47 protein-coding genes and 1 pseudogene (2 of these 48 cut by a window edge) are annotated in these 57,671 nt (G+C 71.4%); 32 read left to right on the top strand and 16 right to left on the bottom strand.

From position 1 onward, the window contains the following. The 8 genes in view from ACIBW9_RS16580 to ACIBW9_RS16545 are tightly spaced (at most 46 nt apart) and all read left to right on the top strand, a layout consistent with a single transcriptional unit that may run on beyond the window. Positions 1 to 216, top strand: the final stretch of a protein-coding gene (locus ACIBW9_RS16580) for an ABC transporter substrate-binding protein (RefSeq protein ID WP_398955518.1). Its footprint begins 1,062 nt before the window's first position; only the last 216 of its 1,278 coding nucleotides appear in the window; its start codon lies beyond the left edge, outside the window; its stop codon occupies positions 214 to 216. Positions 217 to 250: 34 nt separating this feature from the next. After that, positions 251 to 1,225: a carbohydrate ABC transporter permease gene (locus tag ACIBW9_RS16575; protein ID WP_398956462.1), complete on the top strand. Its 975-nt coding sequence runs from the start codon at positions 251 to 253 to the stop codon at positions 1,223 to 1,225. Beyond that, on the top strand, positions 1,222 to 2,091 hold the full coding sequence (locus tag ACIBW9_RS16570) for a carbohydrate ABC transporter permease (protein ID WP_398955516.1): 870 nt from the start codon (positions 1,222 to 1,224) through the stop codon (positions 2,089 to 2,091). The genes ACIBW9_RS16575 and ACIBW9_RS16570 overlap by 4 nt, the downstream gene beginning before the upstream one ends. A gap of 27 nt (positions 2,092 to 2,118) precedes the next feature. Next, positions 2,119 to 3,654 (top strand): alkaline phosphatase family protein, encoded by a 1,536-nt coding sequence (locus ACIBW9_RS16565; protein WP_398955514.1) that lies wholly within the window; start codon positions 2,119 to 2,121, stop codon positions 3,652 to 3,654. Then, positions 3,651 to 6,590: a glycoside hydrolase family 2 TIM barrel-domain containing protein gene (locus ACIBW9_RS16560; RefSeq protein ID WP_398955512.1), complete on the top strand. Its 2,940-nt coding sequence runs from the start codon at positions 3,651 to 3,653 to the stop codon at positions 6,588 to 6,590. Before ACIBW9_RS16565 ends, ACIBW9_RS16560 begins: the two co-directional genes overlap by 4 nt. Before the next feature lie 46 nt (positions 6,591 to 6,636). Then, the gene (locus tag ACIBW9_RS16555) at positions 6,637 to 8,493 is read left to right on the top strand and encodes a LamG-like jellyroll fold domain-containing protein (protein WP_398955510.1); all 1,857 of its coding nucleotides are present in this window, start codon (positions 6,637 to 6,639) and stop codon (positions 8,491 to 8,493) included. A gap of 19 nt (positions 8,494 to 8,512) precedes the next feature. Beyond that, positions 8,513 to 10,186, top strand: a complete 1,674-nt coding sequence (locus tag ACIBW9_RS16550) for a histidinol-phosphatase (RefSeq protein WP_398955509.1) — start codon at positions 8,513 to 8,515, stop codon at positions 10,184 to 10,186. A 37-nt stretch (positions 10,187 to 10,223) separates the two neighbouring features. Continuing rightward, on the top strand, positions 10,224 to 11,054 hold the full coding sequence (locus tag ACIBW9_RS16545; RefSeq protein ID WP_398955507.1) for a PaaX family transcriptional regulator C-terminal domain-containing protein: 831 nt from the start codon (positions 10,224 to 10,226) through the stop codon (positions 11,052 to 11,054). On the opposite strand, the gene ACIBW9_RS16540 is transcribed toward ACIBW9_RS16545, so the two are convergent. From ACIBW9_RS16540 to ACIBW9_RS16525, 4 genes are read right to left on the bottom strand one after another with little or no spacing between them, the layout of a single operon-like run. Continuing rightward, positions 11,045 to 11,500, bottom strand: coding sequence for a MaoC family dehydratase (locus ACIBW9_RS16540; protein ID WP_030936488.1), 456 nt, complete (start codon positions 11,498 to 11,500; stop codon positions 11,045 to 11,047). The genes ACIBW9_RS16545 and ACIBW9_RS16540 overlap by 10 nt on opposite strands. 31 nt (positions 11,501 to 11,531) lie before the next feature. Further along, entirely contained in the window at positions 11,532 to 13,034 is a 1,503-nt protein-coding gene (locus ACIBW9_RS16535; RefSeq protein WP_398955504.1) for a long-chain fatty acid--CoA ligase, read from the bottom strand. A gap of 10 nt (positions 13,035 to 13,044) precedes the next feature. Then, positions 13,045 to 13,929 (bottom strand): amidohydrolase family protein, encoded by an 885-nt coding sequence (locus ACIBW9_RS16530; protein ID WP_398955502.1) that lies wholly within the window; start codon positions 13,927 to 13,929, stop codon positions 13,045 to 13,047. A 3-nt stretch (positions 13,930 to 13,932) separates the two neighbouring features. Continuing rightward, positions 13,933 to 14,850: an SDR family NAD(P)-dependent oxidoreductase gene (locus tag ACIBW9_RS16525; protein WP_398955500.1), complete on the bottom strand. Its 918-nt coding sequence runs from the start codon at positions 14,848 to 14,850 to the stop codon at positions 13,933 to 13,935. Positions 14,851 to 15,038: 188 nt separating this feature from the next. On the opposite strand from ACIBW9_RS16525, the gene ACIBW9_RS16520 reads away from it, so the two are divergent. After that, positions 15,039 to 15,464, top strand: coding sequence for a MarR family winged helix-turn-helix transcriptional regulator (locus tag ACIBW9_RS16520; RefSeq protein WP_398956460.1), 426 nt, complete (start codon positions 15,039 to 15,041; stop codon positions 15,462 to 15,464). A 4-nt stretch (positions 15,465 to 15,468) separates the two neighbouring features. Next, a complete protein-coding gene (locus tag ACIBW9_RS16515) occupies positions 15,469 to 16,224 on the top strand; it encodes an IclR family transcriptional regulator (RefSeq protein ID WP_398955498.1) in 756 nt (251 codons plus the stop codon). Between the two features lie 7 nt (positions 16,225 to 16,231). Here ACIBW9_RS16515 and ACIBW9_RS16510 read toward each other — a convergent pair whose 3' ends face one another. Further along, positions 16,232 to 17,530 carry a lipase family protein gene (locus ACIBW9_RS16510; RefSeq protein ID WP_398955496.1) on the bottom strand — a complete coding sequence of 433 codons (1,299 nt, stop codon included), beginning with the start codon at positions 17,528 to 17,530 and terminating at the stop codon, positions 16,232 to 16,234. A gap of 218 nt (positions 17,531 to 17,748) precedes the next feature. Between ACIBW9_RS16510 and ACIBW9_RS16505 the strand changes: the two genes are divergently transcribed. Then, complete coding sequence (locus tag ACIBW9_RS16505; RefSeq protein WP_398955494.1) at positions 17,749 to 18,933, top strand: sensor histidine kinase; 1,185 nt, start codon at positions 17,749 to 17,751, stop codon at positions 18,931 to 18,933. After that, complete coding sequence (locus tag ACIBW9_RS16500; RefSeq protein WP_398955492.1) at positions 18,930 to 19,598, top strand: response regulator; 669 nt, start codon at positions 18,930 to 18,932, stop codon at positions 19,596 to 19,598. Before ACIBW9_RS16505 ends, ACIBW9_RS16500 begins: the two co-directional genes overlap by 4 nt. Here the strand turns inward: ACIBW9_RS16500 and ACIBW9_RS16495 are convergent. After that, the gene (locus ACIBW9_RS16495; RefSeq protein ID WP_398955490.1) at positions 19,595 to 20,017 is read right to left on the bottom strand and encodes a VOC family protein; all 423 of its coding nucleotides are present in this window, start codon (positions 20,015 to 20,017) and stop codon (positions 19,595 to 19,597) included. The two genes, ACIBW9_RS16500 and ACIBW9_RS16495, sit on opposite strands and share 4 nt — an antisense overlap. A 208-nt stretch (positions 20,018 to 20,225) precedes the next feature. Between ACIBW9_RS16495 and ACIBW9_RS16490 the strand changes: the two genes are divergently transcribed. Then, entirely contained in the window at positions 20,226 to 22,325 is a 2,100-nt protein-coding gene (locus tag ACIBW9_RS16490; RefSeq protein ID WP_398956458.1) for an MMPL family transporter, read from the top strand. A gap of 103 nt (positions 22,326 to 22,428) precedes the next feature. Here ACIBW9_RS16490 and ACIBW9_RS16485 read toward each other — a convergent pair whose 3' ends face one another. Next, positions 22,429 to 25,107 carry an FAD/NAD(P)-binding protein gene (locus ACIBW9_RS16485; RefSeq protein ID WP_398955488.1) on the bottom strand — a complete coding sequence of 893 codons (2,679 nt, stop codon included), beginning with the start codon at positions 25,105 to 25,107 and terminating at the stop codon, positions 22,429 to 22,431. 214 nt (positions 25,108 to 25,321) lie between these two features. Between ACIBW9_RS16485 and ACIBW9_RS16480 the strand changes: the two genes are divergently transcribed. The 4 genes from ACIBW9_RS16480 (at position 25,322) to ACIBW9_RS16465 (ending at position 29,613) form a co-directional block, all read left to right on the top strand. After that, complete coding sequence (locus ACIBW9_RS16480) at positions 25,322 to 26,560, top strand: Ig-like domain-containing protein (RefSeq protein WP_398955486.1); 1,239 nt, start codon at positions 25,322 to 25,324, stop codon at positions 26,558 to 26,560. A 158-nt stretch (positions 26,561 to 26,718) separates the two neighbouring features. Continuing rightward, positions 26,719 to 28,107 (top strand): glycoside hydrolase family 16 protein, encoded by a 1,389-nt coding sequence (locus tag ACIBW9_RS16475; RefSeq protein WP_398955485.1) that lies wholly within the window; start codon positions 26,719 to 26,721, stop codon positions 28,105 to 28,107. 65 nt (positions 28,108 to 28,172) lie between these two features. Beyond that, positions 28,173 to 29,195 carry an NADP-dependent oxidoreductase gene (locus ACIBW9_RS16470; RefSeq protein ID WP_398955483.1) on the top strand — a complete coding sequence of 341 codons (1,023 nt, stop codon included), beginning with the start codon at positions 28,173 to 28,175 and terminating at the stop codon, positions 29,193 to 29,195. Positions 29,196 to 29,238: 43 nt separating this feature from the next. Continuing rightward, a complete protein-coding gene (locus ACIBW9_RS16465; RefSeq protein ID WP_398956456.1) occupies positions 29,239 to 29,613 on the top strand; it encodes a MerR family transcriptional regulator in 375 nt (124 codons plus the stop codon). A gap of 1 nt (position 29,614) precedes the next feature. Here ACIBW9_RS16465 and ACIBW9_RS16460 read toward each other — a convergent pair whose 3' ends face one another. Then, positions 29,615 to 30,520, bottom strand: coding sequence for a helix-turn-helix domain-containing protein (locus ACIBW9_RS16460; protein ID WP_398955481.1), 906 nt, complete (start codon positions 30,518 to 30,520; stop codon positions 29,615 to 29,617). A gap of 146 nt (positions 30,521 to 30,666) precedes the next feature. On the opposite strand from ACIBW9_RS16460, the gene tkt reads away from it, so the two are divergent. The 8 genes from tkt to ACIBW9_RS16420 are packed head-to-tail and all read left to right on the top strand — an operon-like array spanning position 30,667 to position 41,034. Beyond that, a complete protein-coding gene (gene tkt, locus ACIBW9_RS16455) occupies positions 30,667 to 32,742 on the top strand; it encodes a transketolase (RefSeq protein WP_398955479.1) in 2,076 nt (691 codons plus the stop codon). A gap of 19 nt (positions 32,743 to 32,761) precedes the next feature. Next, a complete protein-coding gene (gene tal, locus ACIBW9_RS16450) occupies positions 32,762 to 33,907 on the top strand; it encodes a transaldolase (RefSeq protein WP_398955477.1) in 1,146 nt (381 codons plus the stop codon). After that, the gene (gene zwf / locus ACIBW9_RS16445; protein WP_398955475.1) at positions 33,904 to 35,457 is read left to right on the top strand and encodes a glucose-6-phosphate dehydrogenase; all 1,554 of its coding nucleotides are present in this window, start codon (positions 33,904 to 33,906) and stop codon (positions 35,455 to 35,457) included. Before tal ends, zwf begins: the two co-directional genes overlap by 4 nt. Next, positions 35,454 to 36,389, top strand: a complete 936-nt coding sequence (gene opcA, locus ACIBW9_RS16440; protein WP_398955473.1) for a glucose-6-phosphate dehydrogenase assembly protein OpcA — start codon at positions 35,454 to 35,456, stop codon at positions 36,387 to 36,389. Before zwf ends, opcA begins: the two co-directional genes overlap by 4 nt. Continuing rightward, positions 36,382 to 38,046 carry a glucose-6-phosphate isomerase gene (gene pgi / locus ACIBW9_RS16435; RefSeq protein ID WP_398955471.1) on the top strand — a complete coding sequence of 555 codons (1,665 nt, stop codon included), beginning with the start codon at positions 36,382 to 36,384 and terminating at the stop codon, positions 38,044 to 38,046. The genes opcA and pgi overlap by 8 nt, the downstream gene beginning before the upstream one ends. A 2-nt stretch (positions 38,047 to 38,048) precedes the next feature. Then, positions 38,049 to 38,927 (top strand): phosphogluconate dehydrogenase (NAD(+)-dependent, decarboxylating), encoded by an 879-nt coding sequence (gnd, locus tag ACIBW9_RS16430; RefSeq protein WP_398955469.1) that lies wholly within the window; start codon positions 38,049 to 38,051, stop codon positions 38,925 to 38,927. 7 nt (positions 38,928 to 38,934) lie between these two features. Beyond that, complete coding sequence (locus tag ACIBW9_RS16425) at positions 38,935 to 39,522, top strand: histidine phosphatase family protein (protein ID WP_398955467.1); 588 nt, start codon at positions 38,935 to 38,937, stop codon at positions 39,520 to 39,522. Between the two features lie 48 nt (positions 39,523 to 39,570). Further along, the gene (locus ACIBW9_RS16420; RefSeq protein WP_398955465.1) at positions 39,571 to 41,034 is read left to right on the top strand and encodes a membrane-associated oxidoreductase; all 1,464 of its coding nucleotides are present in this window, start codon (positions 39,571 to 39,573) and stop codon (positions 41,032 to 41,034) included. Here the strand turns inward: ACIBW9_RS16420 and ACIBW9_RS16415 are convergent. Both ACIBW9_RS16415 and ACIBW9_RS16410 read right to left on the bottom strand, forming a co-directional pair. Continuing rightward, positions 41,021 to 42,820, bottom strand: a complete 1,800-nt coding sequence (locus tag ACIBW9_RS16415) for a bifunctional sugar phosphate isomerase/epimerase/4-hydroxyphenylpyruvate dioxygenase family protein (protein WP_398955463.1) — start codon at positions 42,818 to 42,820, stop codon at positions 41,021 to 41,023. The two genes, ACIBW9_RS16420 and ACIBW9_RS16415, sit on opposite strands and share 14 nt — an antisense overlap. Positions 42,821 to 42,936: 116 nt before the next feature. Next, positions 42,937 to 43,818 carry a shikimate dehydrogenase gene (locus ACIBW9_RS16410; RefSeq protein ID WP_398955461.1) on the bottom strand — a complete coding sequence of 294 codons (882 nt, stop codon included), beginning with the start codon at positions 43,816 to 43,818 and terminating at the stop codon, positions 42,937 to 42,939. Between the two features lie 141 nt (positions 43,819 to 43,959). Between ACIBW9_RS16410 and ACIBW9_RS16405 the strand changes: the two genes are divergently transcribed. Both ACIBW9_RS16405 and ACIBW9_RS16400 read left to right on the top strand, forming a co-directional pair. Next, entirely contained in the window at positions 43,960 to 44,625 is a 666-nt protein-coding gene (locus ACIBW9_RS16405; protein ID WP_115910319.1) for a TetR family transcriptional regulator, read from the top strand. 220 nt (positions 44,626 to 44,845) lie between these two features. Continuing rightward, entirely contained in the window at positions 44,846 to 46,186 is a 1,341-nt protein-coding gene (locus tag ACIBW9_RS16400; RefSeq protein WP_398955458.1) for an MFS transporter, read from the top strand. Positions 46,187 to 46,896: 710 nt separating this feature from the next. Here the strand turns inward: ACIBW9_RS16400 and ACIBW9_RS16395 are convergent. The 3 genes and pseudogenes from ACIBW9_RS16395 to ACIBW9_RS16385 form a co-directional block, all read right to left on the bottom strand. Beyond that, the gene (locus tag ACIBW9_RS16395) at positions 46,897 to 47,238 is read right to left on the bottom strand and encodes a VOC family protein (RefSeq protein ID WP_398955456.1); all 342 of its coding nucleotides are present in this window, start codon (positions 47,236 to 47,238) and stop codon (positions 46,897 to 46,899) included. Positions 47,239 to 47,292: 54 nt separating this feature from the next. Further along, positions 47,293 to 47,724: pseudogene (locus ACIBW9_RS16390) on the bottom strand (VOC family protein); the annotation flags it as partial. Positions 47,725 to 47,778: 54 nt separating this feature from the next. Further along, on the bottom strand, positions 47,779 to 48,189 hold the full coding sequence (locus tag ACIBW9_RS16385; protein ID WP_398956454.1) for a VOC family protein: 411 nt from the start codon (positions 48,187 to 48,189) through the stop codon (positions 47,779 to 47,781). Positions 48,190 to 48,912: 723 nt separating this feature from the next. Between ACIBW9_RS16385 and ACIBW9_RS16380 the strand changes: the two genes are divergently transcribed. Beyond that, positions 48,913 to 50,211, top strand: coding sequence for a hypothetical protein (locus ACIBW9_RS16380; protein ID WP_398955454.1), 1,299 nt, complete (start codon positions 48,913 to 48,915; stop codon positions 50,209 to 50,211). Between the two features lie 606 nt (positions 50,212 to 50,817). On the opposite strand, the gene ACIBW9_RS16375 is transcribed toward ACIBW9_RS16380, so the two are convergent. Together ACIBW9_RS16375 and ACIBW9_RS16370 are read right to left on the bottom strand one after the other, a co-directional pair. Then, complete coding sequence (locus ACIBW9_RS16375) at positions 50,818 to 52,908, bottom strand: tetratricopeptide repeat protein (protein ID WP_398955452.1); 2,091 nt, start codon at positions 52,906 to 52,908, stop codon at positions 50,818 to 50,820. A 135-nt stretch (positions 52,909 to 53,043) separates the two neighbouring features. Beyond that, positions 53,044 to 53,481, bottom strand: a complete 438-nt coding sequence (locus tag ACIBW9_RS16370; protein WP_398955450.1) for a PPOX class F420-dependent oxidoreductase — start codon at positions 53,479 to 53,481, stop codon at positions 53,044 to 53,046. A gap of 90 nt (positions 53,482 to 53,571) precedes the next feature. On the opposite strand from ACIBW9_RS16370, the gene ACIBW9_RS16365 reads away from it, so the two are divergent. The 3 genes from ACIBW9_RS16365 to ACIBW9_RS16355 all read left to right on the top strand — a co-directional run bounded on the left by ACIBW9_RS16365 (position 53,572) and on the right by ACIBW9_RS16355 (position 56,899). Further along, positions 53,572 to 54,147 carry a TetR/AcrR family transcriptional regulator gene (locus ACIBW9_RS16365; RefSeq protein WP_398955448.1) on the top strand — a complete coding sequence of 192 codons (576 nt, stop codon included), beginning with the start codon at positions 53,572 to 53,574 and terminating at the stop codon, positions 54,145 to 54,147. Next, a complete protein-coding gene (locus ACIBW9_RS16360; protein ID WP_398955446.1) occupies positions 54,144 to 55,520 on the top strand; it encodes an MFS transporter in 1,377 nt (458 codons plus the stop codon). Before ACIBW9_RS16365 ends, ACIBW9_RS16360 begins: the two co-directional genes overlap by 4 nt. A 149-nt stretch (positions 55,521 to 55,669) precedes the next feature. Beyond that, positions 55,670 to 56,899, top strand: a complete 1,230-nt coding sequence (locus ACIBW9_RS16355) for a serine hydrolase domain-containing protein (protein ID WP_398955444.1) — start codon at positions 55,670 to 55,672, stop codon at positions 56,897 to 56,899. 68 nt (positions 56,900 to 56,967) lie between these two features. Here the strand turns inward: ACIBW9_RS16355 and ribA are convergent, their stop codons facing one another. Further along, the gene (ribA, locus tag ACIBW9_RS16350) at positions 56,968 to 57,627 is read right to left on the bottom strand and encodes a GTP cyclohydrolase II (protein ID WP_389077000.1); all 660 of its coding nucleotides are present in this window, start codon (positions 57,625 to 57,627) and stop codon (positions 56,968 to 56,970) included. Positions 57,628 to 57,665: 38 nt separating this feature from the next. Here ribA and ACIBW9_RS16345 point away from each other — a divergent pair, with 38 nt between their 5' ends. Next, a protein-coding gene (locus tag ACIBW9_RS16345; protein WP_398955441.1) for a creatininase family protein crosses the window boundary here: on the top strand, positions 57,666 to 57,671 show its beginning. It continues 801 nt past the right edge of the window; the window shows 6 of its 807 coding nt (coding positions 1-6); it begins with the start codon at positions 57,666 to 57,668; the stop codon falls past the right edge of the window.

Genomic DNA, 57,671 nt, shown 5'->3' with positions numbered 1-57,671 from the left:
GACGCCTTCTTCGGCGGCCAGAAGATCATCGAGGTCTTCGGCCCCGCCGCCAAGGCGATACCGGCCAGCTACGAGGCACCCGCCGACGCCGCGGTGATGGCCCCCTACATGATCGAACTGACCAACATCGAGGCCAAGGGCAAGAAGCCCGACGACGCCTGGAAGGACGCGGTCAGCCAGGCCAAGCAGATCGCCCGCCGGCAGGGGGTGAGCTGAGGTGACCTCCCCACCGGTCACCGGCTCCGCCGAGGTGCCGCAGCGCCTCGGCGGGCCGGGCCCGGCCCGGTTCCGCCCGCGGCGCACACCGCCCGCGGGCTCCGCTCGGCCCAGGCGGCGCGGGCCGCTGTCGTACTGGCGGCAGTACCTGGCGATCTCGCCGTTCTACCTGATCTTCGCCGCGTTCTCCTTCTTCCCCGTCTTCTACTCGCTGTACCTGGCCTTCCAGCGCTGGGACGGCATGGGCACCATGCAGTTCGTGGGCCTGCAGCAGTTCAGGTTCCTGTGGGACGACCCGGTCTTCTGGCTGTCGATCCGCAACACCCTGGTGATCTGGGTGCTGTCCACCGTACCCACCCTGTTCGGCGCGCTGATGCTGGCGACGCTGCTGCACTCGGTGCGCCGCTTCAAGGGCTTCTACCGCATCGCGCTGTACGTCCCGAACGTCACCTCGATCGTCGCCGTGGCGATCTTCTTCGGCGCGGTGTTCAGCAACAACTTCGGTCTGGTCAACGCGATCCTGGGCATGGTCGGCATCTCGCCGGTTCCCTGGCTGAGCAACCCGTGGCTGATCAAGCTGGTCATCGCGCTGCTGATGACCTGGCAGTGGACCGGCTACAACATGATCATCTATCTGGCCGGTCTGCAGGCGATACCGAACTCGATCTACGAGGCGGCGAAGATGGACGGTGCGGGACCCATCCGCACGTTCTTCCAGATCACGATCCCGATCATGCGGCCGATCATCCTGTTCACCGTCATCATCTCGACCATCAACGGTCTGCAGAGCTTCAGCGAGCCCCAGGTCCTGTTCGGCAGCAACGCCGCCAACGCGAACCTCGGCGGTCCCGGCCAGGCGGGTCTGACCACGTTGCTGTACTTCTACCAGTCGGCCTTCCTCAACAACGACTACGGCTACGGTGCGGCCATCGTGTGGGCCTTCTTCGTACTGATCATCATCCTCGTCGCCGTCAACTGGCGCATCACCGCACGAGGGAGGAAGGCATGACGGCAGTGGACACCGCGCGGCCGGCCACGGGCGGCAGGCGGCTGCGCCGCCCCAGGGGCCTGACGGCGCACATCATCCTCGTCGTGGCCGTCCTGGTCTCGGTCTTCCCCTTCGTGTGGACGATCGTCATGGCGACCAACACCACCCAGGACATCTACAAGAGCCCGCCGAAGTTCACCTTCGGCTCGCATCTGCTGGAGAACATCCGGCATGTGCTGAACACCATCGATTTCTTCGGGTCGATGCTCAACACGGTGATGGTCGCGACCGTCACCACCGTCCTGGTGCTGTTCGTCGACTCCCTGGCGGCCTTCACCTTCGCCAAGTTCGACTTCCCCGGGCGCAAGCTGCTCTTCGGCACGCTGCTGCTGTTCATGATGCTGCCGCTGCAGCTGGCGATCCTGCCGCAGTTCATCCTCATGTCGAAGATCGGCTGGGTGGGCATGCTCAAGGCGCTGGCCCTGCCCTCCCTCGCCAACGCCTTCGGCATCTTCTGGCTGCACCAGTACATCCAGAACGGCGTGCCCGACGAACTCCTCGACGCCGCGCGCATCGACGGCGCCGGGTTCTTCCGCCAGTACTGGAACATCGCGCTGCCGATGATCAGGCCCGCGCTGTCGTTCCTCGCCATCTACGTCTTCGTCAACTGCTGGAACGACTACGTCTGGCCGCTGGTCGTGCTCACCAACCCGGGCCATGTCACCCTCCAGGTGGAGCTCGCCCAGCTCAACGTCGGCCACACCACCGACTACAGCATGGTCATGGCGGGTGTGCTGATGGCGGCGCTCCCGCTGGTCGTCGTGTTCAGCATCTTCGCCCGCGGGTTCATCGCGGGCGCCACCGAAGGAGCGGTGCAGGGCAGCTGAGGCGCAGTCGCGAGAGAGGGGTGGGCGGTGACGTACGACGTCGACGGTGAGCGGCCGGGGCGTGGCAAGGTGCTCGTCGTGGGCATGGACGGGTTGCGGTTCGACCGGCTGACCCGGTCGCACTCCACCGCCCCCGTGCTGCACGGCCTGATGGCCGCGGGTGCCGTCGGCACCAGCCTGCTGCCCTACGGTGAGGCCGACGGCCATGCGGAGAACGGGCCGACGACCAGCATGGCGTACACCGACTCCGGGCCCGGCTGGTCGAGCATCCTGACCGGGGTGTGGCCCGACCGGCACGGCGTGCGGGGCAACGACTTCGCCGGCGCCGACTACGCCCGTTACCCCGACTTCCTGACCCGCGCCGCCACCGCCGGTCTGCGCACCGCGGCCGCGGTGTCCTGGCCGCAACTGGTCCGCCGCGGCACCCTCGGCCCCGCCATCGACCGGCGCCGACGCTACAACGGCGAGTTCCGGGGCTACCGGACCGCGGACCGCCGCGTCGCCCGCACCGCCCTGCGCTGGCTCACCAGGCACGACCCGGACGTCGTGTTCGTCTACTTCGGCGCCACCGACGAGGCCGGCCACGACACCGGCCCGCTCTCCCCCGCCTACGACCGGGCCCTCCGGGCCCAGGACGCCCACCTGGGGCGGCTGCTGCGAGCGATCGAGGCCCGGCGCGCCGACCCGCGCCGCGCCGACGAGCACTGGACCGTGCTGGTCACCACGGACCACGGCCACCTCGACAGCGGCGGCCACGGCGGCGACACGCACGCCGAACGAGAGGTCTTCGTCATCCTCGCCGAGCCGGGCGGACCGGACGAAATACGGCCCGCAGACGGCCGCCCCGCCGACACCCAGCCCTTCGGCACCCAGCCGGCCGACCGCCAGCCCGACGGCACGCGAATCGCCGACAGCCGACCAGACAACACGCGCCCCGCCGACACCCAGCCCTTCGGCACCGAACCCGCCCACCGCGGACCCGACAGCTCCCGGCCCGAGGACACCCAGCCCGCCGACAGCCCACCCAACAGCCCCCGGCCCCACAGCACCCAGCCCGCCGACCGCCAGCCCGACGGCACGCTCCCCGCAGACACCCAGCCCTTCGGCACCGAACCTGCCAGCCCCCGGCCCCACAGCACCCAGCCAACCGACCGCCAGCCCGACGGCACGCTCCCCGCCGACACCCAGCCCTTCGGCACCGACCCCGCCTACCGCCAACCCAACAGCTCCCGGCCCGACGACACCCAGCCACCCAACAGCCCCCGGCCCCACAGCACCCAGCCGGCCGACCACCAACCCGACGGCACGCGACCCGACGACACCCAGCCCTTCGGCACCCAGCCGGCTGACCGCCAACCCGACGGCACGCGACCGGGCGACACCCAGTCCGCCGGCAACCGACCCCACAGCCCCCGGCCCCCCGGCGCCCGCCTCGACTCGCCCCGTCTCATCGACATCGCCCCCACCGTCCTGGACCGGCTCGGCATCCCCGTCGACCCCGACTGGGGCCTGCAGGGCCGCGTCCTCCCCCGGCTCACCGCACCGACTTCGGACAGGTCATGACCGACGCACACCCCGCCGATCCCCTGATCGCCCTCCGGCCCTGGCAGGCACCCGAGGTGACCTCCTGGGGCCGCCTTCCCATGAACGCCGTCGACCGGCGCTCCGGAGCCCTCTCCCTGGACGGCGACTGGCGTTTTCAGTTGCTTCCCGCTCCGGACGCGCCGGTCGGCGGTGACTGGTCCTCGTCGTACGTCCCCGGTGTCTGGACCATGCAGCCCGCCGGCGCCGGTGACCTGCCGCAGTACACCAACGTCCGCATGCCGTTCCCCGAGTTCCCGCCCGGCTCACCGGAGGCCAATCCGACGGGCGTGTACGAGCGCGAGGTGGACGTCCCCGCCGACTGGGCCGGGCGCAGGATCGTGCTCCAGGTCGGGGCCGCCGAGAGCGTGCTGCTGGTGCACGTGGACGGGCGGCCCGTCGGGATCTCCAAGGACTCCCACCTGGCCGCCGAGTTCGACCTCACGGACGTGGTGCGTCCGGGCGAGCCGTCGGTCGTACGGCTCGCGGTCGTGAAGTGGTCGGACGCCTCGCACATCGAGGACCAGGACCAGTGGTGGCACGGCGGCATCACACGCTCGGTGCTGCTGTACGCGACCGATCCCCTGCACCTGGCCGACGTGACCGTGCGGGCGTCGCACGACGGCGAGCTGCGCGTCGACTGCCGGGTGCGGGACACGCGCGGTGCGCTGCCCGAGGGGTGGTACGTCAGCGGCGAGCTGGAGGGTCGACTCCTCGGCCAGGACCGGGAGTTCGACCGCGTCAACGCCGAGGACGACCGCGTCTCCGACTTCCTCGGCGAGGCCCGCATCCACGCCACCGTCCCCGAGGTGCGCACCTGGAACGCCGAGACCCCCGAGCTGTACGACCTCACCGTCCGCCTGCACCGCGCCGACGGCACGGTCGCCGACACCTCGCGGCACCGGATCGGCTTCCGCGATGTCGAGATCGCCGGACGGGACCTGCTCGTCAACGGCGAGCGGGTGTTCATCCGGGGCGTCAACCGGCACGACTTCCATCCGCTGACGGGCAGGACGGTGTCGTACGAGGACATGCGCGCGGACCTCGTCCTGCTGAAGCGGTTCGGTTTCAACGCGATCCGCACCTCCCACTACCCCAACGACCCGGCGCTCTACGACCTCGCCGACGAGCTCGGCTTCTACGTCGTCGACGAGGCGGACATCGAGTCCCACGACCACGCCCACGAGATCGCCGACGATCCGCGTTACCTGGGCGCCTTCGTGGACCGGGTCTCGCGGATGGTGCTGCGGGACAAGAACCACCCGTCGATCATCATCTGGTCGCTGGGCAACGAGTCCGACTACGGGGCCAACCACGACGCGGCGGCCGGGTGGGTGCGGCGGCACGATCCGACGCGGCCGGTCCAGTACGAGGGCGCCGCGAAGCTCGACTGGGCGGCGACGGACGACGCCTCCGACATCGCCTGCCCGATGTACGCGCCGCTGGAGGACTGCGTCGCCCACGCCCTGTCCGGGCGGCAGACCCGGCCCCTCATCCAGTGCGAGTACTCGCATGCGATGGGCAACAGCAACGGCACCCTGGCGGACCATTGGGCGGCCATCGAGTCAACGCCAGGTCTTCAGGGCGGGTTCATCTGGGAGTTCTGGGACCACGGCATTCTCCAGCGTGTGAACGACGGAAGACCGGTCGGGCGTGGGGGCGCCGGGCTCTATGACAACGGTGTCGCCGCACCCGGCCACCGCTGGGCCTACGGCGGCGACTTCGGCGAGACGATCCATGACGGAGCCTTCATCGCCGACGGAGTCGTCTTCCCGGACCGCACCCCGAAGCCGGTCCTGTACGAGCACCGGGAGGTCGCGGCGCCGGTGCGCATCGAGTGCTTCAAGCACGAGGGCATCGTGCTCGGCAACCACCAGCACTTCCGGGGCCTGGACTGGCTGTCCGGCCGGTGGGAACTGTCCCTCGCCGACGGCCGCACGCTGACCGCACCCGCCGAACTGCCCGCCCTGCGGCCCGGCGAGACGGCCGCCGTGCCGCTCCCCTTCGACCTCCCGCGCGACGGCGGGGAGGCCTGGCTGACACTGCGGGTGACGACCGCCGAGGACCAATCGTGGGCACCGCGCGGCACGGACGTGTGCGCGCCGCAGGTGCGGCTGCGCGGGCCGTCCGTGTCCTGGGAGGTCCCCGTGGACGGCACCGTCGAGGTCGACGAGGAGGGCCTGCTGGTCCACCCGCTGCTGACGGCCGCCCCCACCCTCTCCCTGTGGCGGGCACCCACCGACAACGACGAGCTCGGCGGCATCGCCCTGCGCTGGCGGACCTGGGGGCTCGACGCACTCGTGCGCAAGGTCGTGGCGGTACGGCAGGACGGCGGCCGGGTCACCGTGGACGCCGAGTACGCGGGCACGGTCGGCGTCGTACGGCACCGGCAGGTGTTCATCCCGGTCGAGGGCGGCATCCGCATCGACGAGGAGGCCGAACTGCCGGACGAGTTCCACGATGTGGCGCGGGTCGGCTCGGTCTTCGAGACGGTACCGGGCCTTGACCTGCTGAAGTGGTTCGGGCAGGGCCCGTGGGAGTCGTATCCCGACCGGAGCGTCGGCGCACCCGTCGGCCACCACTCCGTGCCCGTCGACGAACTGTTCACGCCCTATCTGCGCCCGCAGGAGAGCGGCGGCCGGCACGGTGTACGGCACTTCACGCTGTCCGCGGCGGACGCGACCGGCCTCGCGGTCGTCCTGGACGAACCCCGCCAGGTCTCCGTCACCCGCCACCGCGCCGAGGACCTGACCGCCGCCTCGCACCACGACGAGCTGGTACCGCGCCCCGGGTGCGTGGTGCACCTCGACGCGGCACACCGCGGGCTCGGCACGGCCTCGTGCGGCCCCGACACCTCCGCCTCGTATCTGATCCCGCCGGGTGTCCACCGCTGGAGCTGGACCCTGGGCGTTCTGTAAGCCCCGCCCTTCCCCCCGTTCCTCACGTCACCTTCACGGAGCACACGTGTGCACTTCGCATGACCACAACCAGGGCGAGGCCGCACAGGCCGGTGCCGCCCGACGCAGCTTCCTCAGAGCCACCGCGCTGCTCGGCGCCGCCACCGGCACCGGACTCGCGCTGCCGGCCGTCGCCGAGGCGGCACCCGCGAGCGCGGGCAGCTGGCGGCCGGACGCCCACAGCCGTCGCTTCACGCTCGCCGTCATGCCCGACACCCAGTACCTCTTCGACGGGCCCAGCATCGACAAGGCGCCGGTCGAGGCCTCCCTGCGCTATCTGCTGGAGCACGGCAACGACGAGAACATCGTCTTCCTGTCCCACCTCGGCGACCTCACCCAGAACGGCGCCAAGGACGAATTCGCCGCGATCGGCGAGGCGTTCGAGCTGCTGGACCGCAGGGGCGTCGGTTACAGCGTCCTGGCCGGCAACCACGACGTGCGGTCCTCGACGGACGACCAGCGCGGCTCGACGCCGTACCTGGACACGTTCGGACCGCAGCGCTTCAAGGGCAAGAAGACGTTCGGCGGCGCGTCCGACGACGGCTACAACACCTACCACCTGTTCAGGGCGGCCGGGCGCGAGTGGCTGGTGCTCGCGCTGGACTGGCGGCTGTCGGCGAAGGGGTACGCCTGGGCGAAGGACGTGCTCGCCCGGCACCCGAAGGCTCCGGTCATCCTCACCACGCACGAACTCGTCGTCGAGGACGACCAGTTGTCGACCTACGGTCAGCAGCTGTGGGACCAGCTGGTCGAGGAGCACGACCAGGTCTTCCTCACCCTGAACGGCCACTACTGGCCCGCGGGCCGCGCGACCCGCAAGAACGCGGCCGGCAACGACGTCCATCTGCACCTCACCAACTACCAGAACCGCTACTTCGGCGGCGCGGCGATGATCCGCCTCTACCGCTTCGACCTGGACCGGAACGTCATCGACGTGGAGACCGTCTCCCCGTGGATCCTCGGGCGGGCGCGCAAGGGCCTCAACGAGCTGGAGCGGCAGGAGATCGAGCTGAGCGGTGACGCGGACCGCTTCTCGGTGGAGATCGACTTCGAGAAACGTTTCGCCGGATTCGCCCCGGTCCCCGCCCGTCCGACCCGTCCCGCGTCCAAGGTCGTCATTCCCGGCACGGTCGCCTACTGGCGATTCGACGGACACGAAAACAAGGGCGACGGTACGGCGGTCGGCGGCACCGTCCGTGACCTGTCCGGGCGCGGCAACGACCTCACCCTGGTCACGGTGGGCGGCGGCGCCCTCACCTGGTCCTCCGACCACCACCCCGACCAGCCCGGCCACGGCAGCCTGGAGTTCCAGGGCTACAAGTCGCCGCTGAGGGGCGCGTATCTGAGGACGGTCGACGGCGCCCCGCTCAACTCGGCGACGTTCAAGGACGGTTACACCATCGAGGCGTTCTACCGGCTGCCCGCCGACTGGGACCCGGACCACAACGCCTGGTCCGGCATCGTCAGCCGCACCGGCACGGGCGGCGCGGCCGGCAAGACCGCCGACGACCCCGACGAGCCGCTGGCCACCCTCTCGCTGTCCAACGACCGCGAGCCGCAGTGGGCGATGCGCCCGTTCAACCAGCAGGGCATCGCCACCAACTGGGGCCAGGAGACCCCACTGGAGACCTGGTGGCACCTCGCGGTGGTCAACGACGGCAAGCACACGACGCTCTACGTCGAGGGCTGCCCGGTCGTCCGCAACCCGAAGGCCCCCGCGGTCGGCATCGCCTCCGTCGGACTGCCGTGGCTGCTCGGCGGCTACGAATACGCGGGCAAGATCGACCAGATCCTGCACGGCCGCCTCGGCGATGTGCGGATCGTCTCCCGGGCGCTGCCCGTCACCTCCTTCATGAACCACTGACCCGCGACAGGGACTCACGATGACCGAGCAGCAGCTGCCCGCCTGGGCCGACCCGTCCGTCTCCCCCGCCGACCTCGACGCCCAGGGCGTCTCCCGCCGCGGGCTCCTGCGCCGCGCAGGCCTGTTCGGGGCCGCCTTCGCCCTCGGCTCGGCGGCCACCCCGGCCTTCGCCGCCTCCCAGCGGCCCGCCCTCGGCGGCCACGACCCGCACCTCGCCTATCTCGTCGGCGACCACCACGTCCACTCCGTCTACAGCCACGACGCCAAGTACACCTTCTCCCAGCAGGCGCAGGCGGCCGCCAGGTACGGCCTGGACTGGATGGTGTTCAACGAGCACTCCAACTTCGGGCACGCCCACTACGGCGCCGCGCTGGAGCACAAGGAGATCCTCAGGGCCCGCGCCGAGAACCCGCGCCAGCTGATCTTCCAGGGCCTGGAGTGGTACATCCCGGCCGCCGAGCACTGCACCGTGTTCGCCGCGCCCGGCCCCCACGAGGTCGATCTGCTGACGCAGTTCGAGCTCGCCTACGACGGCAAGCTCCTCGGCTACACCGACGGCTCCGCGACCGGCGCCGACACCGCCCGCAACGAGGCCCACGCCGTCAAGGCCGTCAAGTGGCTGGCCGAGCAGCGCGATTCGGGCTACGTCGACGACGTCCTCGTCCTCGCCAACCACCCCCTGCGCCTCGGCATCGACTCCCCGCACGAGATGCGGGGCTGGCGGGACGCGGCCCCCGAGATCATGATCGGCATGGAGGGCGCGCCCGGCGCCCAGGGTGCGGCCATCCCCGGCTGGCGCGGTGCCACCTCGATCCGCGGCGAGTACGAGAACAAGCCGTCGGCGCAGTCCTGGGCGGGCTACCCGGCGGACGCCTATCTGACGTACGGCGGCTTCGACTGGGCGACGGCGACCGTCGGCGGCCTGTGGGACTCGATGCTCGCGGAGGGCCGCCTCTTCACGATCACCACCAACTCCGACAACCACCGCACGGTCTTCGACACCTGGAAGAACGGCGACTGGCCGGCCGGCCAGAACTTCGACAACACCGGCAAGCTGCCCGACCCGGTCAACACCGACACCCCGCAGCCCGGCAGCGACTTCTGGCCCGGCGAGTTCAGCCGCACCCACGTCGGCGTGACCCACTACGGCTACCGCGCCGTGATGGCCGGCCTGCGCGCGGGCCGTGTCTGGCTCGACCACGGGCATCTGCTCGACGGCCTCGACGTCCGTGTGAAGCGGGACTGCGACGCGGGGCGGGGCGTCACGCTCGGCGGGCGGCTGCGCGTCCACAAGGGCGAGGAGATCACCCTGTACGTCACCGTCACCACCGCCTCCCGGGCCAACGCGCAGGGCATCCTGCCCCAGTTGGCGCACGTGGACGTGATCCGGGGCGCGGTGCGCGGCCCGGTGACCGACCGGGACAGCTGGCAGGCGCCGGACACCAGGGTCGTCCAGACGAAGGACGTGTCCGGCCGGACGGGGACGTACACCCTGCGCATCCCGCTGACCGCCGGGGACGAGTCCTTCTACGTCCGGCTGCGCGGCAGCGACGGGAACCGCCACGGGGTGGGGTACCTGGGTGCGGCGATCGACCCTCACGGGCCGATTCCCCACGAGCCCGGCAACGGTGACCCGTGGTCGGACACGTGGTTCTACTCGAACCCCGTCTTCGTCGACGTGGTGGGTGGCTGAGGCGTCGAGGTGATCCTTCGCGTCGTACCGTGGCCGCATGACCGGTGAAGAGTCGTTGCGGCCGCAGTCCCTCCTGCTGACGTTTCTGGGGGACCAGGTGCTGGGGCGGGACGTCTGTGTGTACTCGGGCAGCGTGATCGACGTCTTCGCGCGGGCCGGGGTCGGTGAGCAGGCGACCCGCTCGACGCTGACCCGGATGGTCAAGCGGGGGCTGCTGCGCCGCCAGCGCGAGGGCCGCAGGATGTACTTCGGGCTGACCGAGCACTCGGCGGCGGTGTTGCGGGACGGCGAGCACCGGATCTGGCAGACCGGTGCGGTCAACCGGCACTGGGACGGCACCTGGACCCTGCTCGGGTTCTCGCTGCCGGAGTCCTGGCAGCGTCAGCGGCACGATCTGCGCTCCAAGCTCACCTGGAGCGGTTTCGGTCCGCTGTTCAGCGGCCTGTGGATCGCGCCGGGCGAGGTCGACGTGGCGGAGCTGGTGTCCGAGCTCGGGCTCGCCGCCCATGTGAAGGTGTTCCGTGCGCATGCCGACGCCGGTATGGACATCGGCGCGATGATCGAGGAGACCTGGGAACTGTCCGAACTGGCGGCGCGCTACGAGGAGTTCGTGCGCCGCTGGGAGGCCTGGGAGAGGCGGCTGCCGGAGGCCGACGACGCCCTGGCACTGCGGCTGCGGCTGCAGGCCGAGTGGCTGCAGGTGATCCGCCGCGACCCGCGCCTCCCGGTCAAGCACCTGCCGGACGACTGGCCGGCGGAACGGGCCGAGAAGACGTTCCGGGCGGTGTACGAGCGGCTCACACCGCTCGCACGGGAGGCCGCGGAGCGCCTTCTCGACCTGATGCCGGTACGCCCCGATCAGGCGTAGAACCGCGACAGGCTCTGCAGTACGGCCGCGGGCTTCGTGCCGCCCTCGATCTCGATCGTGCCGTCCACGGTGATCTGCACCCCGCCCGGCACCTCCTCCACCTCCGCGAGCTTTCCGACCAGGCGGATGCGGGAGCCGACCTTCACCGGGGAGGGGAAACGGACCTTGTTCAGGCCGTAGTTGACCTTCGTGGTGACGCCCTGGACGTCCAGGAGTTCCGTGAACAGGGGGATGAAGAGGGAGAGGGTGAGGTAGCCGTGGGCGATCGGGGCGCCGAAGGGGCCCTCGGCGGCGCGCTCGGGGTCCACGTGGATCCACTGGTGGTCGCCGGTGGCGTCGGCGAAGGTGTTGATGCGCTCCTGGGTGACCTCGATCCATTCGCTGGTGCCCAGGTCGCTGCCCGCGAGCTTCTTCAGTTCGTCGATGCCGTTGACGGTGACGCTCATGTAGCTGTCCTCACTTGGAAGGTTCAGGGGTTCAGGAGTCGGTGCCGTAGCGCTTGCGCACGCGGGACTTGAGGAGCTTTCCGGAGGCGGTGCGCGGGAGTTCGTCCGCGAGGACCACCGACTTCGGGATCTTGTACTTGGCGAGCTGTCCGGCGAGGGAGGCGAGGATCTCGTCGGCGTCGATCGTGGCGCCCTCGCGGGGCACGACGACCGCGCGCGGCACCTCGCCCCACTTCTCGTCCGGCACACCGATGACGGCGCACTCGACGATGTCGGGGTGGGCGAGGAGACGGTCCTCGATCTCGGCGGGGTAGATGTTCTCGCCCCCGGAGATGATCATGTCCTTGATGCGGTCGACGATGTAGACGTAGCCGTCCTCGTCGACGCGCGCCGCGTCCCCGGTGCGGAACCAGCCGTCCGCGAAGGCCGCCGCGGTCTCCTCCGGAAGCCCCCAGTAGCCGGACATGACGGCGGGGCCGCGGACCACGACCTCGCCGTTCTCCCCCGGCTGGACCGGGGTGAGGTCGGGCCGCACCACCCGGACGTCGGCGAAGAAGTGCGGCACCCCCGCCGAGCCGGTCTTGCTGACCGACTGCTCGCCGTCGAGGAAGCAGATGCCGAGTGCCTCGGTCATGCCGTAGCCCTGCAGGAACGTCAGTCCGCGCGCCTGGTACGTCTCGATCAGCGGGGTCGGCACCGGGGCGCCGCCGCAGCTGAGCATGCGCAGCGACGACAGGTCGGTCTCCGGCCAGCGCGGATGGCGGGCGATCTGCTCGAACATCGCCGGCACCCCGAACATATAGGTGATCCGGTGGCGTTCGACCAGGTCGAGGGTGGCCGCCGGCTCGAAGGCCTCGACGAGGACGCAGGTGCCGCCCTTGAGCAGGACCGGCAGGGTGAGCACGTTCAGGCCGGCGATGTGGAACAGCGGCGCCGACACCAGCGCCCGCTCGTCGGCCTGGAGGTCCTTGTCGATGAGGAAGTTGACGCTGTTCCAGGTGACGTTGGCGTGCGAGAGCATCGCGCCCTTGGGGCGGCCGGTGGTGCCCGAGGTGTAGAGGATCAGACAGGTGTCGTCGGCGGCGACGGGCTCGTCGATCGGTTCGTCGGGCGACGTGGAGAGCAGCTCCTCGTACTCCGGGCCGACTTCCAGGAACACGCGGACGTCCGTGCTGCCCGGCAGTCCGGCGACGAGTCCGGCGTGCGAGGGGCCGTAGACGAGGACCTTCGCGCCGGAGTCCGCGAGCTGGTAGGCGATCTCGGGGCCGGCCAGACGGGTGTTCTGCGGGACGAAGATCGCGCCCAGCAGCCCGGCCGCGAACAGCGTCTCCAGGAAGGACGGGTGGTTGGGCCCGAGGTAGGCGACCCGGTCGCCGCGCCGGACGCCCCGGGCGCGCAGGGCGTGGGCGAGGCGGGTGGTGCGGGTGTACAGCTCGCCGTAGGTGAGCGTGGTGCCGCCGTGGACCAGGGCGGTGCGGTGCGGGGTCTTGCGGGCCCGGCGTGCGGGCCATGACCCGAGTCCCTCGTTGCGCATCTGGGGCCCCTTACGGCTTCGTCAGCCCGAGCAGGCGGGCGGCGTTCTCCTTGAGGATCTTCGGCTTGACCTCGTCCTTGACCGACAGCTTCTCGAAGTCGGCGAGCCAGCGGTCGGGGGTGAGGACGGGGAAGTCGGAGCCGAAGAGGACCTTGTCCTTGAGCAGCGTGTTGGCGTACTGCACGAGCTGCGGCGGGAAGTACTTCGGCGACCAGCCGGACAGGTCGATGTGCACGCCCGGCTTGTGCGTGGCGACGGCGAGGGCCTCGTCCTGCCAGGGGAAGGACGGGTGCGCCAGGATGATCTTGAGATGCGGGAAGTCGGCGGCCACGTCGTCCACGTGCAGGGGGTTGGAGTACTTGAGCCTGATCCCGCCGCCGCCGGGGACTCCGGCGCCGATGCCCGTCTGGCCGGTGTGGAAGAGGGCGATGGTGCCCGTCTCCTCGATCACCTCGTAGAGGTCGTACGCCACCGAGCGGTCGTTGGGGAAGAAGCCCTGGATGCTGGGGTGGAACTTGAAGCCCTTCACCCCGTACTCCTCGACCAGCCGGCGGGCCTGCTTCACGCCCGCCTTGCCGCGGAAGGGGTCGATGGAGGCGAAGGGGATCAGGACGTCCGAGTTGGCGGCCGCGGCCTCCGCGACCTCCTCGTTCGGGACGGGCGCGGTGCCGGTCGCGGACTCGGCGTCGACCGTGAAGATCACGGCGGCCATCTTCCGCTCGCGGTAGTACGCGGCCGTCTCCTCCAGGGTCGGCTTCCTCTTGCCCTCGACCTTGAAGTAGGCCGAGGACGCGTCGTGCAGGTCGTCGTCCAGGGAGGAGTGGCCCTTGGAGGAGACCTCCGCGTGGGTGTGGACGTCGATCGCGACGAGTTCCTCGACGTTGAGGGTCGCCATTTCTCAGGCCTCCGGGAACTTCGGGGCGGGGACGCCGACGCTCTGCAGTTCGGCGCCGACCGAGGTGGGGAAGGCGTCGGCCAGGCTGTCCGGGGTCCAGCCGCCGTCGGCGTACGCAGCCTTGATCTCCTGCGGATGCGACCAGAGTGCCACCTTGTCGCCACCGATGCCGATGGCCTGGCCGGTGATACCCCGCGCCGCCTCGGAGGCGAGGAACGGGACGAGCGCCGCGCAGTCCTCGGGGGTGCCGAAGCCCTCGCCCTTGCGCAGGAAGTCCGGGAGCGGCTCGCCGTTCCTCATGGCCTCGATGTACGGGGCGAAGGCCGGGATGGTCTCGGTCATCGCGGTCGCGGCGACCGGCACGATCGCGTTGACGGTGATGTTCGCGCGGCCCAGCTCCATCGACCAGGTGCGGGCGAAGGCGGCGATGCCGGCCTTGGCGGCGGAGTAGTTGGTCTGCCCGAAGTTGCCGCGCTGCCCGGCCGGCGAGCCGACCAGGATCAGGGTGCCGCCCTCGCCCTGCTCGCGCATCCGGATCGCTGCGGCGCGGGCGCAGGTGAAGGTGCCCTTGAGGTGGGTGGTGATCACCGCGTCGAAGTCCTCGTCGGACATCTTCCACAGCACCTTGTCGCGCAGGATGCCGGCGTTGGTGACCAGGATGTCCAGCCGTCCGAACTCCTCGACCGCGCGGTTCACCAGCCGGTCGGCGGCCTCGCTCGTGCCGACCGGGACCACTTCGGCGACGGCGGTGCCGCCCGCCTCGGTGATGGACTTCACGGCCGCCTCGGCAACGGCCTCGTCGACATCGTTGACGACCACGGACGCGCCGTGGGCGGCCAGGGCGTGCGCATAGGCGAGGCCGAGGCCCCGGCCACTGCCGGTGACGACGGCGACCTTGCCGGTGAGATCGATGCTGGGCACGAGTGGATCCCTTTCGCATGGGGTGCGGCTTCGAGATCGAAGCTAAGAGCAATAATTGTTGACGTCAATAGTTGTTGGCGACCTACGGGTACGTCATGCTGGAATCACCAGGACGCAACGAGCACAGGGAGCCCGCCATCACACGCCAGCACGCCACCCCGAAGCCCATCGACGTGGACGAGCCGTGGATGCGTGGACTGCACGCGGACACCGGCTACCTGCTCTACCGCCTGGGCCTGCGCTCCGGACAGCTGTTCAACGCCTTTCTGCAGGAGTCGGGGTTGCGGCTGCGGCACTACGCGGTCCTGCGCTTCCTCGCCACCACCGACGGCGCCCTGCAGCGTGAACTCAGCACGCGCCTCGGCTACGACCCGAGCGCGATCGTCGGCCTCGTCGACGACCTGGAGAAGCTGGGCTTCGCCGAACGCCGTCCCTCCCCCGACGACCGCCGCAGCCGCATCGTCGTCCTCACCGAGGACGGCCGCGCCTTCCTGCGCGACACCGACGAGGCTGGCCTGCGCGCGACGAACGAGCTCTTCGAGCCGCTCGAGCCGGCCGAACGCGAGACGCTGCACGCGCTGCTGCTGCGGATCGCGGGGGACGGGCTCGCCTGACGCCATGACCGCCCGCTCCGCCCCCGACCGACTGCTCGCCGTCCTCGCCGCCTTCGACCACGAGCACCCGGCGCTGTCCCTCACGGACATCAGCCGGCGGGCCGGGCTGACCCTCACCACCGCGCACCGCCTGGTGGGCGCCCTCACCGACTGGGGCGCCCTGGAGCGGGACGCATCCGGCGTCTACCACGTCGGGCTCAGGCTGTGGGAGGTGGCGGCGCTCGCCCCGCGCGGGCTGGCGCTGCGGCAGATCGCGCTGCCGTACCTGGAGGACCTGTACGAGGCGACGCACGAGAACGTGCAGTTGGCGGTGCGGGACGGCCGGGAGGTCGTCTACATCGAGTGGATCTCCGGTCGCAGCGCCGTCGGCGTGCACATACGGGTCGGGGCGCGCTGGCCGCTGCACGCCACCGGGGTGGGGCTCGCACTGCTGGCGCACTGCGGCCCGGAGGTGCAGGAGGAGTACTGCGCGGGCCCGCTCGCCTCGTTCACGCCGTACACCCTCACCGACCCGGTGCAGCTGCGCCGGGTGCTGGCCGAGGTGCGGCGCACGGGAGTCGCGGTGAGCAGCCGTCAGGTCACCGACGACGCCCTGTCGGTGGCCGCCCCGGTGCGCGGGCCGGGCGGGGTGGTGGTCGCCGCCGTGTCGGTGGTGGTGCCGCAAGCCGATGCGCAGGTACCGGTGCTGGCGCCCGCGGTACGGCTTGCGGCACGCGGCATTTCGCGGGCCCTGGGATGGCGGCCGGCGAAGGAGCCGTAGAGACCGCTCAGCAGTTGCCGGGCATCGGTTTGCCCGCGAACCGGTCGGTGAGCCAGTTGACCGAGTCACCGATGGCCTGCGGGTCGCCGAGGAGATGGTCGCCGGCGTAAGAGGTCCACTGCGTGGCTACCCCCGCGTCACAGTAGGCGCGGCGCGTGGCCTGCCCGGTGTCGGCGGGAATCACCTCGTCGAGGAGGCCGCGGTACTGCAGGACCGGGAAGCCGATCTCGTAGCGGGCCCCGGATCCGGACGGCCCCACACCGACGCCGAGTCTGTTGGCTTCGGCGATCTCGCCCCAGGTCGTGCCGTCGGGGCCGCGCAGGGCGTAGAGCTGGGCGAGGGTGAGCTTGTCCTTGGTGTAGTTCTCGATGTGGACGCCGGTGAAGCGTGCGACGGTGCCGACCGCGCACAGCGCTTCGGCGTCCTTGACCGCCTTCCGGCCCGTGTCGTTGAGGAGTCCGTCGAACGGCATGTCCGGGTGGGTGACCGACAGGCCGATCACCGCGTCCACCAGGAACCCGGCGAACACCCCGCCGTTGAGCGAGTTGCCGACCTGCTTCAGGTCGCCCGGGATCCCGCCGGACGCCACGCCGGCCACCTTCACCTCGGGGGCGTACGACTTGGCGAGCTGCGCGGCCCACAGACTCCCCGAGCCGCCCTCCGAGTACCCCCAGATCCCGACCCGGGCTTCGCGGCTCACCCCGCTGCCGGGCAGCCGGGAGGCGGCGCGTACGACGTCGAGGACCGCGTGTCCGGCGTCGGCGCCGGAGACGTACGGGTGGACCTGGCCGTCCAGGTATCCGGCGCCGTCGGTCGCCGCGACGGCGAACCCGGCCTTGAGCAGCGCCGCGATGTTCGGCCCCTCGTAGGCGTCCTGGTACTCGCCGGCGAGCTGCTTGGAGAAGGCGCACTGCGGCCCGATGCCGAGGGTGCCGGGCACGAACGCGACCAGCGGCCGCTCGCCCGGGCCCTGCCACGCCGCGCGCGGCACGATCACCGTCCCGGCGACGGTGTCCTTCCTGCCGTGGCCGTCGGTGGAGCCGTACTGCACCTTCCAGGCATGGAACGGAGTGCCGCTGCCCACCATGGGCAGGGAGTCGACCGTACGGCAGGCGACGACCTCGCCGGGCGCGGCGCTCGCGCTCACCGGCGGTCGGTAGATCGCGGCGTCGGGATCGGAACACGCCCCGCCGGTGCCGGCCGTCGCGGTCACGGCCGGAACGGTCAACAACCCGCCGAGCAGGGCTCCGGCCCCGATGAGTGCGGCTCTCCGGTTGCGCGGCTTCTTCGAATGGTTCTTCGTCACCTCAGAACGTCCCTTCTGCGTGGTGACCGGGAGCCGCGAGGTTACGGACGAGTAGGTAAGCACTGATAGTTAAAGGGCGACAAAACGGAGGCGGCCCGCTGCGCCCCGCTGACAAAGCAGGGCGGGCGCAACCCGGCGGCGAATATCCCTCTCACCGGCGAGGCCCCGCTTCCGAACCCCTGGCGATACTGGAACGGCCCTTGCCCGAGGAGCCGCCCATGTCCCCGCAGTCCTGGTTCACACAGGTCGCCGCGCGCCTGCGGACGGCGAATCCGTACGCGGTCGACGCCGCCCTCGCCGCGCTCGTCCTGTTCGCCGTCTCGCTGCAGTGGCTCTTCCCCGACGAGGGGGACGACCGGCTCACCTGGCAGGGCTGGCTGCTGGGTGCCGCGACGGCGGTGCCGCTGGTGTGGCGGCGGCGGGCGCCGTTCGCGACCGCGTGGGCCGTGTCGGCGGCCACGCCCGCGATGGCCGTGTACCACGCGCCCCCGCCGGATGTGATGTACGGCGGACTGGTCGTCCTGTACACCATGGCCGCCCGGGCCCTGCCCTGGCAGCGGCGCGTGATGCTGGCGGGCTGGGCGATCGGGGTCACGGTCACCATGCAGCACAAGGAGGACGCGCGGCCCTTCGAGTACGCCTTCCATCTGCTCTGCATCGCCTGCGCCTACGCCCTCGGATGGCTGGCCCGCGTCCAGCGCGCCTACACCGCGGAACTGGAGGACCGGGCCCGGCGGCTGGAGCGGGAGCGCACCGCGGACACCGCGCGGGCCATCGCTCAGGAACGCGCCCGGATCGCCCGGGACATGCACGACGTCCTCGCCCACGCGGTGAGCCTGATGGTGGTGCAGGCGGAGGCGGGGCCGGTCGTGGTGCGCAGTGATCCGGAGCGTGCGGAGGCCTCCTTCGACGCGATCGCGGCGGCCGGGCGGGACGCGATGGCGCAGCTGCGCCGGATCCTCGGCGTGCTCAAGGAGGAGCAGGGCAACGGCACGTCACCACAGCCGGGCGTGGCGGCGCTCCCCCGACTGCTGCGCCAGGTCGGCGAATCTGCGGGCCTGCGGGTGGAGTTGCACACCACGGGCAACCCGCACCCGCTGCCCGCGGACGCCGAGGTCGCCGCCTACCGCGTGGTGCAGGAGGCCCTGACCAACACGGTGAAGCATGCGTACGCTGCCTGCGCGACCGTCGAACTCGACTGGACGGAGGATCTGTTGACCCTCACGGTGACCGACGACGGACAGGGCCCCGCGGCGCCCGGCGGCGGGCACGGGCTGATCGGCATCCGGGAGCGGGCGGCCGCGTGCGGGGGCAGCGCCGAGGCCGGGCGCGGACCGGAAGGCGGCTTCCGGGTGGTCGTACGCCTGCCTGCCACGGCCGACCGTCAGGCGGCCCTCGGGTGAGCATCCGGGTGGTCGTCGCCGATGACCAGGAACTGGTCCGCAGCGGGTTCAGCATGATCCTGGAGGCCCAGCAGGACATCGAGGTGGTCGCCGAGGCCGGCGACGGCGAGCAGGCGGTCGCGGCGGTCCGGCGGCACACACCGGACGTGCTGCTCCTGGACATCCGGATGCCGGTGATGGACGGCCTGGAGGCGGCCAGGCAGGTGTGTGCGCAGTCCTCCTGCAAAGTTGTCATGCTCACCACGTTCGACCTGGACGAGTACGTGTACGAGGCTCTGTACGCGGGCGCCAGCGGCTTCCTCCTCAAGGACGTGCGCCGCGACGACCTGGTGCACGCCGTACGGGTGGTCGCGGCCGGCGACTCGCTTCTCGCGCCGGCGGTGACGCGGCGGCTGGTCGCGGACATCGTGCGGCGGCGCCGCGAGCAGACCGCCGAAGCGGCCACTCCGCAGCGGCTGGACGCCCTGACCGCCCGCGAGGTGGAGACGCTGCGACTGCTGGCCCGCGGCCTGTCCAACGCCGAGATCGCCACTGCCTTCTTCGTGAGCGAGCACACCGTCAAGACCCATGTCAGCAACGTGCTGAGCAAGCTGGGGCTCAGGGACCGGGTGCAGGCGGTGATCTGCGCCTACGAGACGGGGCTGGTGACGCCGGGGGTCTCCTAGTCTGCCCGCTCTGCCTCGTCGCCGAGTTCCTCGAAGAGGGTCAGCTGGAGGGCGCCCGGAGCCTCGAGACGGGAGTTCCGGGAGTTCCACGGGGTGCGCGTCGGCTCGGCGAGCACCTCGGCCCCTGCGGCGGCCAGTCGGGCCGTGGCGACACCGGCGTCGTCGACCTGGAAGGCGATCCGGATGTGCCCGGCCACGCGCCGGCCCACTTCGACCTCGTCGATGAAGGCGGCGTGGTTCGGGTCGGTCAGCTCCAGCGTGGCGCGGCCCGCTTCGAGGATGGTGACTCTGCCGTCGGGAGACGAGTAGGCGGCGCGCTCGGGCAGGCCGAGGACGTCACGGTAGAAGCGCAGGGCCTCGTCGTAGTCGGGCGCCGTGACGACGAGACGGAGTTCGCGGACGGCGGGTTCACCGGACATGCGGGATCCTCCAAGATCGCGGTTGTTCTGCCCCCTCAACTCGCCGCCCGTGCGCGGGATTCCCGCCGTCTCCCTCTCAGGAGTGAGCCGGACGTCTGCCTCCCCCGTACGGCCGAGGCCCCGAAACCACTCCCTCCGGCGATCCGCCGCGCCCTTGGCCGGCATGAGCCTGAGGGCGATGAGAACCGACGACCCGCCGGGAGTTACCGTGCTCTCCACACTCGCCCGGGCGGCGACCCGCCGCCCGCTGACCGTCATCCTGCTGTGGACGCTCTTCCTGCTGCTCGGCTTCGGGCTGGGGACGGGCGTCTTCGGGCGGCTCTCCGACAACGTGCCCGAGGTGCCGGGCACCGAGTCGGAGCGCGCCGCCCAGTACCTGGACCGCGCCGACCCGACGGGCGAGTCGATCACCGCCGTCGTCGCGGGAACCGCCGTCTCCGACCCCGGACTGCGCGAGCAGGTCGAGCGGGCCGTGGCCGACGTACGAGACATCGCCGGAGTCGCCGCGGTCCCGGACCCGTACCGGACCCCCGGTCTCACCGCCGCCGACGGACAGGCCCTCATCGTCCCCATCACCTTCAAGGGCGCTCTCGGCGACGACGCCGAGGAGAAGGCGGTGGACGCGGCGGCCGACCGCATCAAGCAGATCGACGCGCCCGAAGTGCACGTCAGCGGAGGCCCGTTGCTGGGCAAGCAGCTCGGTGAGCGGGCCCAACAGGACGTGAAGAACGCCGAGTTGATCTCACTGCCCGTCGTACTCGCCCTGCTGCTCGTCGTGTTCGGCGGACTGCGCTCGGCCGGACTGCCGCTGGTGATCGCGGTGAGCGGGATCGCGGGCGCCTTCCTGGCACTGTTCGGGTTCAGCCAGGTCACCGACATCTCGGTGTACGCGATCCAGGTGACGACCATGCTGGGCCTCGGACTCGCCGTGGACTACGCCCTGTTGATGCTGGTCCGCTTCCGCGAGGAGCGCCGGGCCACCGAGGACGTCGTGGAGGCGGTGCACCGGACGGTCGCCGCAGCCGGGCGGACGGTGCTGTTCTCCGGGCTCACGGTCGCCGTCAGCCTGACCGGTCTGCTCGTCTTCCCCAGCGTGTTCCTGCGCAGCATGGGCCTGGCGGTGGCCGCCGTGGTCGTCATCGACATGCTGGCCGCGCTGACGCTGCTGCCGGCGATGCTGGCCAGGTTCGGCGCGAAGATCGCCCCGGCGAAGGCCGTGCCGGAGGGCGAGGAGGGGCGCTTCTTCGCCCGTGTGGCCCGCTTCTCGGCCCGCCGCCGCGTCGCCGTCCTGGCCACGGTGGTCCCGGCCCTGCTCGTCCTGGCACTGCCGGTCACCGGCCTGAGGATCGAGATCGGCGACGCGACACAGCTGCCCTCCACCACCGAGGCACGGCAGCTGTACGACACCGTCGACGCCCACTTCCCGGCGGGCACGGGGGTCTCGCCGGTCACCGTCGTCCTCAAGCCGGGGACCGGTCCCGCGACCGCGGACCGGATCCGCGCCCTGTCTCCGACGGCACAGTCCCGCGAACTGCCCGACGGCGGGGCGGTCGTACAGCTCCAGCCGTCGGGCCGGGTGGACGGCAAGGAGGCCACCGACCTGGTCGCTCAGGTACGGGACCTGCGCGGCACCGAACCGGTCCAGGTCACCGGGTCCGCCGCCCGTCTGGTCGACTTCCGTGCGATGCTCTCCGAGCGGTCGCCCTGGGCCGCCCTGACCGTGCTGGCCGGCATCTTCGTCCTGCTGTTCGCGTTCACGGGCTCGGTGCTGATCCCACTGCGCACGATACTGACCACCCTGCTCAGCCTGGGCGCGGCGCTCGGCGCGGTGGTGTGGGTCTTCCAGGACGGCCACCTGGCCGGCGCGCTGGACGCCGAGGGCCTGGGCGCGCTGAGCCTGACCGCCCCGCCCCTGATCGTCGCGATCGCCTTCGGACTGGCCATGGACTACGAGCTGTTCATCCTGGCCCGGATGCGGGAGGCCCGGTCTCTGACCGGCAGCGACCAGGAGGCAGTGGTGACCGGTCTGCGCCGCTCCGGCCGCGTGGTCACCTGCGCCGCCCTGCTCCTCGCCGTGGTCTTCGGCGCCTTCATGACGGGCGGCTTCTCCCCCATCCTCCAGATCGGCCTCGGCCTCACCCTCGCGGTCCTGATCAACGCGACGGTCGTACGCATGCTGCTGGTCCCGGCGACGATGACGCTGCTGGGGCGATCGGCGTGGTGGGCACCTATGCCACTGCGGCGCGTGCACGACAGGTTCGGTCTGCGCGAAGCGCCCGCGGAGCAGGCGGAGTTGGTGAACCGCTGACCAGGGGTACCCACGCCCCTGAAGGGGCGCGGGGCCGTGTGGATGTGCGGCTCCGCCGCGTGGGCGCGACCAGCCACAATGGCGCCGCAGACGATCGACATGCTCAGGCCGGCAGGCCCGCCCGCATCCGCCGATCCCGCGGCGCCTCCTTTCGCTCCAACCGGGCATCCAACAGCCGACGCGCAGCGTCACACCGTCCCGCCGCGACCAAGGCGTACAACAGTGTCTCCTCGACGACCTCCCGCTGGGCCGCGCTGCCCCCGACCCGCCGCAACACGGGCAGCAGCGCATCGAGGCCCCGGACGGCGTCCTGAAACCGCTCCTCCACCACGGCGGCGAACGCCTCGCACAGCGGTGCAATGACCTCCCGCTGCACCGAGTCCGCCCCGGCGGCATGGTCCCGCAACCGCTGCAGCGCCGCCAGATCCCCCGCGGCGGCCAGCGCCACGGCGGCATGCAGCGCGGTGAAGGCGGTCGCCGGACGTTCCAGGACGTCCTGGGCGACCGTGTCCAGGACGTTCCCGGTGGGCAGCTCACCCGGCCAGCTGCCGCTCAGCCGGGCCCGCCACAGCAGCGACCCCGAGTCGACCAGCGCCCGCACCCCGGTCACCATGCGTCCCGGTGCCAGTTGCGCGAACCAGCGCCTGCGCACCGCCGCCGGGTCGTCGAGGGCGAGTTCGTGCAGGGCGATGTGCCAGGAGAAGTGGGCCCGGTGGACGGCGCCCCGGCCCTGCCCGGACACCCAGCCGTCCAGCCATTCGCGGCCCGCCTCGTGCACCCCGGACTCGTAGTGGACATGGGCGAGGGCGTGCACGGCATGTCCGGAGGCCGGCTCGACCGCCAACGCCCGGTGGGCGAGCTCCCCGGCCTCGTGCAGCCGCCCCTGCCCCTGCCGCAGGAAGGCGAGCAGCGAGGTGTGGAACCAGTGGCCGTCGTAGGCGGGAGACGTCCGCTCGACCAGTCGCAGCGCCTGGTCGTCGTCCAGATCGGTGACGCCGGAGAAGGCGATGGTGGGCACGGCGGCCGCGAGCGCGAGCGCGTCGCCGGGGTGCGCGTCGAGGTGTCGTACGAGGGCGGTGTCGCCGTCGTCGCCGTGCACCCGGCGCGTGACCACCTCCACGAAGGACCGCTCCCGCTCGTCGGCGTGATCGCGCGCGGAGCGCTGCGCCTCGGCCAGTGCCCGCGGTACGTCGACGGCGGCGCCGCACTCGTGGCCCAGCAGGGCGAGGGCCGCGTGGCCGAGGGCGAACCCGGGGTCGACGGCCACGGCCCGGGCGAAGGCGTCCTCGGCGCCGGCGCGGACCTTGAGGACCCGGTTGAGGCCACTGCGATAGGCGGCGGCTGCCTCGGCGTGGGTGGACAGGGCCAGTCCGTGCCCGTCGACGGGACGGCGGGAGGTGCGGGGCCTGCCCGTCCTCCCCGTCAGCGGGGCGAGCAGCTGTGCTGCCAGGGCCGCCGCCTGGACGCGGATCTCGGGGATCGCGGTCGTCTCCCACAGTTCGCCGCGGCGCGGGGCGCCCAGCGTGAACAGCGGGCGGTCCGCGCGGCCTTCCAAGTCCAGCAGCCGCCCGTCGCGGGTGGCCACGCCCATGCCGAGCGGCCCCGGGACCGCGGCCCCGGACGCGAACAGGGAGCGCCACAGGGGGTCGTCGAACCGCCGTCCCGGTCCGGAGCAGTCGATCACCCAACCGACGTGCATCGTACGGCCGTTGGAGAGGGTGACCAGCAGTGAGCCGTCGTGCTCGACGGTGTCCGTCACCGCGCCGGTGTGGACGGTGAGCCGTCGGGCCGTACAGGCCCGGGCGACGGACTCGGCGGTGGCGGGGGCCATGCGGTGGCGGTGGGTGTTCCACAGCGCGCCCTCGCGGGCGAGGAACTCGGCCCGGTCCTCGGGGGTGAGGCTCTCCCAGAGGCGGGCGGTGTGCGGGCGCAGGCTGTCGAGGGCGGGGCGCCAGTCCCCGTGGGTGCGCACGGAGCGGCTGATGTGGCGGTAGACAGCCCTGCGCAGGCGGCCCAGCGAGGTGTCGTCGAGGCCCTCGGGGGCGCTCATCGGGCCGGCCGGGGTGAGGGCGTGCGGCTGCGGCAGCAGGCCGCTGCGGGAGAGGGCGTGGACCGTGCGGCCGGGACGGTCGAGGGAGAGGGAGAGGTCGACGGCCGTCAGACCGGTACCGACGAGGAGGACGTCGGCGGTGTCGGAGAGCGGGCCGTCCAGCGCGCCCGGGGCCCAGGGGGCGGTGATGAAACGGGCCGAGGTGCGCAGGGCGGGCGGGGCCCAGCTCGCCGAGGGGGCGGCGGGGCCGGTGGCCAGGACGACGCTGTCGACGGCGAGATGTCCCCCGTCGGCGAGGTGGAGCGCCAGCCCGCCCTCGGGGGTGCCGGTGCACCTCTCGGCGCGGGTCCGCAGCCGGCGTACCGTCACCGTGCCCTGCGCCCGGACGATGGCCTGCGCGAGGGTGTCGGCGAGGTAGGCGCCATAGCGGTAGCGGGTGGCGAAGTCGGCCGCGGTGACGGACGGTTCGCCGTGCCGGCACAGCCAGCGGGTGAAGTGGCCGGGGTCGTCGGGGTAGCAACTCATGCCGCCCGCGGGCACGTTGAGGCGGTGGCGCGGGTCGCGGGTGGCGTACGCGGTGCCGCGGCCCGCCTCCGGGGCCGGGTCGAGAAGGACGAGGCCGAGCGGTGTCCGGCGGCGCGTCGCCGTCTCGCAGAGCTGGACGGCGGTCAGCGTGCCCGCCGCGCCCGCTCCGACGACGGCCACGGTGTGCGGCTCGCGGACTTCGGTCACGTATACCTCCGGCGGTGGTCGGTCACTCGGAGCCCCGGTCGGGCCGCTCATACTCTGTTCACAGTCCCAAGGGCTGAGACAACCGTGGTTTCGGGCCTTCTCAGAGCGACTCCTCACCGGAATCTCAGGAATCGGCCCGGAAATTCAAAGGATCAACAAATCTGCGCGGCGCAGGATGCACCCGGAAAAGGTGGACATCCCAGAAAGGCCTACCGTGGGCGCCTCGCACATAGCGAACCCGTTGGAGCAGCAGCCGCAGAGGTGGTCCCGGCGCGGGCTGCTCACCGCACTCGGCGTGGCGCCGGCCGCCGCCGTGCTGACGGGGTGCAGCGGCTCGGCGGGCGCCTCGGACGGGACGGCGAAGGCCGCCGCGTCCGCGCCGGCCGCCGCGAAGAAGCCCACCGTCTCGGTCACACCTGCCGACGGCACCAAGAAGGCCGAATTCACCCGCCCCGTCCAGGTCACCGTGACGGACGGCACCCTCGCCTCGGTGCAGGTCACCGGCAACGACGGCTCCACCCTGACCGGTTCGCTCAACGAGGCGAAGACCCGGTGGACTTCGGCGAGGAACCCGTACTCCGGGACGAAGTACACGGTGACGGCCACCCCCGAGGGCGCCGCGGCACAGACCGCGACCTTCACCACCCGGTCGCCCGGCGAGACCTTCGTCGGCTACTTCACGCCCGAGGCGGGTTCCACCTCCGGCGTCGGCATGCCCGTGTCGATCAACTTCACCCACGCGGTGAAGGACCGGGCCGCGGTCCAGAAGGCCGTCACCGTCACCGCGGAGCCCGCCGTCGAGGTGGTCGGCCACTGGTTCGGCGACACCCGGCTGGACTTCCGCCCCGAGACCTACTGGGCGCCCGGCACGAAGATCACCCTCAGCCTGCGGCTGAAGGACGTCGAGGGCTCGGACGGCATCTACGGCGTGCAGAACAAGGACGTCACCTTCCACATCGGCCGCGCACAGATCAGCACGGTCGACCTCGCCACCAAGGAGATGGTGGTCAGGAGGGACGGCCGGACCGTCGCCACCTATCCGGTCAGCGGCGGCGACGCCCAGCACACCACCTGGTCCGGGATCATGGTGATCAGCGAGCGGTTCAAGCAGACCCGCATGGAGTCCTCCACGGTCGGGCTCGGCGACGAGTACGACATCCCCGACGTGCCGCACGCCCAGCGCCTGACCACGTCCGGCACCTTCGTGCACGGCAACTACTGGGCGTCCACCTCCGTATTCGGCCACCAGAACACCAGCCACGGCTGTGTGGGCCTGCACGACGCGAAGGGTGCGAACGACAGCTCCGTGGCGGGCTACAGGTTCTACGCGTCCTCGATGCTCGGCGACGTGGTGATCGTCAAGAACTCCGGCGAGAAGACCGTCGACCCGGCCAACGGGCTCAACGGCTGGAACCTGTCGTGGGCGGATTGGAAGGCGGGGAGCGCGCTTTAACACCTTTGCACCGTTCAGGGGGTGAACTTCCCCGCCCGGAAAGGACTTCCCTTGCTTTAAGTCTTGACGGCCCTGGTGGCGGAGAGCACATTGGGCCCACTTTGAGAGCGCTCTCACAGCACCCGCAGCCCACCACTCCGCAACCGGGAGGCACCCCCGTGAGTGCAACCTCCGGCATACCCAGACGGCGACGCGCGCTCCTCGCCGTCCTCAGCACGCTCGGCCTGGCGGCCGCGCTCGCCACGACCGCCACCCAGTCCGCCGACGCCTCGGCGCCGACGCCACCGCCGGGCTGGACGCAGCTCTTCCTCGACGACTTCAACGGCTCGGCCGGAACCGGCGTCAACACCTCCAACTGGCAGTACGACACCGGGACTTCGTACCCCGGAGGCGCCGCCAACTGGGGCACCGGCGAGGTCGAGACGATGACGAACAGCACCAGCAACGTCTCGCTCGACGGGAGCGGCAACCTGAAGATCACCCCGATCCGCGACTCCGCCGGCAACTGGACCTCGGGCCGTATCGAGACCAACCGCACCGACTTCCAGCCGCCGGCCGGCGGCAAGCTGCGCGTCGAGGCCCGCCTCCAGATGCCCAACGTCACCGGCGACGCGGGTGCGGGCTACTGGCCGGCGTTCTGGATGCTGGGCGCCCCCTATCGCGGCAACTACCAGAACTGGCCGAGCGTCGGCGAGCTGGACATCATGGAGAACGTCCAGGGCATCAACAAGGTCTGGGCGACGATGCACTGCGGTACCAACCCGGGCGGCCCGTGCAACGAGACGACGGGCCTCGGCAATTCGATCGCGTGCCCGAACACCACCTGCCAGTCGGGCTTCCACACCTACACCATGGAGTGGGACCGCTCGGTCAGCCCCGAGGCGATCCGCTTCTACGTCGACGGCGTCAACTACCAGACCGTCACCGCCAGTCAGATGGACGCCACAACCTGGGCCAACGCCACCAACCACGGTTTCTTCGTCATCCTGAACGTGGCGATGGGCGGCGCCTTCCCGGCCGCGTTCGGCGGCGGCCCGACCAGCGCCACCCAGTCCGGCCACCCGATGCTCGTGGACTACGTCCAGGTCCTGTCGAGCGGCGGCGGAGGCACCACCACACCCCCGCCCTCCGGCAACCGTGACGCCTACAGCCCCATCCAGGCGGAGTCGTACGACAGCCAGTCCGGCACCGTCGCGGAGAGCACCACGGACACCGGCGGCGGTCAGGACATCGGCTCCCTGGCCAACGGCGACTGGGCCCTCTACAAGGGCGTCAACTTCGGTTCCGCGGCGGCCACGCAGCTCTACGCACGCGTGGCGAGCGGCGCCGCGTCCGGGGTGAGCGGCCTGGTCGAGGTGCGCCTGGACAGCCGTACCGCCACTCCGATCGGCAGCTTCGCCCTCGCCAACACGGGTGGCTGGCAGTCCTGGAAGACGGTCCCGGCCAACATCAGCGCGGTGACCGGCACCCACGACGTCTATCTGACCTTCACCAGCGGTCAGCCGGCGGACTTCGTGAACGTGAACTGGTTCGACTTCGGGCACTGACCGGGCGGGCGGCGGCGCGGGGCGGCTTGACCTTCACGTACGGGTCAACCCCTAGCGTCGCCGCCATGACCACTTCCGCTGTGAAATCCCGTACCGGCCTGGAGGTACGGCTCGCCTCCCGGCCCGACGGCCTGCCCACGCCCGACGACTTCGAGATCGCCGAGATCCCGGTGCCCGATCCCGTCCCCGGCCAGGTGCTGGTCCGCAACCTCTATCTGTCCCTCGACCCCGGCATGCTGACCCTGATGTCGGCCCAGCCCGCCGTGCCCCGGCCCCGCTACGAGATAGGCGAGGTGCTCTACGGGGACGCCGTCGGCGAGGTGATCGCCTCGACCGACCCCTCCCTGGCGGAGGGCGACCTGGTGGTGCACCGGCTGGGCTGGCGGGAGTACGCCGTGGCCGGGGCGGAGGCCTTCCGCCGCGTCGACAGGGCCGCCTATCCGACCCCCTCCCTCCATCTCGGCTTCGGCCTGGTCGCCTGGGTCGGGCTCGTCCATGTCGCCCAACTGCGGCCTGGCGACACCGTGTTCGTCTCCAGCGCGGCGGGCGCGATCGGCTCTCTCGCCGGTCAGATCGCCCGGCTGGGGGGCGCGGCGCGGGTGATCGGCAGCGCGGGGTCACCGGAGAAGGTCCGGCACCTCACCGGCAGCCTCGGCTTCGACGCGGCCTTCGACCGCCGCGACGGCCCCGCCCTGGACCGGCTGCGCGAGGCCGCCCCCGACGGCATCGACGTCTACTTCGACAACGTGGGCGGCGAGCAACTGCGGGCCGCCATCGAGGTGATGAACCCCCATGGCCGCATCGCCGTCTGCGGGGCGCTCGCCCGGCAGAGCTCCGGCCGCCCCGACCAGGGCCCCGGCGACCTGCTGACCGTGGCCGCCAAACGGCTGACCATCAGCGGCTTCACCGTCGTCGACCACCTGGACAAGGCGGCCGAGTTCGGGCAGCAGTTCCGCGACTGGCTGAAGGAGGGGCAGATCGTCTACGAGGAGACGGTGATCGACGGGCTGCCGAACGCGCCCCGCGCCCTGACCGACCTCGTCCGAGGCGCATACACGGGGAAGACCGTGGTACGGCTGCGGAGTTGACCCCCGTAGACCACCAGGAGAGGTGAACCCGGACGTGAGCGAGATGCTGATCGGTGACCTGGCCGCGCGGACCGGCACGACGACCCGCGCCCTGCGCTACTACGAGGAGCAGGGCCTGCTGGAGTCCGGTCGGAGCGCGGGCGGTTACCGCGTCTACGGGCCCGGAGCGGAGATGCGGGTCCGCAACATCCGTGACCTGCTCGCCTCCGGGTTCACCGTGGACAACGTCAAGTCCTTCGTGCGCTTCCTGGACAGCGATCTGCCGGAGGTGTTCGCCTACTCCGAGTCCTGCGCCGGGAACTACGAGGTCGGGGCCCGGCGGGTGGCCGAGCTGACGGAGCGGATCGAGGCGCTGTCCAGGATGCGGGACACCCTGGTGCGGCGCATGCCGTGGCTGGGCGCCCCGGCCGCGTCCTGAGTCACCGCAGCTCCGCACGGAACGCCGCCGGTGTCAGCTCCGTGTGCTGCTGGAAGAACTTGGAGAAGTTCGCCGCGTCGGGGAAGCCGACCGCCGCGCCCACCCGGCCGATCGGCAGGTCCGTGTGGGCCAGCAGGCGTTTCGCCTCCAGGACGACCCGCTTGTCGATGAAGCCCTTGGGCGTCTGACCGGTCGCGGCGCGGACCGCGCGGACCAGGGTGCGGCGGGAGTAACCGAGGGCGTCGGCGTAGGCGCTGACGCTGTGGTTGGTCGCGAAGTCCTTCTCCACGGCGTCGCGAAAGAGGGTGAACGTCGTGTCCGACTGCCGGCGGACCGCCTCCGCGGAGCTGGCCGCCAGATGGGCGAGACGCAGCAGGAACGCCGTCAGCGAGTGGCGCAGCACCGCGGTGTGCAGACTCAGTGGCAGGGTCGTGTCGTCCTCGTACTCGCGTTGCAGTTGGGCGAGGGCGGCCCTGAGGGCGGTGAGCTGGGCCTCGTCGGGGTGGAGCAGGGGCGGCAGGTCGTAGCGGTAGAGGCCGGTGGCCTCGACCGTGGCGCGCGGCAGAAACCCGGGTTGCATGGTGAGCACGGTTCCGCGGTACCCGCTCGTGCGCGAGAAGCGGTGGACCTGGCCGGGACGGATCCACAGCAGTTCGCCGGCCGCCGCCTCGTACTCGGCGAAGTCGATCATGTGGCGGACCGGGGCGCCGTCGAAGAGCATCACGACATGGAAGTCGATGCGGTGGACGCGCTCCAGCGGGGCCTCGGCGTGCCAGGTGTGGCCGGTCCCCATCGGGCCGACCTGCATGCCGACTCCGCCCACACTCAGCTCGACCGGGAAGGGGAACGTTCGAATGCCGTCCACCCCACCGTCACCGTCTCCACCTTGGATGATTCTGCCCGCCATGTCCTACTCGCGCCGCCTCGGTCGTGCCGTCGGTGTCCCACTTTCACCACAGGCTGACACACAGCGACCTTCCCCCGGAAAAGTCAGACTTTTAAGTTTGAAGGCATCAGAGCAGTTCAGTCGCTTCGATCAAGGACTTCTTGAAGATGAGTACGCAGACTCCGGACAGCTTCGAATGGACCGAACTCGACCGGCGTGCCGTCGACACGGCTCGTCTGCTCGCGGCCGACGCCGTGCAGAAGGTCGGCAACGGCCACCCGGGCACGGCGATGAGCCTGGCCCCTGCCGCGTACACGATCTTTCAGAAGGTGATGCGTCACGACCCCGCGGACCCCGAGTGGACCGGCCGGGATCGTTTCGTTCTCTCTCCCGGCCACACCTCGCTGACCCTCTACACACAGCTGTTCCTGGCCGGGTACGAGGTCGAGCTCGATGACCTGAAGGCGTTCCGTACGCACGGTTCCAAAACGCCCGGCCACCCCGAGTACGGGCACACCGCCGGTGTCGAGACCACCACCGGGCCGCTCGGCCAGGGTGTCGCCAACGCGGTGGGCATGGCGATGGCCGCACGCTACGAGCGCGGCCTGTTCGACCCGGAGGCGCCCGAGGGCACCTCCCCCTTCGACCACACCATCTGGGCGATCGTCTCCGACGGCGACCTGGAGGAGGGCGTCTCCGCCGAGGCCTCCTCGCTGGCCGGCCACCAGAAGCTGGGCAACCTGGTCTTCCTCTACGACGACAACCACATCTCCATCGAGGGCGACACCGCGACGGCGTTCTCCGAGGACGTCCTGAAGCGCTACGAGGCGTACGGCTGGCATGTGCAGCGCGTCGAGCCCTCGCTCGGCGGCGACATCGACGTACCGGCCCTCTACGCGGCCCTGAAGGCGGCGCAGGCCGAGACCGAGCGGCCGTCCATCATCGCGATGCGTACGATCATCGCCTGGCCCGCCCCGAACGCGCAGAACACCGAGGCCTCGCACGGCTCCGCGCTCGGCGCCGAGGAGATCGCCGCCACCAAGCGCATCCTCGGCTTCGACCCCGAGCAGTCCTTCCAGGTCGACGCCGAGGTGCTGGCCCACGCCCGCGGGGCTCTCGACCGCGGCGCCGAGGCGCACGCGGCCTGGGACAAGCAGATCGACAAGTGGCGCGGCGCCAACCCCGAGCGTGCCGAGCTGTTCGACCGGATCGTGGCGGGCCAGCTGCCCGAGGGCTGGGAGGACGCCCTGCCGGTCTTCGAGGAGGGCAAGTCCGTCGCCACCCGCGCCGCCTCCGGCAAGGTGCTGCAGTCGCTCGGCGCGATCCTCCCCGAGCTGTGGGGCGGCTCCGCCGACCTCGCCGGCTCGAACAACACCACCATCGACAAGACGTCGTCCTTCCTGCCGAAGGGCAACCCGCTGCCGGAGGCCGACCCGTACGGCCGCACCGTCCACTTCGGCATCCGCGAGTTCTCGATGGCCGCCGAGATGAACGGCATCGCGCTGCACGGCAACACCCGTATCTACGGCGGCACCTTCCTGGTGTTCTCCGACTACATGCGCAACGCGGTGCGGATGTCGGCGCTCATGCAGCTGCCGGTGACCTACGTCTGGACGCACGACTCCATCGGCCTCGGCGAGGACGGGCCGACCCACCAGCCGGTCGAGCACCTCGCTTCCCTGCGCGCCATCCCGGGCCTCAACGTCGTCCGCCCGGCCGACGCCAACGAGACGGCGATCGCCTGGGGCGAGATCCTCAAGCGCCACGCCACCGACCCGGCCCCGCACGGCCTCGCCCTCACCCGTCAGGGCGTGCCGACGTACGCCCCCAACCCCGATGCGGCGAAGGGCGGTTACGTCCTGAAGGAGTCCTCGAAGGAGACCCCGGACGTCGTCCTGATCGCCACCGGCTCCGAGGTCCAGCTCGCCGTCACCGCACGCGAGCAGCTGGAGGCCGAGGGGATCGGCACCCGGGTCGTGTCGATGCCGTCCGTGGAGTGGTTCGAGGAGCAGCCGCGGGAGTACCGCGAGCGCGTCCTTCCGCCGTCCGTGCGGGCCCGGGTCGCCGTGGAGGCCGGGATCGGTCTGACGTGGTACCGCTACACAGGTGACGCAGGACGCATCGTCTCCCTGGAGCACTTCGGCGCCTCCGCCGACGCGAAGACCCTGTTCGCCGAGTTCGGCTTCACCCCCGAGAACGTCGCCGCCGCAGCCCGGGAATCCCTCGCTGCCGCCCGCGGTTGATCCGATCGCCAGAAAGAAGATGATCAAAGTGACCGAAGCAACCGCGACCGCGGGAGCACTCAAGCGCCTGTCCGACGAGGGCGTCTCCATCTGGCTGGACGACCTCTCCCGCAGGCGGATCGAGTCCGGCAACCTCGCCGAACTCGTCGAGAACAGCAACGTGGTGGGCGTGACCACCAACCCGTCCATCTTCCAGGCCGCGATCGGCTCCGGCGAGGGCTACGAGGAGCAGCTCGCCGACCTCGCCGTCCGCGGTGTCACGGTCGAAGAGGCCGTACGGATGATGACCACCGCCGACGTCCGCGCCGCCGCCGACATCCTGCGGCCCGTGTACGACGCCACCGGCGGCCGCGACGGCCGGGTCTCCATCGAGGTGGACCCGCGCCTCGCCCACGACACCAAGGCGACGATCGCCGAGGCCAAGCAGCTGGCATGGCTGGTCGACCGGCCCAACGTCATGATCAAGATCCCGGCGACCAGGGCGGGTCTGCCGGCCATCACCGAGGTCATCGGCCTGGGCATCAGCGTCAACGTCACGCTGATCTTCTCCCTGGAGCGCTACCGCGAGGTCATGGACGCCTACCTCGCCGGCTTGGAGAAGGCGCAGGCGAAGGGCCTCGACCTCGCGACCATCCACTCCGTGGCCTCCTTCTTCGTCTCCCGCGTCGACTCCGAGATCGACAAGCGGCTGGACGGCCTCAGCTCCCCCGAGGCCTCCGTCCTCAAGGGCAAGGCGGCACTCGCGAACGCGCGTCTCGCCTACGAGGCCTACGAGGACGTCTTCGGTGGTGAGCGCTGGACCGCCCTCGCAGGCGCCAGGGCCAACAAGCAGCGCCCCCTGTGGGCCTCGACCGGCGTGAAGGACCCGGCGTACAAGGACACCCTGTACGTGGACGAGCTGGTCGCGCCCGGCACCGTCAACACCATGCCGGAGGCCACCCTCAACGCCACCGCCGACCACGGCGAGATCACCGGCGACACGGTGACCGGCGGCTACGCACAGGCCCGCGCCGACCTGACCGCCGTGGAGGCCCTCGGGATCTCCTACGACGAGGTCGTGCAGAAGCTGGAGGACGAGGGCGTCGCCAAGTTCGAGACGGCCTGGCAGGACCTGCTGGACGCCGTCACGAAGTCCCTGGACAGCAAGGGAGTTGAGGCGGAATGACCGAGCACGCCACGGTCGAGTCGGCGCTCGGCTGGACCAACCCCCTGCGTGACGACCGCGACCGCCGGCTCCCGCGCATCGCGGGCCCGTCCGGGCTCGTCATCTTCGGCGTCACCGGCGACCTGTCCCGCAAGAAGCTGATGCCCGCCGTCTACGACCTCGCCAACCGCGGCCTGCTGCCGCCGGGCTTCTCCCTCGTCGGGTTCGCCCGCCGGGACTGGGAGGACCAGGACTTCGCGCAGGTCGTGCACGACGCGGTCCGCGAGCACGCGCGCACCGAGTTCCGTGAGGAGGTCTGGCAGCAGCTCGCCGAGGGCATGCGGTTCATCCCCGGCGACTTCGACGACGACACGGCGTTCAAGCAGCTGAAGTCGGCCGTCGACGAGCTGGACGCCTCCCGCGGCACCGGAGGCAACTTCGCCTTCTACCTCTCCGTACCGCCGAAGTTCTTCCCCAAGGTCGTCCAGCAGCTCAAGAAGCACGGCCTGGCGAACGGACGCAAGGGCTCCTGGCGGCGCGCGGTGATCGAGAAGCCGTTCGGGCGCGACCTGGCGAGCGCCCGTGAGCTGAACGCGATCGTGCACGACGTGTTCGAGCCGGACCAGGTGTTCCGCATCGACCACTACCTGGGCAAGGAGACCGTCCAGAACATCCTGGCGCTGCGCTTCGCCAACCAGATGTACGAGCCGATCTGGAACCGGTCGTACGTCGACCACATCCAGATCACCATGGCCGAGGACATCGGCATCGGCGGCCGGGCCGGCTACTACGACGGCATCGGCGCCGCCCGTGACGTCATCCAGAACCACCTGCTGCAGCTGATGGCGCTCACCGCCATGGAGGAGCCGATCGCGTTCGACGCGGAGTCGCTGCTCACCGAGAAGCTGAAGGTCCTCAAGTCCGTGCGGCTGCCGGAGAACCTGGGCGAGCACACGGTCCTCGCCCAGTACGCGGAGGGCTGGCAGGGCGGCGAGAAGGTGGCCGGGTATCTGCAGGAGGACGGCATCGACCCGAACTCCAGGACCGACACCTACGCGGCCATCAAGCTGGAGGTGGACAACCGCCGCTGGGCGGGCATCCCCTTCTATCTGCGCACCGGCAAGCGCCTGGGCCGCCGGGTCACCGAGATCGCGGTGGTCTTCAAGCGGGCGCCGCACTCGCCCTTCGACTCCACCGCCACCGAGGAGCTCGGTCAGAACGCGATCGTCATCCGCGTCCAGCCCGACGAGGGCATGACGGTCCGGTTCGGCTCCAAGGTGCCGGGCACCTCGATGGAGATCCGGGACGTGTCGATGGACTTCGCCTACGGCGAGTCCTTCACGGAGTCCAGCCCGGAGGCGTACGAGCGGCTCATCCTGGACGTGCTGCTCGGCGACGCCAACCTGTTCCCCCGTCACCAGGAAGTGGAAGAGTCCTGGAAGATCCTCGACCCGATCGAGGAGTACTGGGCGCGGCACGGCAAGCCCGCGCAGTACGCCTCGGGCAGCTGGGGACCCGAGGAAGCCGACGAGATGCTCGCACGAGACGGACGGAGCTGGCGCAGGCCATGAAGATCGACCTGACCGACACCACGGCAAGCAAGATCAACAAGGCGCTGGTGCAGGGCCGCCGCGCCATCGGCACCCCCGCCGTGGGCATGGTCCTGACGATGGTCATCGTCACGGACGAGGAGAACGCCTACGACGCGATCAAGGCGGCTGAGGAGGCCTCGCACGAGCACCCCTCGCGCACCCTGGTCGTCATCAAGCGGCACGCCCGCACCCCGCGCGACCGCATGGCCTCAAAGCTGGACGCCGAGGTCCGGGTGGGCGCCGACGCCGGCACCGGCGAGACGGTCGTGCTGCGCACCTACGGCGAGGTGTCCGACCACGCCGACTCGGTCGTCCTGCCGCTGCTGCTGCCGGACGCGCCGGTCGTCGTGTGGTGGCCGGTGGACGCGCCCGCGGTGCCCGCCAAGGACCCCCTCGGCGCCCTCGCCCAGCGCAGGATCACCGACCTGTACGCGGTCGAGAACCCGAGCGAGACCCTGGAGCAGCGGGCCCGCTCCTACGCGCCCGGCGACACCGACCTCGCCTGGACCCGGCTGACGCCGTGGCGCTCGATGCTCGCCGCGGCCCTGGACCAGGCCCGCACCCGGATCGTGTCGGGGGCCGTCGAGGCCGAGGCCGACAACCCGGCCGCCGAGCTGCTGGCGCGCTGGCTGGAGGCACGGCTGAACGTGAAGATCGACCGCGTGGTCACCGCGGGCCCGGTCGTCACGGCCGTGCGCCTGGGGACCGCGGACGGCGAGATCGTCATCGACCGGCCCGAGGGCCCGCTGGCCACGCTCACCCTGCCCGGCCAGCCCTCACGCACCCTGGCGCTGAAGGTCCGCACCACCTCCGAACTCATCGCCGAGGAGCTCCGCCGCCTCGACGCCGACGAGATGTACGCCGTCGCCCTGCGGGGCGAGGCCGGCAAGGAGACCGTCTCCCATGTCTGACTCCCCGAAGCTCACCCGGCGCCCCGAGTGGACCGCCCTGGAGGACCACCGCGCCCAGGGCCAGCCGGTGCTCCGTGAGCTGTTCGCCACCGACCCCGGCCGGGCCGAGCGGTACGTCGTGCGCGTCGGCGACCTGCGTATCGACTACTCCAAGCACCTGGTGAACGACGAGACGCTGGCGCTGCTGCAGGAACTGGCCGCCGCCACCGACGTGTTCGGGCTGCGCGACGCCATGTTCCGCGGCGAGAAGATCAACGTCACCGAGGACCGGGCCGTGCTGCACACCGCGCTGCGCGCCCCGCGGGACGCGGTGATCGAGGTCGACGGCGAGAACGTGGTGCCGCAGGTGCACGCCGTCCTGGACAGGATGAGCGACTTCGCCGAGCGGGTCCGCTCCGGCGCCTGGACCGGCCACACCGGCAGGCGGATCAGGAACGTCGTCAACATCGGCATCGGCGGCTCCGACCTGGGCCCCGCGATGGCGTACGAGGCGCTGCGCACCTTCACGGCCCGCGAGTTGACCTTCCGCTTCGTCTCCAACGTGGACGGCGCCGACCTGCACGAGGCGGTACGGGACCTGGACCCGGCGGAGACCCTGTTCATCGTCGCCTCCAAGACCTTCACCACGATCGAGACCATCACCAACGCCACCTCGGCCCGTTCCTGGCTGCTGAACGGCCCCGGCGGGCTCGGCGAGGAGAAGGCGGTCGCCAGGCACTTCGTGGCGCTGTCCACGAACGCCGGGAAGGTCACCGAGTTCGGTATCGACCCGGACAACATGTTCGAGTTCTGGGACTGGGTCGGCGGCCGCTACTCCTTCGACTCGGCCATCGGCCTGTCGCTGATGATCGCGATCGGCCCGGACCGCTTCCGGGAGCTGCTCGACGGCTTCCACACGGTCGACGAGCACTTCCGGACCGCGCCCGCGGAGGCCAACGCCCCGTTGATCCTGGGCCTGTTGGGCATCTGGTACGGCAATTTCTTCGGCGCCGAGTCCCATGCGGTGCTGCCGTACAGCCACTACCTGTCGAAGTTCACGGCGTATCTGCAGCAGCTGGACATGGAGTCCAACGGCAAGTCGGTGGACCGCGAGGGCCATGCGGTGGGCTGGGAGACCGGTCCGGTGGTCTGGGGCACGCCCGGCACCAACGGGCAGCACGCCTACTACCAGTTGATCCACCAGGGCACCCGGCTGATCCCCGCGGACCTCATCGGCTTCGCCCGTCCGGCGGCCGAACTGAGCGACGAACTGGCCGCCCAGCACGACCTGTTGATGGCCAACCTGTTCGCGCAGGGCCAGGCGCTGGCCTTCGGCAAGACCGCCGACGAGGTGCGCGCGGAGGGCGTCCCCGAGGAGCAGGTGCCGCACCGCACCTTCCAGGGCAACCACCCCACCACGACGATCCTGGCGAAGGAACTGACCCCGTCGGTCCTCGGCCAGCTGATCGCCCTCTACGAGCACAAGGTGTTCGTCCAAGGCGCGATCTGGAACATCGACTCCTTCGACCAGTGGGGCGTCGAGCTCGGCAAGGTCCTCGCCAAGCGGGTCGAACCCGCCCTGACCGAGGGCGCTGACGTCCCCGGCCTCGACCCCTCCACCACCGCTCTCGTGGCCGCGTACCGCGAGCTCAGGAACGCTCAGGAAGAAGTGAACTGACCATGCAGATGGGACTCATCGGGCTCGGCAAGATGGGCGGCAACATGCGCGAGCGGATCCGCCGCGCCGGCCACACCGTCATCGGCTACGACCGCAACCCCGACCTCTCCGACGCGGCGAGCCTGGCCGAACTGGTCGACAAGCTCGAAGCGCCGCGTGTGGTGTGGGTGATGGTCCCGGCGGGCGCCCCCACCCAGTCCGTCGTCGACGAGCTCGGCGGCCTCCTCTCCCCCGGCGACACGGTCGTCGACGGCGGCAACTCCCGCTGGACGGACGACGAGAAGCACGCCGAGGAGCTCGGCGCCAAGGGCATCGGCTTCGTCGACGCGGGTGTCTCCGGCGGTGTGTGGGGCCTGCAGAACGGCTACGCGCTGATGGTCGGCGGCGACAAGGAGCACGTCGAGCGGCTCCAGCCGATCTTCGAGGCGCTCAAGCCGGAGGGCCCGTACGGCTATGTCCACGCGGGCAAGGTAGGTGCCGGCCACTTCTCCAAGATGGTCCACAACGGCATCGAGTACGCCATGATGCAGGCCTACGCCGAGGGCTGGGAGCTGCTGGAGAAGATCGAGTCGGTGGACAGCGTCCGGGAGGTGTTCCGCTCCTGGCAGGAGGGCACGGTCATCCGTTCCTGGCTGCTCGACCTCGCGGTCAACGCCCTGGACGAGGACGAGCACCTGGACAAGCTGAAGGGCTTCGCGCAGGACTCCGGTGAGGGCCGCTGGACGGTCGAGGCGGCCATCGACAACGCGGTGCCGCTGCCCGCCATCACGGCCTCCCTCTTCGCGCGGTTCGCCTCCCGCCAGGACGACTCCCCGCAGATGAAGATGATCGCGGCCCTGCGCAACCAGTTCGGCGGGCACGCCGTCGAGTCGAAGGAGTAACACAGCCGTGGGGGACCTTCTCCTGGTCCGCCACGGCGAGACGGAGTGGAGCGTGTCGGGACAGCACACCAGCTGGACCGACCTGCCCCTCACCCAACACGGTGAGGAGCAGGCCAAGTCGCTCGCTCCGCTCCTCTCGCAGCGGACCTACGCACTTGCACTGACCAGCCCGCTCGGCCGCGCGATACGCACCGCCGAACTCGCGGGCATCACCGGCACGACGGTCGAACCGGACCTGCACGAGTGGGACTACGGCGGCTACGAGGGCATCACCACCGTCGAGATCCACCGCACCCGCCCCGACTGGAACCTGTGGACCGACGGCGTACCCCCCGGTCCGGACGGGCACCCCGGCGAGTCCCCCGACCAGATCGGGCAGCGCGCCGACCGCGTACTGTCCCGCGTGGACGCGGCCCTGCCCGACGGAGACGTGATCCTCGTGGCCCACGCCCATTTCCTACGGGTCCTGACGGCCCGCCGCCTGGGCCTGTCCTACGCGGACGGCCGCCTCTTCCAACTGGCGACGGGCACGGTCAGCCGCCTGTCGACGGAACACGGCCGCCCGGTGATCGCCGAGTGGAACACCCGGCCCTGACGCCGACCGACCGACAGCTGTCCCACTCGGCGATTAGAGTCCCGCCCTGTGGAGATCAACGATCTGACGCCGGCCGAGCAGCAGGTGTGGCGGGCGTTCTCGACGGGGGCGACGGTCGACTTCCGGGATGTGGACGGCGAGGACACGGACGAGTACGCCCAGTGGGGGCCCGAACGGAGCATACGGGCGGCAGTGTTGCGCGCGTTGCTCCTCAACGGGCCCCGAGTACCGGGAGAAGTGGCCGCGCTGAAAGTCATAGGGGCGCGGGTCACCGGCACCCTGGACTTGAGACACGCGACGGTGGACAGCGTCGTCCATCTGAGCCACTGCCGCTTCACGCACACCCCGGACCTCTCCGGCGCCCGCCTCCCCTACCTGAACCTGCGCGACTCCACGCTGCCCGGCCTGATGATCGCGCGGGCCCGCGTGGACGGCAGCGTCCGGCTGACCCGGTGCCGGTTCAACGGAGTCGTGCACCTTGGCGGGTCGCACATCTCCGGGGTGCTGTTCCTCGAACGGGCCGAGCTCTACGCGGTGCCGGAGGCCGAGCCGGCGCTGAAGCTCAGCCACGTCACCATCGAGGACGACCTGTGCGCCCCCGGGCTGCGCACCCACGGCGAGATACGACTCGACGGCGCCGCCGTCGCCGGATCGGTCGAGCTCAACGACGCCCGGCTCCACCACCCCGGCAACGCCGTCCTCGACGCCCAGACCCTCGTCGTGGACGGCGACCTCCTGATGCGGCGCATGGAGGCGACAGGCTGGATCGGTCTGCGCGGCGCACGCATCGCGGGTCGCTTCGACCTGTCCTACTCCCGCCTGTCGCACCCGGACGACTCGGCCCTGCGGGCGAGCAGCTGCACCATCGGCGAACTCTGGCTGCGCAAGGGTCCGCCCTTGGACGGACGGCTCAACCTGCGCCGCGCCCAGGTGGACGTCCTGTTCCTGGAACCGGAGGTGGTGCGCCACGAGGTCCATCTGAGCAACCTCGTGTACACCACCCTCACCCCCCACGAACCCGCCGAGCGCCGCCTGCCCATGCTGGAACGCGATGCCGAGGGCTATGTCCCGCACGCCTACGAGCAGCTGGCCACCGCCTACCGCCGGGTCGGCGACGACCACGCGGCCCGCCTGGTCCAGCTCGCCAAGCAGCGCCGCCTCCGCTCGACCCGCGCCTGGTACGGCCGCCTGTGGGGCTACGTCCAGGACGCCACCGTCGGCTACGGCTTCCGCCCGCTGCGCGCGGCCGTCTGGCTGCTGTCGCTCCTCGCCCTCGGCTCGACCGCCTACGCCCTGCACCACCCCCACGCGCTCAAGGCGTCGGAGGCCCCGCACTTCAACCCGGTCTTCTACACCCTGGACCTGCTGCTCCCGGTGATCTCCTTCGGCCAGGAGGAGGCGTTCGCGCCGGACGGCTGGTACCAGTACCTCGCCTACGCTCTGATCATCACCGGCTGGGTCCTGGCCACGACGGTCGTCACCGGCGTGACCAGAACCGTCAGCCGCCAGTGAGCCGCCGCGCGGCATGCTGCGCGGCCAGCCGCACGGGCGCGTTCTGGGCACCGTACCCCTGGTATCCGCCGTCACGCTGGACGAGCTCGAAGAAGACCCGGCCCACGGTCCGCGTGTAGCAGTGCCGGAACTCCCCGTACCGGTCCCGGTCGTAGAGGATCCCGAGCTCGCGATACGTCTCCAGCTCCCCCTCGGCGAACTCGAACCGGGCCGCCAGGTCGTCGTAGTAGTTCGCCGGCATCGCCAGCAGCAGCCCGCCCGCCTCGCGGAAGCGGCGCGCCGCGGCCACCACGTCGTCCGTCGCCAGCGCGATGTGCTGGGCGTGGACCGTGTCGTCGGCGGGCGCCGCACCGACGGACAGGGCGATACGGACGCTGCCGTCGGCGGCGGTGACGGCACGACTGCGCAGCAGGCCGTACGGGTCGGCGACGTCCACGCTCTCCTGGGCGGACAGGCCGAGCACGCTGCGGTGGAAGAGGGTGGCCTCGTCGAAGTGGTGCCAGGGCTGGACGAGAGCGAGATGGTCGATGCGCCGCACGCCCCCGGCCGCCGGTCCGGACTCCTCGACGTCCTCGAAGTCACCGCGCCAGTCGGGCAGTTCGGGCCGACCGGTCGCGCAGAAGAACAACTCCGTGCCGTCCGGGGCCGCCACCGCATCCAGCGGCGCGTCCTCGCTCGCACGTCGGCGCGGAAGCACGGGCGCCAGCAGCGCCTCGGCGCGCCGGGCGGCGCCCGCCGGGTCCGGGGACTCCAGACCGATCGCGGCGAGCCCGGTGCCGTCCCGCCGGGCGGCGGGCCCGGTGTTGACGAGCACCCGCGCCTGCCCCGCCTGCCACAGATCGACCGGTTTGCTGCGGTGCCGCGCGGTCCGGGCGAAACCGAGGGCCCCCAGCACCTCGCTGACCGGCTCGGCATCGGGAGTGACCAGCTCGGCAAAGGCAACACCCGTAGGGACTACGGGGGCAGGGAGCTCGGCCAGCCCCACCGCCTCCTGGAGTACCAGCAGGGACCGGTGTGCGTCCACGGCCGTCGGCCCGGCCTCGGCCTGCCGGAAGACGTCGTTGAAGACCTCCAGGGAGAGCGGCCCGGAATACCCCGTGCGCAGCACATGCCGCACGAGCCCGGCGACGTCGAAGCCACCCTGCCCCGGGAAGCAGCGGTAGTGACGACTCCACTGCAGGACGTCCATCGCAAGCAGCGGAGCATCCGCGAGCTGCAGGAAGAAGATCTTCTCGCCGGGGATGTCCTCGATCCCCTTGGGATCCGACCCACGGGAAAGAATGTGAAAGCTGTCGAGACAGGTACCGAGCGCGGGATGGTCCGCCATCTCGACAACGTGCCACGCATGGTCATACGTACTGACGTGCCGCCCCCAGGCAAGCGCCTCGTAGGCGACACGGATCCCGAAGTCCTGCGCCAGGCCGGCCAGTCGGCTCAGCTGCTCGGCGGCGAGGGCGTCGTCGTCGACGGCCAGGGGACTCACGCTGGAACAGACGAGGACCGTATCGGCCCCCAGCCGCCGCATGACCTCGAACTTGTGCCGGGCCCGACGTAGATTGCGCGCGAACTCGTCCTCGGGTACGGCTTCGATGTCCCGCATGGGTTGGTAGAGATCGATGCCGAGCCCGAGATCGGCACAACGGGCCCGGATCTCCTCGGGGCTGAGGGGGGCGGCCAGCAGATCGTTCTCAAAGATCTCAACCCCGTCGAACCCGGCCCGCGAGGCGGCGGTGAGCTTCTCGGTGAGAGAGCCGCTGAGAGAAACGGTGGCAATGGATGTACGCATGGGCGTGCTCCTTCGTGCTGCCGAGAACCACAGCGCCCCGTTCAGGGGCGCGGGGCTGTGTTCGATGTGCGGCTATCGCCGCGTGGGCGCGAGCAACCACAGCCAACCCGCACCCGTCACACGGCCTCACCGACCGAGCTCCCCGTAGCAATCTCCGCGAAGTCGACCAGCATCCGCCCGCTGTCGGGCTCCCGCCCCGTGAACAACCGAAACGCGTCGGCAGCCTGGAACACAGCCATCCCACCCCCGTCCAAGGTGGCGCAGCCAACCGCGCGCGCGGCCCGCAGCAACTCCGTCTCCAACGGCCGATACACAACCTCGGCAACCCACAGACCGGGGTGGAGAAGCTCGGCGGCAAAAGGCAGCCCAGGGTGTGCGGCCATCCCGGTAGGCGTGGCATGCACAACCCCGTCGGCCGAGCCGAGCAGCCGATCGAGCTGATCGGGAGTGCCGGCGGCCGCCCGGCCGGCACCGAAGTGCCGATTCAGCCCCGCAGCCAGGTCCGCCGCCCGCTCGGCCAACGCATCGACGACTGTGACCCGCTCCGCCCCGAGGGTGAGCGTCGCGTGAGCGACAGCCGCCCCCGCACCACCGGCCCCCAGCTGCACCACCCGCTCCAGCGAAGCGTCCGGCAAACCGCGCGCGAACGAGGCCGCGAAACCGGTGACGTCCGTGTTGTGGCCGATCGCGCGTCCGTCCTCGAAGACGACGGTGTTGACCGCGCCCAACGCCTCGGCCTGCGGAGCGAGCCCGTCCAGGTGCTCGATCACCAGCTGCTTGCACGGGTGTGTGATGTTCAGGCCGTCGAAGCCGAGGTCCCGGGCGGCCCGCACCAGGTCGCCGACCGCCTCCGGCGGCACACCGAGGGTGTCGATGTCGATGAGCCGGTACAGACAGCGCAGGCCCTGCCGGTCCGCCTCCCGCTCGTGCAGCGCCGGGCTGAGCGACGGGCCGATGCCGGAACCGATCAGTCCGACGAGATACGAGTCCTTGGCCACGGGGCCTCCTGAGCCGAGCACTAATGTACGAACTAGTACGTTAGCTATATCAGCCCAGCGGTTGCCTGGGAAGACCCCGCCGGCGCCACCCGGCCCGCCTTCTAGAATCTGCGGCACTGGCCGTACTCCCGAAGGAACCCGATGACCAGCGTCGACGAACCGGCACGACCCAACGGGCGGATCCGCGACGCCGCCCGCACCCAGGCCGAGATCCTCGACGTGGCGACCCAGGAGTTCGCGCGGGCGGGTTACGACGGCGCCCGGGTCGACGAGATCGCCGCTCGCACCCGCACCACGAAGCGGATGATCTACTACTACTTCGGCGGCAAGGAGCAGCTGTTCACGGCCGTCCTGGAGCGGGCGTACGGCGTGATCCGGGAGGCCGAGCAGAAGCTGGACGTCGAGCACCTGGACCCGGTCGCGGCCATCCGGCGGCTGGCCGAGCTGACCTTCGACCACCACGAGCAGCACCCGGACTTCATCCGTCTGGTCAGCATCGAGAACATCCACGGCGCCGAGCACATCGCGGCCTCCGAGAAGCTGGGCAGGATCGGTTCCCCCGCGCTCGACGTGATCCGCCGCATCCTGGCCGCCGGGCAGGAGTCGGGTCTGTTCACGGCCGATGTCGACGCGGTCGACCTGCACGCGATGATCAGTTCGTTCTGCTTCTTCCGGGTCTCCAACCGGCACACGTTCGGCGCCCTGTTCGGCCGCGACCTGGTCGACCCGGCCCAGCGCGAGCACTACCGCACGATGCTGGGCGACATGGTGATCGCGTACCTGACGGCGGACCGCGCGACGGACTGATCACGCCGGTCACGCGGTCGGCAGCGGCAAGATCCTTCGGCAGCACCTCTTGACACCCGGGAAACGTGGGCGCAACATCCGTAGCCAACCACTACTAACTATCCAGTGGGTTAATTAGTCGGGTAGCACCCGGCGCGGCCGTCCCGTCACCCCAGGGATCCGGCACTTCTCCCCCGCCGCTCACTCCGCTTACGTTGGAGTTCCCTCGAAGGAGCAAGCCGTGTCCGTCCCCGCCGAAGCCGTCGGGCAGCCGAGAAAGGCGGCCGCAGCCGCCTGGATCGGCAGCGCCCTGGAGTACTACGACTTCTTCATCTACGGCAGCGCGGCCGCGCTGATCTTCCCGAAGGTCTTCTTCGACGAGTCCGACCCGGCCACCGCGACCCTGCTGTCGCTGGCCACGTTCGGTGTCGCGTACGCGGCCCGGCCGATCGGCGCGCTCTTCCTCGGCCACTTCGGTGACCGGGTCGGGCGTAAGAAGATCATGGTCTTCACGCTGATCCTGATGGGCCTGTCGACCTTCCTCATCGGCTGTCTGCCCACCCGCCACCAGGTCGGCGCCCTCGCCCCGGTCCTGCTGGTCGCCTGCCGCGTGCTGCAGGGCATCTCGGCGGCGGGCGAGCAGGCAAGCGCGAACTCGATGACGCTGGAACACGCGCCACCCAACCGGCGCGGCTTCTTCACCAGCTTCACCCTCAGCGGCACACAGGGCGGCCAGCTCATCGCCACCCTGGTCTTCATCCCGGTGGCGGCGCTCCCCGAGGACCAGCTGCTGTCGTGGGGCTGGCGGGTCCCGTTCTGGGCGAGTGTCGCGGTCGCCGTCGCCGGCTATGTCATCCGCCGCAAGCTCCAGGAGACGCCGGCCTTCGCGAAGCAGGCGGCCACCGCAGGCGTCGTCAGGCTGCCGCTGGCGGTGCTGCTGCGCGAGCACTGGGTGGACGTGCTGCGGGTGATCGGGGGCGCGGTCATCGCCTCGGTATCCACGATCTTCACGGTCTGGGCCCTCGCCTACGCCACCAGCGACTCGGTCGGCATGTCCCGCTCCTCGATGCTGTGGGTGGGTGCGCTCGCCAACCTCGTGGCTCTCGCCGCGATCCCCTTGTGGGCCTCCCTGTCGGACCGCATCGGCCGCCGTCCCGTGTTCCTGATCGGCGCGGTGGGCAGTGCGCTCGCCATGTTCGGCTACCTGTGGGCGATCTCGACGGGCAACTACCCGCTGATCCTGGTCCTGGGCATCGTGGCCTTCGGCATCGTCTACAGCGCCGCGAACGGCGTCTGGCCCTCCTTCTACGGCGAGATGTTCTCCACCCGCGTGCGGCTGTCCGGCATGGCGATCGGCACCCAGATCGGCTTCGCCGTGGCCGGCTTCGCGGTCACGTTCGCCGCGCAGATCGCGGGCCCCGACGGCACCGACTGGTCCTCGGTCGCCCTGTTCACCGGGGCCCTCTGCATCCCGCCGGTCATCACCGCCCTCTCGGCCCGCGAGACCCACAAGACCCCGACGGAGCTCCTGGGGGACCGGGCCGCCCGGGGAGCGTCACACCCGGAGACGGTCACCGCCTGACCGCGCCCCCGCACGCCCCCGGGCCCCGGAGACCGCAGTGGTTCCGGCGCCCGGGGGCCCGGCGTGCCCGCCGACCCGCAGCGCTGTCCGCACCTCACGCCTCGGCCGTCCGCCTCCCGAACGCCCCCATCCCGCACCTGCACGCGCGCCATCCACCGGCCTCGCGCCACCGGTCGGCGCCCGACCTCCCACCACCGCTTCGGGGCGGGGTCTCCCGCCACCGGTCGCGGCCCCGCCCGCCGCCACCCTCGGAGCCGGACCTCGCGCCACCGGTCACGGCCGGGCCTCCGCCCCCGTTCTCGCGCGGTGCCGCCCGCGCCCACCCACGCCGCCCCAAGCGGCACGACTGCCCACAAGCTACGGCAGGCCGCGCCACCACTCCCGGGCCACACCCCCGCCACCCGGTCGCGGCCCCGCCCGCCGCCACCCTCGGAGCCGGACCTCGCGCCACCGGTCACGGCCGGGTCTCCGCCCCCGTTCTCGCGCGGTGCCGCCCGCGCCCACCCACGCCGCCCCAAGCGGCACGACTGCCCACAAGCTACGGCAGGCCGCGCCACCGCTCCCGGGCCACACCCCCGCCACCCGGCCGCGGCCCCGCCCGCCGTCGGCCTCGGGCGGGCTCCTGCCCCGTCAGAGAGGCGAAGGCCTCGACCGGCGGCACAGCGTGGCGGACCTGCCGGAGGCCTCGGTCGGACGGGCTGCCCTGGGTCCTACGCCCGTGGGTGCCGCGGCTCGTAGAGGCCCACCTCGCCGCCGCCCGGCAGCCGGAAGCCGGTCAGCCGGCCCCAGCGTGCCTCCTCCAGGGGCCGCGTGAACTCCACGCCTTTCGCGGTGAGTTCGGCGGTCGTCGCGTCGATGTCGTCGCACATCAGCATCAGTTCGTGCGACGGCTCGCCCTCGGCCGGGTGGAAGGCGACCTCGGCGGGCGGCGCCTTGAAGATGAGCCAGCCGTGCCCGGCGTCGACGTGCGGCCAGTCGAGGACATCCCGGAAGAAGGCGCGGTCCGCCTCGGCGTCGCGGGTGTAGATCACCACATGTGCACCATTGATCACGCGCGGAGGCTAGGTCCCCGGCCCAGGGCACGGCAAGGGCGGCACGCGGGCGCCTCATGCGGAGGCCGCGGCCACACAGAACTCGTCGCCCTCCGGGTCGGCCATGGTGATGTGGTGTCCGCCGAACTCCTCCAGGACGCTCCGGCCCGCCTTCACCAGGCGCTCGGACTCGGCCCGGATGCGGGCCCACCGCTCGTCGGGGCTACCGCCTCCCGGTACCCGGACATCGATGTGGAGGCGGTTCTTCGCCGTCTTGGGCTCGGGCACCTTCAGGACGGACAGCCGGGGCCCCGCGCCGTCGGGATCGCAGAGCCACGCGCCGTCGTCCGCCGAGTCGTCGTCCGGCGGGTCGAACTGCGCGAGCCGCTCCTCGCGGGTGGTGAAGGGTGCGGGCGGCGGCTCGTCGACATGGCCGAGCGCCGCCTTCCAGAACTCGGCGAGGAGCTTCTCGTCCGCGCAGTCAAGCGTGAGATCGAAGGTGGCCGCCCTGCAGGGACCGTACTGCGCACCACTGACAGCCGGGCCGCAGCCGGAGCCTGATCAGGCGTTCGACCAGCCCCGCTCACACAGCACCAACCGGTAGCCGTCCGGGTCCTCGATGGTGACGCCCCACTGGTTCCAGTACGGATTGGGCGACGGCACCCGCTTGCCGCCGTGCTCCTCCAGCCGGGCCACCAGATCCTCCGGCACCGGCCCGTCGACGTAGACGACAAGGAGGTCCTCCTCGGTGGGCCGGGGCTCGACGGGCCGCGCCGGTTCATGGACGAGCTCCAGATGCCAACCGGCGTCCGGCCAGCCGAGCATCAGCAGGTCGTGCTCGCCGGGTTCGGAACCGCCCTCGGCCCGCCAGACCACACTCAGCCCGAGCCCCTGCGCCCAGAACCGCTCGGCGGCCGCAAGGTCCCGGGACGGGCGGGCGATACGGATGTGGCTGCGGCCGTCGACCGGCATCATGACCTCTTCCTGAGCTGCGGCATCTTTCCTCGTAGCCTAGGCAGTGCGTGATCTCCGAACCATCGGTCGTCCGCCCTGCACCCCGGGACCTAGGTCTCCACCCGCCGCTTTTCCGAACCCTCCGGGCGAAAGGCGCTGTTGAGGCATTGCGCGCACTGCGGTAATCATGAGGGACCTCCGCGCGCTCCGGCCGGATTCAGGGGCGGCCGGGGTGCGCGGACCGACGTTGACTATCGTTGCCCGATCACACGAGCGGGTGGCGAGAGGCGGACGAGGACGTGGCGGGGGCCGGGTGGATACGGGTGCCGGTCGGCGACGACGCCGCACGGTGGGCCACCCGCGGGCGCAGTCACAAGGTGCTCCTGGTCGTCCACAACGTGACCGCGGCGACCCGACTGCTGGACGTCCTGCCGCTGTTCCACGACGACTTCAGGGTGCACCTGCTGGCCACCTGCCCGGGCTCGTCGGCGTTCCGGGCGGGCCTCGCGGAACTGCTGGACGGGACCGGGGTGCCCGTGCTGCCGTGGGAGCAGGCGGTCGAGACGCCGGTCGCGCTGGCCGTCTCGGCGAGCTTCGGCGGTCAACTCCGGTCACTTTCCGGCGTATTGACCGTGTTGTCGCACGGGGTCGGATACACTAAAAAACTGGCGACACCCGACACCCGACACCCGACACCCGACACCGGGCAGCGGTCGGGAACGGTCGGATCCGGTCTTCGGGATGTCCCCGGATTGGCTCCTCGACGAGAACGGCAAACCCCTCGCCGCCGCACTCGTCCTCTCGCACCCCGAACAGTACGAGCGGCTGCGCACCGTCTGCCCCGAGGCCGCACCCACAGCCGTGCTCGCCGGGGATCCCTGCTGGGACCGCATGCTGGCGGCCCGCCCGTACCGCGACCGCTTCCGCCGTGCCCTCGGGGTGGGCCGGGGGCAGCGCCTGATCGTCCTGAACTCCACCTGGAACCCCGAGTCGCTCTTCGGCGACGGCGGCGGCGATGACGTACTCCCTTCTCTCCTGCCCCGTCTGACCTCGGAGTTCCCGGCCGACGAGTACCGTCTCGCGGCGGTGCTGCACCCGAACGTCTGGCACGGTCACGGCCCCGGCCAGATCCGCGCCTGGCTGGACCGCGCCCGCCGCGCCGGCCTGACTCTCATCGATCCCCTGGAGGGCTGGCGCCAGGCGCTGCTCGCCGCCGACGCCGTGGTCGGCGACCACGGCTCCGTCACCTACTACGCCGCCGCCCTCGGCACTCCGGTCCTCCTCGGCGCCGCGCCCCTCGCGGGCCTGGACCCCGAGGCCCCGGTCCACGCCTTCGTCAGCACCGCACCCCGCCTCGACCCCGCCCGCCCCCTGCGCCCACAACTGGACGCACTCGTCGACCACCACCGACCACACCCCGGACTCGCCGAGTCGGTCAGCTCCGCACCAGGCGAGTCCGCGGCCCGCCTCCGACGGCTCTTCTACGACCGCATCGGCATCCCCGAACCGGACGCACCGGCCCGCCTGGAACCACTCCCTCTCCCGCCGTACGAACCCGCGACACGCACCGTCCCGCTGCTGGCCCTCACCCGCCTGCTCGGCTCCGGCGAGGTCTCTGTCACCCGGTACGCGGGTCCGCATCCGCCGACGGACGGGAAGGGCGAGGCCCACACAGCGGTCCACGAGGACACCCGCGAGACGGACCAACTCGCCCTGGCCGACGTGGTGTTCCGGTACGGCGACGCGAACGACCCGCGCTTCGTCTCCCCCGCCCACTGGACGGCGGAGGCCCTCACCCGCCATCCGCACTGCGCGCTGGCCGCCTACGTCACCGGCCCGGGCTCGTGCGTCATCCGCACCCGTACGGGCACGTCGATACGCCTGGACGCCGCTCCCGGCGCGGACGCCGATCCGGTGGCGTACGCCTCCGCCCTGCACGCGTGGCTCGCAGCAGGCAAGTCGCCGGAGGACGCGGCCGGACAACGGCTGACGGTCCGGATCGGAACGACGGCCCACCCCGTACGGCTCACTCCGACGTAACGCACGACTCCCGCAGCCACGCCACCTGGAACCCGGCGTTCTCCCACCCATCCCAGGCACTCAAGCGCCGTACAGCAGACAAGAGGGAGCCACCAGCCGGACGGTGGCTGACCATCCCGGACGGCAGCCCCCAGCGGCTCAATCCGGCCTGACGCACCGGTCCCGCAACGACGCCACCTGGGACTCGGCATGATCTCCCGACCGAGCGCCGCGATCACCTCGCCGATAGCACCGACCAGGAAGCCGCTCACAGCCCGGATCGGGCACGCGGCCCACCCTGACGGCCCACTCCAACGCGAGGCACGGCTCCCGCAACCACGCCACCTGACACCCGCGTTCGAGGGCCTCAAGCCCCTCAATCCACGCGGCTCGCAGCAGGAGAGGCACGGGAGCCACCAGCCGGGCAGGGCTGCCCATCCCAGACGGGCAGCCCACCACCAGCAGCTCACTCCGCCGTGACACACCGCTCCCGAACCCTCCGCAGGCACGCCACTGACACGCAGCGATCTCCCCACCCAAGGCCCTCGGCCCCCTCGCCGATCCACGCGGCTCGCAGCAGGCGAGGGGCTGCCCATCCGGATCGGCACGGCGGCCCGCCCCCACGGCTCACTCCGCCGTGACGCACCGCTCCCGCAGCACCCGCAGCCATGCCACCTGGTACTCGGCGTTCTCCCGGGCGAGGGCCGTGAGTGCCTCGTCGATCAGGGGGCGGGCGAGGTGCGGCTCGTCGCCGGCCAGGTGGTTTTCGGCGAGGTCGGTGAGGGTGCGGGCCGTGTTGTAGGCCTCGGCGGTGTCGCGGAAGAAGCGCAGGGCGCGTTGGAGGCGCTGCGCCGCCTCCTCGCGGCGGCCGAGGCCGCGCAGGGCACGTCCGCGGTGGCGTTCCAGCAGGGCGCGGGCGCGTGGGAGGTCGGCGGCGCCCTCGTCGTCGGGGCCGATGCCGTCGAGGATGCCGTACGCCTCCTCGAAGGAGTCGTACGCCTCCTCGAACCGCCACTGCCGCAGCCGCAGCAGCCCGAGGAACTCGACCGCGGAGGCGTGACCGCGTACATGGCCGGCCGTCCGCTCGTCACGGGCGGCGGCGAGCGCTTCGGGTTCGGCTTCGTCCCAGCGGCGCAACTCCGTGAGGGTGTGGGCGAGTTGGGCGTGCAGGGCGCCGGCCGTGCGGGTGCCGGGGAAGTGCTCGTCGGCGGTGCGTGCTCCGGCGCGCAGTGCGGGCAGCAGGACGTCGTGGTGGCCGGCCTTGAGCTGGAGCGGCCACAGGGCCTGGCAGAGCAGGACGACCGTGGGCCAGTCCCGGAAGTCCTGTGCTGCGTGCACCGCCTCGACGAGACCGGGCGCCTCGGCGGCCAGGGCGGCGACGGCCGTGCCCCGGTCCGGGAAGGACACCGGTGACTCGGCGGCGGGCACCCGCCAGCTCTCGGGCAGTGCGGCCCGTGCCGCGCCGACGGCCAGGTCCCGGTAGCCGGCGACGACGCGGCTGACGGCGGCCGAGCAGGCCGCGATTCCGTCGAGGGCGGCAGCCGTGTGCTCGGCGTGGGCGCGGACGGCGGGGCGGTAGCGGTAGCGGCCGGAGTCGGTGCGTTCCAGGAGGAGGGCCTCGGCGAGTTCCTCCAGGTGGCGTGCGGCCTCGCTCTCGTGGAGGTCCGCGGCGCGGGCGGCCGTTGCGGGGTCGAGGGCGGGCCAGTCGCGCAGGGCGGCGAGCCGGTAGAGACGGGCCGCGGCGGGCGTGAGCAGACGGTACGAGTCCTCGGCGGCGGCACGGACGGGGTCGCCCTGCGGCCCGGCGGGCGGCTCCGTGTGAGCGGCCAGGCGCGGTGCCGCGGCGCGCAGGGCGTAGGGCGAGCCGGCGCACCGGTCGAGGACCGCCGGCAGCGCGGCGCGGGCCGCGCTGATCGCCGGTTTGCCGACGAGGTCGGTGAGCAGCCGTACGGCGTCCCGCCTGGCCAGCGGGCCGACCGGGATGCGCAGGGCGTCCAGGCCGGTGAGCGGCTGCCGGGCGACGACGATCGTGAAGACCCCGGGCGCCGAGGGGAGCAGCGGCCTCAGCTGGGCGGCGGACCGGGCGTGGTCGAGCAGGAGCAGCAGCCGCCGGTCGGCCAGACAGCGCCTCAGGAGCTCCGCCCGGTCGGCGGCGGCCGGGGGTATCTCCTCGTCGGGCAGACCGAGTCCGCGCAGCAGACTGCCGAGAACCGCTTCGGGCGCGCGGGCGCGCAGATCGGCGTAGAGCTGGCCGTCGGGGAAGCGGGCGGTCTGTCGCCAGCCCCAGTGGATGGCGAGGGTACTGGTGCCGATGCCTTCGGGGCCGTGGAGAAGCGCCAGCCGGGGGCGTCCGGCGAAGGCGCGCACAGCCTCCTTGTCCAGGGCCTTCAGGGCCTTTTGGCGGTCCGTGAAGAAGTGCGGGGCGGTGGGCAGACAGGGGCGGTGCGGTCCCGATCCGGTGCCGCGAGCCCGTACACCGGCGGCGAACTGCGCCCACGCCCGGGCCAGTTGGGGGTCCCGCTGTACGCGTTCGTGCACCAAGCGGGCCACCTCGTCCAGTTGGCCGGGGGTCGTGGGAGCCATCACCTCACCCCCGGCGATACGGCGGACCAGACCGCCGGCCGACTCCCAGGCCCACTTGCCGGCCTCGTTCGCCATGCCCGACCCGACGGCTCCGAGCACCGCGCCGATGGCGCCCAGCGAAACCGGATCCACCATGCCGTGCACTCCCCGTCCTGCGTTCTCCACCGCTTCATCTGCCGCTCGCGGTGATCAACCCTAGCCGCAGTGACGGAAGATGACAGGGCATCACGGGACGGGGGCTCCCGACCGGCCGGACGGGCTCATGACCTTTCAGCCCTCGGTGGCCCCCTTCGGAATCCCGTACGCCCGCTCCACCTTCAGCCGCACCACCAGGCGCCGGTCGCGGACCATCGCGGCACGGTAGTCGTCCCAGTCCGGGTGCTCGCCCAGGACGTCGCGGTACAGGCGGATCAGCTCCTCCACCGTGTCGTCGTGCGGGTCCTTGGCGACGGGTGTGAGCTCGGCGGTGCCCTCGACGACCGTGTAGGCGCGGCGGTCCGGGGTGGACACGTGGTACGACGCCCGAGCGTCCCGGCGCAGATTGCGGGTCTTGGCCCGGTCGTCGGTGACGGAGATCCGGATGATGCCCTCGTCCGGGTAGTAGTGATGGCTGACGTTCGACAGCTGGGGCCGGCCGTCGCGCTTGAGGGTGACCAGTACGCCGCTACGGTCGTCGGAGAGCAGCTCGAGCAGTGTGTCGTGAGTCATACCCGGATCAACCCGCGGGACCGATCTACGCATTCCCGTCCGCCCATGTGTCGGTAGACACCGTCTACTACCCCCTGGTAGACAGTGTCTATGAATGCATCGGAGCGTGGGCTGCGGGACCGGCTGGTCGACGTCGGAGTGGAGCTGGTCGCCGGCGAAGGCGCGCAGGCGCTGACCCTGCGGGAGATCGCGCGCCGGGCGGGCGTCTCGCACGGGGCGCCCCGCCGCTACTTCCCCACCCACCTGGAGCTGCTGTCCGCCATCGCCCGCCGCGGCTTCGCCGAACTGGCCGAGCGGGCGACGGCGGCGACCGGCGACGGCACGGCGACCCCGCGCGAGCAGCTGACGGCCCTCGGGCGGGTCTACCTCGAGTTCGCCGTCGACAGCCGCGGCATGTACGAGTTGATGTTCCGTCATGATCTGTTGGAAAGCGGACACTTGGGGCTGCGAGACACCAGCCTGCCCCTCTTCGGGCGGCTGGTGGAGCTGGTCGGGCGGGTCCGGCCCGAGGCGGACGCCCGGGTCGTCGCGGGCGCACTGTGGGCGAACCTGCACGGCATCGCCCAGCTGTGGGGCTGGGGCAGCCTCCAACTCGCCACGGGCACCGCCGACTTCGAACCTCTGCTGCGTTCGGCCCTCGGCGCGCACCTGGGGGACGGCTCGTGAGCGGGCACCGTGCGCTGACGCTGGCGTGCAGCGTGGTCGGGGCGGTGATCGTCGCCCTGGACGGCACGGTCCTCACCGTCGCGCAGCCCACCCTGCAACGCGACCTGGGCGCGTCCTTCGCGCAGGTCCAGTGGACCAGCACCGGCTATCTCATCGCGGTGGCGGGCCTGTTGGTGTTCTCCGGACGGCTCGGCGACCGGTACGGGCATCAACGGCTCTTCGCCCTGGGGATGCTGGGCTTCGGGGTGACGTCGGCGGGCATCGGTCTCGCGCCCGGTGTCGGCTGGGTGATCGGTCTGCGGGTCCTGCAAGGTGTGTTCGGGGCGCTGCTGCAGCCCGCCACGCTGGGGATGCTGCGGGCCGCGTTCCCGCCCGACCGGCTGCGGATGCCGATCGCCGTGCGGACCGGCGCGATAGGGCTCGCGGCCGCGGCGGGGCCCGTCCTGGGCGGGGCGCTGGTGGCCGGGCCGGGCTGGCGGGCGGTGTTCTTCCTCAACGTCGTACCGGCTCTCGTCCTCGGCCTGCTCGCGCTCACGCTGCGCGGCCCGGGCCCCCGGCAGTCCTCCCCCGTGCACCTGGACCTGCCCGGTGCGCTTCTGCTCGCGGTGACCCTGGCCTGTCTGGTCCACACCCTGGTCGCGCTGCCGTACGGCGGATGGACGCCGTCGAGCGCGCTCGGCCTGGTGGCGGCCGCGGCCTCGGGGGCCGCCTTCGTACGGCACGAGCGGCGGACCGCGAGCCCGCTGGTGCCGCCGGACGTCGTGGGCTCGGCGGCCGTCGGTTCCGCGCTGGGCATCCTGGTCGCCGCGTCCGCCGCCCTGAACGGCACGCTGTTCGTCGCCACCTTCCTGCTCCAGGACACGCTCGGCCTCGACCCGGTGCACATGGCCCTGCTCAGCCTGCCGCTCGCGGCTCTGATGATCGTCGCCGCGCCGGGGTGCGCGGTGCTGCTGCGCCGCGCCGGGGCGCGCCGTACGAGCGTGGCGGCGATGGCCGTGCTGGCCGCCGGGATCCTGGTGCTGGGCAGGGCCTCGGGGACGGTCGGCTTCTGCACCGGGTTCGCGCTGGTGGGGGCCGGGTTCGGCACGGTGATGGTGGCGGCCACCCATGTCGTCGTACGCCAGGCTGCCGTCGGGTCGGCCGGGGTGGCGGGCGGGTTGCAGCAGACCGCGATGAACGTCGGCCCGGTGCTGGGCGTGGCCGTAGCAACAACGCTGATGGGGCTCGGCCACGGGCACGGGCTGCCGCTGGACGTCCTCGCCGTGATGGCCATGGCGGGGGCGGTGGCGGGCCGCGCACTGCCGGAACGTTCCACCGAAACGATCAATCATGGTCAACCGGGGGTCAACGCCGCCGTTCCTGAGCGACGATGAGACCAGGCAGAACAGGCAAAGTCCGCTGCGACTCCGCGCCCCTACAGGGGCGCGGGGAACTGCGCGACCAGCCACGATGGTGCCGCAGAGGGCAGACGGTCTGTCGCGGCACTCACAGCAGAGCGCACAGCGCGCCCGGAGGAGAGCGAATGGCACAGCTGCGACAAGAGGTCGACCCGGGTGAGGCCGGGCTGGACGCCAAGGCGCTGGACCGCCTCGACCAGCACTTCGCCCACTACGTCGACGAGGGCCGCCTGCCCGGCTACCTGGTGGCCGTGGCCCGCGGCGGACGCGTCGCCCACCTCACCACCCACGGCCGGCGCGACATCGCGGCGGGGCTGCCCGTCGAGGCGGACACCCTGTGGCGGATCTACTCCATGACCAAACCGGTCACCTCGGTCGCCGCACTGATACTGGTGGAGGAGGGCCGCCTGTCGCTGGACGACCCGGTCGCCCGCCACCTCCCGGCCTTCGCCGACCCTCAGGTCTACGAGAGCGGATCCGGCTCCGAGGTCCGGACCCGCCCGGCCGCCCAGGTCCCGCTGATCCGGCATCTGCTGACCCACACCGCGGGCCTGACCTTCGCCTTCTACCACCAGCACCCCGTCGACGCCCTCTACCGCGAGGCGGGCCTCGATTCGGCCGTACTGCCCGGCTCGGACCTGGCCGGGACCGTCGACGCGTACGCGCGCCTGCCGCTGCAGTTCGAGCCGGGCACCGAGTGGAACTACTCGGTCGCCACCAATGTCCTGGGCAGGGTGATCGAGGTCGTGTCCGGGCAGCCGCTCGACGTGTTCATCGCCGAGCGCGTCCTCGGCCCGCTCGGGATGACCGACGCCGGGTTCTGCGTCACGGACGAACAGGCACCGAGGCTCTCCGAGTTGTACGGCGAGACCGAGGCCGGCGGCATCGAGCCGATCGCCGGGCTGCCGCTGCACGGGCGGCCCCGCTTCCTGTCCGGCAGCGGCGGCATGGTGGCCTCCGCCTACGACGTGCACCGCTTCATGGAGCTGCTGCGCCGCCGCGGCGAGCTCGACGGTGTCCGCCTCCTGTCCCCCGGGACGGTGGACCTGATGACCCGCAACCAGCTGCCCGGCGGCGCCGACCTGCGCGCCTTCGGCAGCCGCCCGGCCCACGACGAGCCCGGCAACGACGGCATCGGTTTCGGCCTCGGCGTCTCCGTCGTCATCGACCCGGAGCGCACCCAGGCACCCTCGGGCCTGGGCACGTTCGGCTGGAGCGGGGTGGCGACGACGACCTTCTGGGTGGACCCCGGCCGCGATCTGACCGTGCAGTTCATGACGCAGGTCCGGCCGAAGTCGTCACTCAGGCTCTTCCCGGACCTCAAGCGGCTGGTCCACGAGGCGGTCACGGACTGAACGGTCCGCGGGAGGCGACCGGATCACCTCGCCGACCGTAGTGTCGGCGAGGTGGTGCACGATCCCGCTCAGGACAGGTGGGCCACCGCGTCCAGATGCGGCAGGACGTGGTCGAGCCGCTCCCGCTTGGTGCGCAGATAGGTGATGTTGCTCTCGCACGGCGGGATCAGCAGCGGGACGGTCTCCGCCACCTGGATGCCGTGCCGCACCAACGCCTCCTGCTTGCGCGGGTTGTTGGACATCAGCCGTACCGAGTTCACGCCCAGGTCCTGCAGGATCTTGGCGGCGACGCCGTAGTCGCGGGCGTCCACCGGCAGCCCCAGCGCGAGGTTCGCCTCGACGGTGTCCAGGCCCTCCGCCTGCAGCGCCATCGCCCGCAGCTTGGCGAGCAGACCGATGCCGCGGCCCTCGTGGCCCCTCAAGTAGACGACTATGCCGCTGCCTTCGGCGACCACGGCCTTCAGCGCGGATTCGAGCTGGTCACCGCATTCGCAGTGCTGGGAGCCGAACGCGTCACCGGTCAGGCACTCGGAATGCAGCCTGGTGAGGACACCCTCGGTGCCGATGTCACCGTGGACGAGGGCCACTTGCTCATCGCCGCGATCGTGATCCATGTAACCCACCGCCCGGAATTGCCCGTACACCGTGGGCAGTGGGGCATTCACAATCCGTTCCACGCCCGTGCGCTGTGGGGACTTCTTGCCGAGGACGCCGATTTTATCTGTCATGATCTGATTCCTAAGCAGAGACGAAAGGCCGTGAAGAAATGAGT

It is taken from the genome of Streptomyces sp. NPDC049541 (assembly GCF_044465725.1).
Taxonomy (GTDB): domain Bacteria; phylum Actinomycetota; class Actinomycetes; order Streptomycetales; family Streptomycetaceae; genus Streptomyces.
Note: the sequence above shows the minus strand (reverse complement) of the source record. Positions and strands in the feature narration are given on the sequence as shown.

Excerpts from the sequence above, each read along its gene's own strand:
- ACIBW9_RS16570 (WP_398955516.1), top strand. The coding sequence starts at position 1,222 with ATGACGGCAGTGGACACCGCGCGGCCGGCCACGGGCGGCAGGCGGCTG.
- ACIBW9_RS16560 (WP_398955512.1), top strand. The coding sequence starts at position 3,651 with ATGACCGACGCACACCCCGCCGATCCCCTGATCGCCCTCCGGCCCTGG.
- ACIBW9_RS16550 (WP_398955509.1), top strand. The coding sequence starts at position 8,513 with ATGACCGAGCAGCAGCTGCCCGCCTGGGCCGACCCGTCCGTCTCCCCC.
- ACIBW9_RS16545 (WP_398955507.1), top strand. The coding sequence starts at position 10,224 with ATGACCGGTGAAGAGTCGTTGCGGCCGCAGTCCCTCCTGCTGACGTTT.
- ACIBW9_RS16540 (WP_030936488.1), bottom strand. The coding sequence starts at position 11,500 with ATGAGCGTCACCGTCAACGGCATCGACGAACTGAAGAAGCTCGCGGGC.
- ACIBW9_RS16535 (WP_398955504.1), bottom strand. The coding sequence starts at position 13,034 with ATGCGCAACGAGGGACTCGGGTCATGGCCCGCACGCCGGGCCCGCAAG.
- ACIBW9_RS16530 (WP_398955502.1), bottom strand. The coding sequence starts at position 13,929 with ATGGCGACCCTCAACGTCGAGGAACTCGTCGCGATCGACGTCCACACC.
- ACIBW9_RS16520 (WP_398956460.1), top strand. The coding sequence starts at position 15,039 with ATGCGTGGACTGCACGCGGACACCGGCTACCTGCTCTACCGCCTGGGC.
- ACIBW9_RS16515 (WP_398955498.1), top strand. The coding sequence starts at position 15,469 with ATGACCGCCCGCTCCGCCCCCGACCGACTGCTCGCCGTCCTCGCCGCC.
- ACIBW9_RS16505 (WP_398955494.1), top strand. The coding sequence starts at position 17,749 with ATGTCCCCGCAGTCCTGGTTCACACAGGTCGCCGCGCGCCTGCGGACG.
- ACIBW9_RS16495 (WP_398955490.1), bottom strand. The coding sequence starts at position 20,017 with ATGTCCGGTGAACCCGCCGTCCGCGAACTCCGTCTCGTCGTCACGGCG.
- ACIBW9_RS16470 (WP_398955483.1), top strand. The coding sequence starts at position 28,173 with ATGACCACTTCCGCTGTGAAATCCCGTACCGGCCTGGAGGTACGGCTC.
- ACIBW9_RS16465 (WP_398956456.1), top strand. The coding sequence starts at position 29,239 with ATGCTGATCGGTGACCTGGCCGCGCGGACCGGCACGACGACCCGCGCC.
- ACIBW9_RS16460 (WP_398955481.1), bottom strand. The coding sequence starts at position 30,520 with ATGGCGGGCAGAATCATCCAAGGTGGAGACGGTGACGGTGGGGTGGAC.
- tkt (WP_398955479.1), top strand. The coding sequence starts at position 30,667 with ATGAGTACGCAGACTCCGGACAGCTTCGAATGGACCGAACTCGACCGG.
- tal (WP_398955477.1), top strand. The coding sequence starts at position 32,762 with ATGATCAAAGTGACCGAAGCAACCGCGACCGCGGGAGCACTCAAGCGC.
- zwf (WP_398955475.1), top strand. The coding sequence starts at position 33,904 with ATGACCGAGCACGCCACGGTCGAGTCGGCGCTCGGCTGGACCAACCCC.
- opcA (WP_398955473.1), top strand. The coding sequence starts at position 35,454 with ATGAAGATCGACCTGACCGACACCACGGCAAGCAAGATCAACAAGGCG.
- pgi (WP_398955471.1), top strand. The coding sequence starts at position 36,382 with ATGTCTGACTCCCCGAAGCTCACCCGGCGCCCCGAGTGGACCGCCCTG.
- gnd (WP_398955469.1), top strand. The coding sequence starts at position 38,049 with ATGCAGATGGGACTCATCGGGCTCGGCAAGATGGGCGGCAACATGCGC.
- ACIBW9_RS16415 (WP_398955463.1), bottom strand. The coding sequence starts at position 42,820 with ATGCGTACATCCATTGCCACCGTTTCTCTCAGCGGCTCTCTCACCGAG.
- ACIBW9_RS16405 (WP_115910319.1), top strand. The coding sequence starts at position 43,960 with ATGACCAGCGTCGACGAACCGGCACGACCCAACGGGCGGATCCGCGAC.
- ACIBW9_RS16385 (WP_398956454.1), bottom strand. The coding sequence starts at position 48,189 with ATGCCGGTCGACGGCCGCAGCCACATCCGTATCGCCCGCCCGTCCCGG.
- ACIBW9_RS16380 (WP_398955454.1), top strand. The coding sequence starts at position 48,913 with ATGTCCCCGGATTGGCTCCTCGACGAGAACGGCAAACCCCTCGCCGCC.
- ACIBW9_RS16375 (WP_398955452.1), bottom strand. The coding sequence starts at position 52,908 with ATGGTGGATCCGGTTTCGCTGGGCGCCATCGGCGCGGTGCTCGGAGCC.
- ACIBW9_RS16370 (WP_398955450.1), bottom strand. The coding sequence starts at position 53,481 with ATGACTCACGACACACTGCTCGAGCTGCTCTCCGACGACCGTAGCGGC.
- ACIBW9_RS16365 (WP_398955448.1), top strand. The coding sequence starts at position 53,572 with ATGAATGCATCGGAGCGTGGGCTGCGGGACCGGCTGGTCGACGTCGGA.
- ACIBW9_RS16355 (WP_398955444.1), top strand. The coding sequence starts at position 55,670 with ATGGCACAGCTGCGACAAGAGGTCGACCCGGGTGAGGCCGGGCTGGAC.
- ribA (WP_389077000.1), bottom strand. The coding sequence starts at position 57,627 with ATGACAGATAAAATCGGCGTCCTCGGCAAGAAGTCCCCACAGCGCACG.